The following is a 57,437-nucleotide window of genomic DNA, read 5'->3' as shown; positions in this document are numbered from 1 at the left end:
CCTTGTCCGATTGCGCGAGTACCATCCCGTTGGTCGAGGTCACCTGCATGGAATGCAGATACATCGATCGATGCGAGTACGTGACACCCTTCGGATCACCCGTGGTGCCCGACGTGTAACACATTGCCGCTGCTAAGCGTTCGTCGATTTCCGGCCAGGAGAACTGATCGCTGTGCGCGTCCAGTAGTTCAGAATACGAATGCACCGTGACACCTTCGGGTGCCGTCAATGCCGCCGCGTCACCATTGGTCACGATGACGTGACGCACCGTCGGAAACGTCGGCAGATACTCGCCGAACATCGGCAACAACGACGCATCGACAATCACCACCTTGTCCGCGGCATGATTGACCACGAATGTCAGCTGTTCCGGGTGCAACCGGATGTTCAGAGTGTGCAGTACCGCACCCATCGCCGGCACCGCCCCGTAGGCGACCATGTGCTCGTTGTTGTTCCACATGAACGTGCCGACCCGGTCGCCATCCTCGACGCCGAGTCCTCGCAGCGCACACGCCAGCCGAGCAGCCTGTTCCCCGAGTTCACCGTAGCTCATCGGCCGGGTGTGCTCGCCAGTCCAAGTGCACACCGTGGCGTCCGCATGCACAGTGGTCCCATATCTGAGAAGTGTTGCAAGAGAGAGGGGCTCGTCCTGCATCGTGCTCAGCATCTACCTACTTCTCCGTTCCGGTAAAGGGTCCGCCACCAGGTCCCGGGTAGCGATCAGCGGGGCTTCGCAACAGACAGCTCTCTGAATCCGTCGTAACCTTCCGTCGCGACGGCATTGCAAATCGCTTGATAGCGGGCGAATCCTCCGAGGTAGATCGAGAACCGCTGCGGCTTGCCGGGAACATTCGCTCCCGTGTAGTAGGAGTTCGGCGCAGCGGCGAAGATGCTGCGCTCCGCTCGCTTTTCGACTTCCTCTGTCCACTGCTGCTGCGCTTCGAGGGTCGCCTCGATGGCGCGGACGCCGCGAGCATCGAGATCGGTGATGCAATCGGCGATCCACTCGATGTTCTGCTCGGCCAGTGCGACCATCATCGTCAGGCCGAGCGGCCCACCAGGTCCGGTCACAGTGAACAGATTCGGGAAGCCCGCGATCGCGAGACCCAAGTAACTCGCGGGGCCATTCTTCCAGGCGTCACGAAGGTGGATTCCGTTGCGGCCCTGTATATCGATGCGCATCAGCGCGCCGGAGATGGCGTCGTAGCCGATGGCATAGACGATGATGTCGACCTCGATGAGCGTTCCATCGGTAAGCCGGACGCCGGTCGGCTCGATCGCGGTGATGGGATTATCCCGCACACTGACGACGTCGACGTTGTCACGGCACAGGGCTTCGAAGTAACCGTGGTCCACGCAGGGCCGCTTGCCGGCGAACGGATGGTCGATGGGTGTGACTACGTCGACGAGATCGGGATCAGTTATGCGCGAACGGATGTCGGAACGAACGAAGTCGGCGACGACGCGGTTGGCGTCGAGGTCAGTGAGCACGTCGCGGAACGCGCCCACGTAAGTGAGTGCGCCACCTTCTGCGGATCTGCGGCGCAGCTCCTCGAGTTGCTCGTCAGCTGTGCACTCTGCCGCTCGACGCAGGTGCGGTTGGGCGCTCGTCCCGCCGTAGGATGCGCGCTGCCGCTTGCGGCGCTCCGGATAGGTCGCCTTGTGCTCGGCGATGTCTTCGGGACCCAGGTTGCGGTTGCGACCCAGCACGGTGAAGTTCGGGGTGCGTTGCAAGACAGTGACGTGCTTCGCGTCGGTCGCGATTTCGGGAATTGACTGAATCCCGCTTGCGCCGGTGCCGATCACGGCGACTCGCTTACCCCTGAAGTCGACGCCGCCCTGCGGCCACGTCGCGGTCATGTATGACTCGCCGGCGAAGGTGTCCGCGCCGTCGAACGGCGGCGCCAGCGGCGCCGACAATCCACCTGTGGCGAATACGCAGTACCGCGCGCGTAGCGTGCCGGTGTCGGTCTGCAGCGCCCATTCGGCGATGGATTCGTCGTAGGTGGCCGAGTGCACCGTCGTGTTCAGGTGGATGTGATCGCGCAGCGCGAAGCGGTCGGCGACGTGGTTGAGGTAGCGCAGAATCTCGGGCTGTGCGGCGTATCGCTCGGTCCACTCCCAGTCCTGATCCAGCTCGGGGGAGAAGGAGTAGGAATAGTCGGCGCTCTCGACGTCGCAGCGAGCCCCGGGGTATGCGTTCCAAAACCAGGTACCGCCGATCTCGGGTGCGGTGTCGAGCACCCGAACCGTCAGTCCGCGGCTCCTCAGCAGGTGTAGGGCGTAGAGGCCGGAGAACCCAGCTCCGACCACGAGGACATCGAACTCCGACGAATTGCTTTCCATGGGGCCAGTCTTACCGATCCAACTGGTAATGGTCAACACGGTGTTCAATAAATAGACTAATCGACCGCTTTAAAGACTCAGTGTTGGAAGTGTGGCTGAACGGCGGACCGCGCTATCGACGGAGATCGCCGGAGTCGCGGGCGGCCGACATCGCGCGTTCGGTCGTGGCGGATCGTCAGAGCAGGGTTGACACCCGGATTCCAGGGCGCGGCGAAGCGGGCAGAGTCCGCCGAGTCGCGTCAGAGCAACTTGTCTGGCACTGCGCCCGCGGCTGCGCAGAAGAAGTCGGCCAGCGCAGCCACAGTCGCGCGACGATCGGGTGTCGTCCGGTCGCATACGTTGGCGACGAAGTCGTCCCACATGCAGACCAATAGCAACGCGCGCGCGTACCGGCGCTCGCGTGGTTGCACTCCGTGACGTTCGAGGACCTCGCATACCCTCGACACCTGGCGATCGACAAACTCGTCGCGCCATCTTCGCACCGCTGGATCGAGCGCCACGACGTCGCGCATGTGCTGCCAGATCCGGCCGAGCCCGGTGATCCACACCTCGACAGCGTGGTCCATGGTCGCCTCAAGTTCGCTTCGAGTGGTTGCGTTTTCGGCCGCCGAATAGAGGACCAATTCTTCTGGTACCAGGGCATTCAGCGCAGCGTGGATGATCGCCGACTTGTCGGCGAAATGGAGGTAGATCGTGGCGCGGTTGAGGTTGGCACGCGCCGCGATGTCGTTCATCGTTGTGGGGCCGAAGCCCCGTTCGCCGAACACTTCCATGGCGGCATCGATCACGCGTTCACGGGTGAGTTGCTTTTGCACCTCCCGCAGCGGTAGCCGTTGTTCGCCCGGCGCGCGGTTGCGCGCCGGGTTCGCGTCGGGACCGGCAGAGTAGGTCATCGCTACGGACGGGATCCGCTGTTCGAGTACTGGTCGGAGAGAGTGCGGCGCAACAGCTTTCCGCTTGGCAGCCGAGGTAGCTCTGTCACGAAATCGACCGATCGCGGGCATTTGAATCGGGCCAGGCGGGACCTGCAGTAATCGATGAGTTCGGACTCCATCGCGGTGTCTGCTGTGTACCCGGGTGCCAGTTGCACGACTGCCTTGACTTGCTGTCCCATTTCGTCGTCGGGTATGCCGAGCACGGCGACGTCGGTGATCGCCTCATGCAGCGTCAGAGTGTCCTCGATCTCGCGCGGATAGATGTTCACACCGCCGCTGATGATGAGATCGGTCCGCCGGTCGGACAGGTACAAGTAGCCATCGGCGTCAAGGCTGCCAAGGTCGCCCAGTGTGCTCCAACCGAGTTCGTTGTACGCGGCCGCGGTTTTGGCGGGTTCGCCGTGGTACTCGAACCGGTTGCCGTTCTCGATCCAGATCTCGCCGACTTCGTCGACCGCGAGCTCATTGCCGTCGTCGTCGAGGATATGCGGCGTTCCGATGAGGGCCCGGCCCACCGAGCCGCGATGGGTGAGCCAGGAAGCGCTGTCGATGATGAACAGCGAGTTGAACTCGCTGGCCGAGTAGAACTCGATCACGCACGGGCCGAGCCACTCGATCATCCGCTCCTTGACATCGGGTGGACATGGCGCCGCTGCATGGAACACCAACCGCAGGCTCGACAGGTCGTACTTCTCGCGTACGTGCTGCGGCAGCTTCAGTATGCGCACGAACATCGTTGGAACCATCTGTACGTGCGTTACGCGGTATTGCTCGATCAACGCCAGCGTCTGTTCGGCGTCGAAGCTGTCGACAATCACGGTTGTGCCGCCGTGGGACTGCGCACCGAGCGACCAGCCTTGCGGCGCACTGTGATACAGCGGACCAAGGCTCAGGTAGACGGTGTCTGTGCCCATTCCGAACTGCGCTTTCAACAGCGTTTCGATGGGGAGTCCGGCGCCGAACGGCGCGTCGGGGACCGCCGGCATGATGCCCTTCGGTGCTCCGGTTGTGCCCGAGGAATAGAACATGTAGGCACCCTGACGCTCGTGCGATCGAACGCTTGCCGGCACCGAGCCCAACGCAGTTTCGTAGTCGTCGAATCCGGGGATGCTGCCATCCACCGCAAGCGCGATGTCCAGCTGCGGATTCGCTGCGGCAACGGATTCGGCCAACGATGCGAGCTCGGCCGACGCAACGAGTGCCTTTGCGCCGCTGTTGGACACGATGTAGGCCGCTTCGGCGGGACCCAGGTGCCAGTTGACCGGCACGAAAATCATGCCGCTGCGCTCGGCACCCCAACTGATTGTGAGGTGAGTTGTGGAGTTCTTCAACAGGAGCGCGACGACGTCACCCGGCTGCAATCCATGAGCAGAGAAATACCGTGCCAGGCGAAGGGAGCCGGCGTCGAGCTCGCCGAAAGTCACAGTTCCACCGGTGGTTCCCGAGATGGTCGCCGGCTTGTCGGGGAATTGATTCGCGAAGTCGGACAGCGCTGGCCTGGGTGATAAGGACACTGAATTCTCCATCGGTCAGTCGTTGATCGGCACGCCGTCGGACAGTAGTTCCATCGCTCCGGATGGGCATGTGCGCACCGCCGACCGTAGCTGGAGGAAGGTCAGCGAGCCGCCGTCGTCGATGGGCTCGGCTAGCTCGTCGGCATCTAACCGGAATGCGCCGGCGTGATCGGACACGCACACGCCTGAACTCATGCAGATGTCCTTATTGATGCGAACGGTGAATGCCATGCCATACCCAATCTCGTGTGGTCGCTCTACGTGAGCATTGCGCCGTCGCGGCGCTGTGTCAACACTCTTGCAACTTACTCAACACCATGTACACTTAATGTACGAAATGCCAAGCGTGAAATCGGTGCTTTGACCCGAGAGTGCGTCTGCGTCTGCGTGGGGGTGTTTCGCTGCGACGAAAGGACAACCATGCCGTACTTCGCTGACGCAGCCGAGGTGTATCGATACATCGGCGGCGCGTTCCGGATGTCCAATGAGCATTCGGAGGCGGGCCCGAAACTGCGAGCGGCGGCTATGGTTCTGCGATATGAGTTCCACGAACCAGATGCGACTCTCACGCTCGCGCTGCGTGAGCCGGCCATAGCGGTCTTCGAGGGCGAAACCGACGTGGTGCCGGACGTCACGATGCGCATGTCCGCCGACGACGGTGACAAGTTCTGGCGCGGCAATCTGAATGCGGCTGTCGCGCTGGCACGCGGCAAAGTCAAGGTCGAAGGCGAAATTGCCAAGGTGCTTAGGCTGATTCCGGCGGCGAAGCCGGTGTATCCGCTGTACGCGCAGCTGACCGCCGATAAAGACGCCGGGGCATCGGCGTGAGCGGACGAACCGAGGGAAGCAACATGCTGCAACAGATCACCGACCTGTCCGACTACGGCTTCTGGGCGCAGGACCCGGACGCTCGGGCCCGAGCATTCGCGGAACTAAGAATGAAGCAGCCTGTGCGCTGGGTGCGGCAGCCGGCGACGCCGGTGTTCCCCGAACCCGACCCGCAGGACGGATTCTGGGCGGTGCTCGGTCATGCGGATATCCGGCGGGTATCGAAGAATCACGAAGTCTTCTGTTCGTCGCAGGGCATTCACCTGGACAGCCTGCCGCCGGAGATGCTCGAGGCGGGGGCGTCGTTCCTGGGCATGGACAACCCCCGTCACGCCAGCGTTCGCGGTCTGGTGCAGAAGGCCTTCAGCATGCGCGCGGTGCGTCAAATCACGGACCGGATCGAGCTGGATGCGCAGACCATCGTCGATGACCTGTCAGACGATCGCGGCGGCGACTTCGTCCAGCGGGTGTCGATGCGGCTGCCGGCCATGACGATCGCGCGCATGCTCGGTGTCCCTGAGGCTGACCGCGAGACGATGCTGACCGCGGTCGAGGACATGGTGTCGAGTAACGACGAAGAGTACCTCAAGGGCCGGGAAGGGCTGGAGGTGCTGTTCGGCGGCGTCGTCGTCCTCGCGTCGTACGCGATGGAGATGGCCGAGCACCGGCGCAAACATCCGGCCGACGATCTGATCTCCGCACTTGTTGAGGCCGAGCTCGACGGTCAGAAACTGACGGACGCCGAGATTGGGGCGTTCTTCGTGTTGCTCGCGAGCGCAGGCAACGACACCACCCGCCAGACCACGTCGGCCGCGATGTACGAACTTGCCCGCAATCCCGACCAGCGCGCTCTCCTGCAGGCCGACCTACCGGGCCGGATCGATACGGCGATCGAGGAGTTCGTCCGGCACTCCACCCCGGTCATCACGTTTGCCCGGACCGCGACGCAGAATACCGAGTTGGGTGGTCAGGCGATCTCCGAAGGAGACAAGGTCGTCCTGTTCTACTCCTCGGGCAACCGCGACGAGACGGTGTTCGAGAATCCCGATCGGTTCGACATTCTGCGAAATCCCAACGACCACCTCGGTTTCGGCGGCGGGGGAGCCCACTACTGCATGGGCTCGCCGATCGCGAAAGCGCAACTGCGTGCGCTGTTCACCCGGTTGCTCCAAACATATCCGGACCTGACCGTCGAGCAGCCGAGCTACGTTCCCGGCCACTTCATGAACGCAATCCGCCGGATGCCTATGAACACCGGGCGCCGAGCATAACCGTCACCGGAAAGAGGGCAGATCCCGTGCAGAGCGAAATTCTGGCGGCTGAGGTCATCTCCGTGCGAAATCCCGCCGACGGCCGGCTCGCTGGGGAGGTCGCCGTCGATACGCCGGCTGCGGTCGCCGCCAAGGTCGCCGAACTTCGTGATGCCCAGCCGGCCTGGGAGGCGATCGGGCCGAAGGGGCGCGAGCGCTGGTTGCGCCGATTCCAGAACTGGCTGTACGACAACGCCGAGCATATCGGCGACGTCCTGCAGTCCGAGACCGGAAAGCCGCGCCTGGAAACCAGTTTCGAAGTTCCGCAGGCGAATGACCTCATCAATTACTACGCCACCAACGCCGCCGCATTCCTGCGAGACACCCATCCGACGGCGCACAGCGCACTCGGAAAGGTCAAGCGGCTGACGACGACCTACCGGCCGTTCCCGGTGGTCGGTGTCATCTCGCCGTGGAACTTCCCGATGGTGATGCCCGTCTACGACGCGATCCCGGCTTTGGCGGCCGGCGCGGCGGTGCTGATCAAGCCGTCCGAAGTCACTCCACTGGCGGCGTTGGAGCTCGCGCGTGGTTGGACCGCGATCGGAGCGCCGCCGGTTCTCGCGGTTGTCACCGGTGGCCGCGAAACCGGAGCTGCTGTAGTCGATTCCGTTGACTATGTGGCATTCACCGGCTCCGTCGCGACTGGTCGGTCGATCGCGCGCGCGTGCGCCGAGCGGCTCATCCCGTGCAGCCTCGAACTGGGTGGTAAGGACCCGGCGATCGTGCTCGCCGATGCCGATCTCGACCGCGCCGCCAACGGCATCACCTACGGCGCGCTGTTGAACGCGGGCCAGGTCTGCGTGTCAGTCGAGCGAGTGTATGTCGAGGATTCGGTCCACGATGAGTTCGTCTCAAAGGTCGTGCGGTGTGTTCGGGAGCTCCGGCAGGGGCAGGACGGCCCGAAACCGGAATTCGACATCGGGCCGATGGCCACAATGGGCCAACGTGACATCGTCGCTCGTCACGTCGAAGAGGCCGTCGCCGCCGGGGCTCGCGTTCTGGTCGGCGGAAAGCCCACCGGCACAGGCACCTTCTACGAGCCAACGGTACTGGTGGACGTGCAGCAGACGATGTCATGCGTTCAGGAGGAAACCTTCGGGCCGCTGCTGCCGATCATCCGGGTCGCCGATGAGGACGAGGCCGTCGTGCTGGCCAACGACTCGCGCTACGGTTTGTCTGCGACAGTCTGGAGCGGCGACAAAGCACGCGCGGAGCGGGTTGCCCGCCGGATCGAGGCGGGCGCGGTGAACATCAACGACTTCGGCTCGAACTTCTTCGCCTTCGCGCTACCGATGGGTGGCTGGAAAGAGTCCGGCATCGGGGCGCGCTGGGGCGGCGCCGACGGGATCCGGAAGTACTGCCGGAAGCAAGTGCTCACAGCGCCGCGCATCCCGACCCCGAAGAAGGAACTCATCTGGTATCCGTACTCGCCGGCCAAGTTCAAGCTCGCGACGACGATCATGCGCGCTCTGGCCGCGCGTGGACGACACCGATTCGGACCGAACAGCGGAGGAAAATAGATGTCGGACAGGGCTATTCGCGACAAGGTGGTCGTGATCACCGGGGGTGCGCGGGGCATCGGTTTTGCGACTGCTCATGCGTTGCACCGACTCGGCGCCCGGGTCGCGATCGGCGACATCGATGAATTGAAGGTCAAGGAATCCGGTGCCAGGCTCGGGCTGCCGGTTGCCGCGAAGCTCGATGTCACCGATTCCAATTCGTTCGCCGAGTTTCTCGACCGCGTCGAGCGTGAGCTCGGGCCCGTCGACGTCCTGATCAACAATGCGGGCGTGATGCCGGTGGGCAAGATCATCGACGAGCCCGACGCCGTCACGCGCCGCATCTTCGATATCAACGTCATGGGCGTGATCACCGGTAGCAAGCTCGCTGCCCGCCGTATGGTCGCCCGCGGCAGCGGCCACGTGATCAATGTCGCGTCGCTTGCCGCCGAAGGACCTGCGCCCGGGCTGGCCACCTATGTCGCGAGCAAGGCTGCGGCATTGCAGTTCACGCACTGCGCGCGTCTGGAGTACCGGACCACGGGCGTGAAATTCTCGGCAGTGCTGCCTGCGTTCACGAACACCGAACTCGTCGCCGGAACCCACGGGCCGAAGGGCCTGAAGAACGCCGAGCCTGAAGACATTGCTGACGCGATCATCCGCGTCATTCGCAAACCGACAGCGCGGGTGGATGTTCCGAAGGTGGCCGGCCTGCTGGTGGCGACGTCGCGATTTGTGCCACGCGGCATCTACGAGGCCCTGACCAGGGCACTCGGGAGCGAGAGGTTGTTCATCGATGACGTCGACGTGGTGCGGCGCCGCGCCTACGAGGATCGGGCACGCGGCATCAGAGGGCCCGCCTGACCCGTTTCTGTTCGGCGATCTGGCGAAATAGCTCGAGCGACTGGGAGGGCCGGTCGGCGAGACCCGGTTAGTGGGTGAGATGACGCGTAGTTCCATGCGGCTTCTGTGAGTGGGCCCTCGTGCCGGCCCTACATTAGGAACAAATATGGGAACGAAACTCGGCGAGACCGCCGATGTTGGATGAGACAAGTGAGCTGCTTCAAATACTGCGGGGGCTCCTGACCAGGACGGACAAGACTTCGAGGACCAGGTGGAACCGTCACCGGTCGGCTCACAACCCAGAGGTCGCAGGTTCGAATCCTGTCCCCGCTACTCAGCGGTGTCGCAAGACATCAGAATAGCCGCGGACCCAACTCAGGTCCGCGGCTATTCTCGTTTCAGGATCTTTGGATATGCCGGTAGCTGGTGGCTCGATGTGGCAGTGAACGGTGGGGCTGGATTCGGCGCCCGGATCGATTCTCAGGCGTCGGTCGGCGAGTTTCGGCACGACGCAGCCGGTTTCGATAACAATCTGTTTGTCAAGTGATCCGTATCGCGTCACCAGTCCACGACGGCGGCGACTGCTTCGAGTTCCACGAGCTCGTGGTCATACTCGAGAAGGGTGACACCGAGCGGGGTGCTCGGCATATCGTGGTCGCCGAACGCGCGTAGGCGTACTCGGCCACATCGGAGAGGTTCATCTCGGCCCCGGCCGCAAGTCGGAAACCTTATACGGCAATGGGTTACAGGTACCCTGCAGTTGCGCGCATCCGAAAACGCTGGAGCGCAACAGGTGGTTTTGCTGGACCAGTAGGCGCTGGTTAGCCGGGGCCCGTCGCGCCCCGGGGTCGATGGACTCAAAGTCCTGCCGAAATCAACAGAAACCGGTGTGACAGCAAACGATGCCGGGCTCTCTGGCTGCGAAGGAGCGCGCCCGTCGACGATGGGTTTTGCCGGCCTGCGCGGTGTGGAATGAATACGACCGCCGATCGTGGTGTGCAAGCGATACCCGAGTGTTAGTGTTCGCGGCGAATCACTGGTCAGAGACAGGTGGTCGAGATGGCGGCTGACGATCGTGACTGGACCAAACCGGCGGCAGTGGCCATCCCCCCGGAGGGCTATTTCGAACTCGAGCGCGGGCGCTACGGCCCCGTGTATCCCCGGACCCCGGCCTGCCATGGATTCTCCATCATCGCCAAGGTGAAGGAGGGTCGGGAGGCGGTGGTCCGGGCCTATGGGAAGACAATCGAGGAGACCATTGCGGCGAGCCCGGAGGCGTTGGCGCCGCTCAAATTGCACTACTTGCGGTGGAACCTGTTCGACGTCGGCTCCGGCCTGCACTTTCAGTACATGGGGATCTTCGACACCGATTTCGACAAGTACACCGAGGATGCGGTCCAGCTGTTCAGCGCGACCGGTATCACCACCGTCTTCACCAATCTCGAAGGTTTCCCCGAGGATTGGAAGGAAAACCCGGATGCCTTCATCAAGTACGTTCGTGATCACCAGGTGCCGAGCTTCCTCGAGTACGGCGAATACCCCTATGTGACCGCCGACGAGGTCAAGAAGGCGTTGCGGCTCAAAGCTGCGTTCTCCGACATGTTGGACCAGATGCAGTGAGCGCCCATCCCGCGCCTCCAGCCCACCGTAGGGGCGCCTCGGGAACTGAGGAGGCAACGTGCTCGAACTCGACGATATCCAGCACATCCTGCTGACCCGTACCCCGGCGATCACCGGACGGTATGAGTTCCTGACCTTCGACGCCCCGGCCGGCGGGCGTGCGTGGCTGTCAGAGTTGCTGGACAGGACGCAGTCGGCGGCGGCTGCGGTTGCGACGATGGACGAGTCCGACCGGTGGGTCACGCTGGCCTTCACGTGGGCCGGCCTCCGTGCGCTCGGGGTGCCGGAGGATTCGCTGGCCAGTTTCCCCGAAGAGTTCCGGGAAGGGATGACCTCTCGAGCAGCCATCCTCGGGGATGTCGGCGCTCATGCCCCGGAGCACTGGGTCGGTGGGCTGGCCGGTGACGATCTACACGCGATCGCAATCCTGTTCTCCCGCACCGACGAGCAGTGCCGGAAGTCCATCGACGAACACAACAAGCTGCTGGCCCGCATCGATGGGGTACGCAGCCTGTCCTATCTGGATCTCAACGCGACCCCACCGTTCAACTACGCCCACGACCACTTCGGCTTCCGGGACCGATTGTCGCAGCCGGTGATGAAGGGCTCCGGCGAGGAAGCCACGCCGGGTTCGGGTGACCCGCTGGAACCCGGCGAGTTCATTCTCGGCTACCCCGACGAAGACGGGCTGGTCGCGAACCTGCCGCAGCCGGAGGTGTTGTCTCGCAACGGCAGCTTCATGGCCTACCGACGGCTGGCGGAGCATGTTGCGGTCTTCCGTGAGTACCTGCGCGAGCACTCCGAGACCCCTGCCGATGAGGACCTACTGGCGGCCAAGTTCATGGGCCGGTGGCGCAGCGGGGCGCCGCTGGTGCTCTGCCCGACAGAGGATGACCCGCAGCTCGGTGCGGATCCCATGCGTAACAACGATTTCAACTACAAGGGGATGGATCCCTTCGGCTATGCGTGTCCGCTGGGATCGCATGCCCGCCGGCTCAATCCACGGGACACCGCGCATTACATGAATCGGCGCCGGATGATCCGCCGCGGCGCCACCTACGGCCCCGCGCTGCCCGACGGCGCACCCGATGACGGCGTGGACCGCGGTATCGCGGCGTTCATCATCTGTGCAGATCTGGTCCGTCAGTTCGAGTTTGCGCAGAACGTCTGGATCAATGACCAGCACTTCCACGAGCTCGGCAACGAACACGACCCGATCTGTGGCGCCCAGGACGGCACCTTGGACTTCACCGTTCCCAAGCGCCCGATCCGTCAGGTGCACAAAGGTATTCCGGCGTTCACCACCCTGAAGGGGGGTGCTTACTTCTTCCTGCCGGGCCTCTCGGCCATGCGGTACCTGGTAGGACTCGAGAGTGAGGAGCAGCCATGACCGCTGCACGCACCTACAACCAGACCCACCTCTCGCGCCCGCACGATGGGCGGCGCAGGATCAGCATCTACTGGACGTGGAGCTACCCCTGGGAGGCGCAACGGGATCCGGCGGCGATGGAGAACCGGTTCTCCACGATCACCGAGGTGCGCAACGCGTTGTGGCCGCTGTACGAGACACCGGAATACGACGCCGCCCACTTCTTGCAGGGCATCGCAGGCACCTTGGAGCTGTTCCACCGTTCGACCCTGGCCTTCCAGCAGGTCGCCGAAATCGCCACCGGGCATCCGGTGGCGGTGTTCCAGCGGATCGACCAGGCGGGCTATCTGTTGCCCATCGATGAGCGGGTCCTGGACGACTGCGACACCCTGATGGTGTTCGGACTCGACCATCTGCTGGGCCAGGAGGAAGCCTCGGCCGAGGAGATAGAGGCGATCCGGCGATGGTTGCGGCGGGAGGGCACCTGCCTGCTGCTCGCACCGCACCACGACGTCGGCAACACCGATGACTATGCGCGGCGCCAGATGGAATACCTGCACCACGGTGACCCGCTCGTTCCCCGCCAACAGCGATTCAGTCAGTACACCCGCTCGCTGATGAAAGCCCTTGAGGTACCGGTGCACAACAATTGGGGTCTGCGGCCCGCGTTGGTCCCGGGCTCCCGCGAGATCGCCCCGCTGACAACGCGCCCCGACCTGGACACCGTGGGACTGCTGAACAACGTCACGACCTTCAACTTCCACCCGCACCTGCCGCATTACGAGTTGACCGCACCGGAGAGTGACACGCTGCAGCTGCTGGGCCGTCAGCCGGTCGACGTGGGGCGGCCGCACCCGTTCATCGAGGCCGGCAACACCGAGTTCAATGCCTTGATCTGGATGCCGCCGACCGCTGAACGCTCGGGTGACATCGTGTTGGTCGACTCGACGAACTTCACCACCCTGTTCGGTGGCACCGACAGCCTCCGGAACTTCTGGAACAACCTTGCGGCGATGCGCTGAGGCGCCGGCGCGTGATCAGTTCCCTTCGAGGATCAGCTCGTCGCCCACAGCGATCGAACCGGGCTGCACCACCGAGGCATACACGCCGAACATCAACCCTGGGCCGAATTCTCCGTGGCCAACTCCTCGAATGCGATTGATGGTGCGCAGGACTTTCACCGTGCGCGACAGGTCGGTGGGATTGTGTTCGGTTCCAACGTATCTGGGGACGGGTCCACCCAAACGGATCTGGAAGCTTCCCAGACTTGCGGTACGCCCGGCCCAGTCGTCTTCGGCGAACGCCGTGTCGACGCCGGTCAACGTCACCTGCATGCGAAAGCGCCGCCGGTCCAGGGTCGCACCGTTGGCCTCGGGTCCGAGTGCTGCCAGCGAGGCCTCGCTCTGGATGGTGAGCGGGGAGGCGTCGTAAGCTCCGCCCGGGGCAAGGCTGCGTACCAGCGCCAGTGGCCGCTGCGCGAGCGCTGATGCCCACCGGTCCCAGGGGCCGGGGACAAACTGCCCGGTGCGCGGAGCGCCTTCGAAGTTGAATTCGGCGGTGCCGAGCACCCCGGTATCGGTGACGGCGATGCGGTCGGTCTCGACGACGGCAAAACCTTTGATGGCGGTGACGTCGAGGTGCCGGACCCAACCTACGACGGCTTGCTTCATGTTGCCAGCTTGCCTGAAGAACCGGCTCTGGCATGGGGGAGTATCAGCGGAGATGTGGTGACCGGATCGGCGATGATGGTGGCTTCGACACCGAAGACATCGCGAACCATCCCGGCCGTGACGACGTCCTGCGGTGTTCCTTGGGCGATGAGTTTCCCGTCGCGCATCGCGATCAGGTGATGGGCGAAGCGCGCCGCCATGTTGAGGTCGTGCACTACCAGCACGATGGTCCGACGATGTTCCCGGTTGATGGTGGCGAGTAGGCCGAGGACGTCGAGTTGATGAGCGAGGTCGAGATAGGTGGTCGGTTCGTCGAGCAGCATGACGTCAGGGTCTTGGGCGAGCGCCAGCGCGATCCAGACTCGTTGGCGCTGACCGCCGGATAATTCGTCGATCGGCGCGTCGGCGAGATCGGTGATCCCGGTGGCGCTCATGGCGCCGGTGACGGCGGCGTCGTCGGCGGAACTCCACTGTCTGAACCAGCGCTGATGCGGATGGCGTCCCCGGCCGATCAGGTCCGCCACGGTGATGCCGTCCGGTGCGATCGGTTGTTGCGGCAGCAGGCCTATTTTGGTCGCAAGCTGACGGCTCGCAATGGTGGTGATGTCGTGTCCGTCGAGGTGGACGACGCCGCCCAGCGGCTCCAGCAGCCGCGCAAGTCCCCGTAGCAGCGTCGACTTGCCGCACCCGTTGGGGCCGATGATCGCCGTGATTTTTCCGGCGGGTAATTCGGTGCTGACCTTGTCGACGATGGTGCGGCCGGCGTAGCCGAGGCTGAGCTGTTGTGTTGTCAGGGTGACGGGTTCGTTCATCCGGCGGCTCCGATCCGATTGGCGCGGGCGAGCAGATAGAGCAGTACGGGCGCGCCGATGATCGCGGTGAGGATCCCGACCGGCATTCCCATGGGCGCGAACAGAAGTCGAGCCGCCAGGTCGGCACTCACGACGAGCAGTGCCCCGATGGCTGCGGCCGGCGCCAGTCCGGTGTGGCGTTCGGCGAGCAGGCGTCGGGCGATCTGGGGGGCGACCAGGGCCACAAACGCGACGGGACCGGCAGCGGCGGTCGCCATGGCTGCCAGTACCACCGCAACGAGCACCAGGGCCACTTTGTGTCCCTGCCGGCTGCCCAGGGTTTTGGCGAGGTCGTCGCCGAGTTCCAGTAACTCCAGATGGCGGGCCAGCACGGCAAGCGCCGGCACGACGGCCAGCAGGGTCACGCCGATGACCGCGACGTGCAGCGCGCCGCGATTGGCGAGGCTGCCGGTCAACCAGACGGCCGCACTCATCGCTTGGTGGACGTCAGCGCGGGTGAGTAGGTAGGAGATCCCCGATGTCAGCATCGAGGCGACACCGATGCCGACCAGCACCAGCCGGAAGCCGTGGAGGCCCCGTTTGTAGGCGATGAGCAGGATGGCTGCCGCCGTGACCAGTGCTCCGATCAGCGCACCCACAACAAGAGTTGCGCCGCTGCCACCGACGACGGTGAGGACGACCAGGGCGCCCAGCGCGGCGCCGGAGTTGATGCCGATGACGTCCGGACTGACCAGCGGGTTCGTGGCGATTCGTTGGAGAATCGCTCCCGAGAGTGCAAACGCCGTGCCCACACCGAGCCCGGTTGCGACCCGGGGAAGGCGGTCGCCCAGCACGATGTCGCGTTCGATGAGGGTGCCGCCACCGGCGAAGACATTGAGTGCATCGCGCACGGTGATCGGGAACTCGCCGAGGGTGAGGGAGATGGCTGCCACGAATACTGCTGCTGCCCAGGCAATCACGGTGATCAGGGTGCCGGCCCGGCTGATGCGAACTGCCAGGCGTCCTTGACCGGCGGCGATGACGACGGGGTCGCGTGCGGTGCTCACAGCCCGGAGACTTTCCGGTTGCGCACCAGGTAGAGGAAAAACGGTGCGCCGGCCAGTCCGGTGATGATGCCGACCTGGAGTTGCTGTGGCGTCACCAGTATGCGGCCGAGGATGTCGGCGATGAGTAGCAGCGTCGGAGCCAAAACCAGTGTCCACGCCATGATCCAGCGGTAATCGGGCCCGGTGATCAACCGGGCGATGTGCGGGACAACCAGCCCGATGAAGCCGATCGGCCCGGCAATCGCGGTGGCGCTGCCGGCTAGCAGGACGACCGAGAGCGCGGCTGCCAGGCGTGCCGACCACAGCCTGGTGCCGAGGTTTCGGGCCATGTCGTCACCCAGGGCCAGGACGTTGAGGGTCCGGCTGGTGAGGATCGCAGCGAAGATTCCGGCGGCGATGAAGGGTGCCACCGACAGTAGTGCGGTGCTGTCGGCACGGGTGAGCGATCCGACCACCCAGAACCTGAAGTCGTCCAGCGTCGTCGCGTCGAAAAGCGTGATTGCGGAGGTGATCGCACCCACGAATGCGGTGAACGCGGCGCCGGCCAGCGCCAGCTTGACGGGCGTGGCTCCGCCCAGGCCCAGCGAGCCCAGGCTGTAGACGAAGACGGCGGCCGCAGCTGCCCCGGCGAAGGCGAACCAGACGTATCCGCTTGCGGTGCTCACGCCGAAGACGGTCATGGCCAGCACCACCGCAAGTGCGGCACCGGAATTGATACCGAGGATTCCGGGTCCCGCCAGCGGGTTACGGGTGATGCCCTGCATGACGGCGCCGGCGATTCCCAGCGCGGTTCCGGCCAGAAGACCGGCGACGGTTCGGGGGATACGGATGTGCCGGACGATGCGGTCCAGATCGGTTTCCGGTGGGCGGGAGATCGCCGCGAACACGTCGTCGATGCTGATCGAGTAGTTCCCGATCAGGATGGAAGCCAGGGTCGCCCCGGCGAGCCCGGCGAGGGCGACGACGAGGCCCAGTAGGCGGCCCCGGCCTCCCCGTAACAGGCCCCGGCGCGCGCGTGACCGGGCGATGACCGGGGCTTCGAGCGGAGATGTCGGGGTGGCTACTGGCATCGACGGATATCAGGCCGTCGTCAGCCGACCAGATCTGGATGAAGGATCGACGCGACTTCTTCGACCGAGTGCGCAGCCCTCACTCCGGCGGCCCGGTCAGAGAACAAGAAGGGGTGCACCTGACCGTTCTTGACTGCAGAAACTCCCGCGAGTGCCGGGTTCTGGGCGAGTGCGGTGGCTTCGGCCGCGCCATCTTCGGCGGTGAAGGCAATGTCGCAGCAGACGCTGGTCAGGATCACGTCGGGGTTGCGGCGAATGATCTCCTCGACGTCGACGCTGACGTGGCGGCGCTGCTGGAGATCGGCGAAAGCATTGACGCCACCGGCGTGCTCGAGGATCTGGGTGCCGAAGTCGATACCGCTGGCGACGCGGTACCCGCCGTCGTCGTCGATCAGCAGGATTGCCACGGAGGGACGGTCTGCGCCTGCGACCGCCTGTTCGACGGCGGCGATCCTGGCCGTCTGGTCGGCGATGACGGTCTCCGCCTGTTCTTGCGCGTCGAAGATCGTGCCGAGGTCACGCAGATCCTGGTAGATCGTGTCGACTCGCACGGTTGCGGGATCGATGGCCTCATCGGAGAGCCCATCCTGGCTGGGGCACAGGGGGCTCAGAATCCATGATTGAATGCCCAACTCGGCCAGGCTCGCTCGGGTGCCGACGCTGGTATCGCCGCTACCTTCGGAGAAGAAGTTGTTGTAACCCGAGAGGACAAAATCGGGCTGCGCGGCCAGCAGTCCGTCCCGGCTGGGAAGCTGCGCCGCATACGGCACCTGCTGCTGAGCGTCGGCATATTCGTCCAGGACCTGGGAATCGAGGAACGCGGTTCCGACCAGCCGGTCGGTGATTCCGAGCGCGTGAGCGATCTCGGTTGCCGGCTGATACGCGGCGTACACGCGCTCGGGCGGTTCGCTGACGGTCACGTCGATACCGCAGTTCTCGATCGTCACCGCGTCTGCGGCCGGCTGGCTGGTTTCTTCGGAGCCACCGGGCGAGCAGCCCGCAGCAACGGCAGCAGCGAGAACCGCGATGGTCGCGGTCAGGGGTCGGGGCAGTACACGGGCCACAGTGAGCCAGCCTCTCCAGATCCTCGTGGATGGGGTACTTCTTAGCCGTGGCCGGTCTCCTGGCTGACGGGTGCAGCACAACATCTTCGCCTTCCCAAGACCTGTGTGGTCTCAGTGGCCCGCCGCGGTTCACGCGGTGGAAAGAGATGTTGCATTTCCCGATCACAGTGGCGAGGGCCGCGCCGGTTTCACACCGGCTTCCCGTTCACCACGGCTGGCAGCGACGCTATCAGACCCGGATTGACCTGCCACAAGGCACGGGGCTGTCCGCCGCTCCGCCGGGCAGCGGGTCGATGCGCGCGGCTCGGATCGCGTTGAGAATGACCAGTACTTCCGCGATCTCGTGAACTGCCACCACGGCGGCCAGCCCGAGGACCCCACAAGCTGCCATCGGGATCAGTGCCGCGATGATGATGAGGGAGAAGCAGATGTTGTGGACCATGATCCGGCGGGCACGTCGGGAATGTGCCAGCACCTGGGGCAGGTGGCGAAGGTCCTGGCCCATCAGTGCAACATCGGCGGTTTCGATCGCCACGTCGGTACCCATTGCGCCCATGGCGATACCGACATCTGCGGTGGCCAGCGCCGGCGCGTCGTTGACCCCGTCGCCCACCATTGCCACCGGCCGCCCACCGGACAACTCATGAAGCAGGGCCGCCTTGTCCTCGGGGAGGAGCTCCGAGTGCACCGTGGTGATTCCGGCCTGGTGGGCCACTGCGTCGGCGGTCAGGGTGTTGTCGCCGGTCAGCATGGCGACCTCGACACCAAGGCTGCGCAGCAGGCGGATCGCCTCGGGTGCTTCGGGGCGAAGCTCGTCGCGGACGGCGATCGCTGCGCGCACTGTTGAGTCGCGTTCGAGCACAACCACGGTGGCACCGGCGCCCTGCATGCGGGTGACGTCGGCGACGAGCGGCCCTGGATGCACCCAACTGGGCTTGCCGAGCCGCACGGTGGTGTTCCCGAGCTGTCCTACGATGCCGTGCCCGGCCACGGCTACGACGTCGGTGGCCGGATGTACCGTGCTGGTGGCGGACATGATCGCCTGTGCTAGAGGGTGTTCGCTGCGCGCCTCGAGTGCCGCCGCCGTCTGCAGGGCGTCGGCCTCGGATTCGCCGTCGACGGTGGCGACCTCGATCACCTGCGGCCGGTTCCGTGTCAGCGTGCCCGTCTTGTCCAGGGCGATGACCTTGATGCGGCCCAGCTGTTCGATCGCCGCGCCCCCTTTCACCAGCGCGCCCTGGCGGCTGGCGGCACCGATCGCGGCGACCACGGTCAGTGGTACCGCGATCGCCAACGCACACGGTGAAGCGGCGACCAACACCACCAGCGCCCGGTCGATCCAGAGTCTCGGATCCCCGAACAGCGTTCCGATGCCGGCGATTGCCGTGGCGAGCAGCATGATGGTGGGCACCAATGGGCGTGCGATGCGATCGGCCAGTCGCTGCCCGGTGCCCTTGCGTTCCTGGGCTTGTTCGACGATGTGGACGATGCGCGCCAGCGAGCTGTCGGCAGCCGGTGCGGTGACGTCGAATTGGACTGCGCTGCCGCCGTTGATGGCTCCGGCTGGTATCTCGCTGCCCGGGCCGGCTTCGATCGGTACGGATTCTCCGGTGATCGCCGAGACGTCCAGGATGGTTCGTCCCGAGGTGATCGTGCCGTCGGTGGCCGCGCGCTCGCCGGGCCGCAGCACCACGACGTCGCCGAGGACAAGTTCTTCGGGTGTCACGGTGACTTCGGCGTCGCGACGGAGGACCGAAACGCGGGGTGGTACCAGCGACAGCAAGGCGCGCAGGTTGTATCGGGTACGCGCCACGGCCTACCGCTCGAGCCCCTCGGCGATGGAGAACAGGATGGCCAGCAGCGCGGCTTCGGCGATCTGACCCAAAGCGACGGCGCCGATGGCGGCAATGGTCATCAGTGTGCCCACACCGATGCGGCCGTGCCGCAGATTGCGCACCGCGTCGGGGACAAATGTCGAGGCGGCCACCACGGTGCCGAGCAGTCCGGCGATCAGGAAGAGCGGCACCTGCGGGGGTGTCGCCTGGTCGAGCAGCCAGCCGAGGCCGACGGCCACCGCGGCGACTGCGGCACGCCGTAGTTCGCCGACCCGCCAGAAGTTGGCGGGCTCCGGGTCGGCCTCCGCGGATTGTGGCCCGCAGCAGGCGTCAGCCACGATCAACCCCCTGGGTGGGGATCGAGGTGAACAGCGCTGTCGTCAGCTGCTTGCCCAATGTCGTGAGCTGATACATCACCAGTTTGCCGTTGCGGCGAGACGTCACCATGTCGGCGTTGCGCAGCTGACGGAGATGATGCGACACCAGATTCTGCGCCATTCCGACCACCCAGGCGATATCGCAGACGCAGAGCTCGTCACCGAGGTTCAGTGCGGTGGCGATCATCAGCCGGGTGGGGTCGCTCAGGGCTCGTGCCACATGGGCGGCTGCCTGCACCGTGTCGGATTCCTGGAGTGAGGCGCGGATGGATTCCGCATGGGGGAGATCGATGCACAGCAATTCGCAGGTGTCGGCGGACTCGTCGTACATATCAACATGCTAATGAGCGTCGATATGAAAAGCGGTCGGGATCACCCGTCGCCGCGATGAGGCTGAATCGGGTACACCGCGGTGCCGGGGTTTGGCACTCCTGTATCCATGTGGAAGCGGTGTGTCGGAGAAGTGCCAGGGAACTGCGGGTGAGGGGAGTGCCTCATGGTCACGTTGGACCGGCTCATCAACGTGCTCGGCGGCTACGGCGTGCATCTGAGGGCCTGCACGGCACCCCGATCGACCGAATTGCGCAGTGTGGTGTTGCCCGAAAAGGTCGGCGACGACGCCGTCGTCGGTGACGTACTGCTGGCCGTGGACGCACCCTCGGTGGAAGTGGCCATCGGCTGGGCGCAGACGGCGCATGCGGCAGTGGTGTTGACTCGCGACGACGATACGAGCGATGCCATCGATCCGCTGCAGCGGGTAGCGGTGATGGTGGTGGACCCGGAGGTGTCGTGGAGCGAACTGGCCGTTGTCGTGTACGGGCTGGTTCTCGAGGGCCGCGAAACTTCTGCCGGACGTGGACCGACCGACCTGTTTGCGCTCGCCGATAGCTTGGCCGATGCGGTCGGTGGCGCGGTGACGATCGAGGACAATCACTGGCAGGTGCTGGCCTACTCCCGGATGCAGCAGAACGCCGACGAAGCGCGGGCCGAGACGATTCTGGGGCGACAAGCACCTGAGCGACTGCGGGAATTGTTCAGCGCGCGTGGGGTTCTCAAACACCTGGCGGTTGCCGAGACGCCGCTGTTCGTCCCGGCGGCACCTGACCACGGCGTGACCGGCCGCATGGTCGTGGCGGTCCGGGCTGGACGGCAAGTGCTCGGATCGGTTTGGGTGGCGTGCAGCGCGACGCTGGGTGAGGCTCAAGCGCGGGCTCTGGCCGACGGCGCCCGCATGGTGGCGCTGCATATGTTGCGGTCCCGCGCGAGTGCCGATCTCGAGCGTCATGTGGAATCGGAGTTGGTGTTTGCGCTGTTCGATGGTGCTTCCGACGCGCCGATGGTCGCCAGCAAGCTGGCGCTGCCCTTCGCCGATCTGAGGGTGATCGCCTTGCGGCCCAGGGTTGGCGACGAGCGCCACGCCGCGTTGTTGTTGGCGTTCGAGAGGGCCACCACGGGTTTTGGTTGGTCCAGGCCCGGTCGCAGCGCCTTGGCCGACAGCACCGTCTACACGGTTTTGCCGAGTGAGCCGGCATCGGTTGCTCGACGCTGGGTGGACGACTTACGCGCCGCGCTACCCGAACAGATGACGGTGCACGCCGGAATCAGTGGTACTGCAACGGTTCTGGAGCTGGCGGCGGCGCGTGAAGAAGCCGATGAGTGCTTGGCGCTGCACGAGTTGGGTCTGGGCGCCGAGGTGCCGACGTACGACGAGACCTGGGACGAGATCTTGCTGCAACGGCTGCGCATTGCCGCGCGTTCCGGTCGCACACCGCACCGCGGCCCGGTCACCGATCTGCGCCGCCATGACCGACTCCACTCCACCCAATACGTGGAAACCCTGCGGGCATGGCTGGCGGCCCAGGGTGAACTGCAGCAGGCGGCCGAACTCCTGGGCATTCACGAGAACACTGTGCGCTACCGCCTCCGCAAGATGTCGAAGGTCACTGACCTGGACCTCAAGGACGCGCACAAACGACTTGCCATGACAATCGAGCTGGCTGCCTCGGTCAACGAGACGCTCCATGAAACGCTGCTGTCGGAAAGCGACAAATTGATCTGAAGTGTTTGTTCATCTGCGATAACCACTATCGCTCAACTAGACGACACCATCGGTGTGGACGGGATTGTCTAGCTGGAGGTGACGTGGTTAACGGCAGTGAGGGAACATCGGGCGCGCCGCGCTCGGTCGTGGTGGTGGGCGCGGGCATCGTAGGCCTGTCCACCGCTTGGTTCCTGCAAGAACGGGGCGTCGACGTCACGGTGGTAGACCGTGCCGGTGCGGCAGCAGGTGCGTCCTGGGGCAATGCCGGCTGGGTGTCACCGGCGCTGACGATCCCGCTGAATCATCCTTCGGTGCTGGCCTATGGCGCACGATCACTGTTCAATCCGGCGGCGCCGTTGCACATCCCGCTGCGCGCGGATGCGCGGCTCTTGGCTTTCCTGGCGCGATTTGCCGCCAACTGCCGACGGCCCTCGTGGAACCGCGCGGTGGAGGCGAACCTGCCGTTCAACAGCGAGTGCCTCGAGGCTTACGACGTCCTCACCAGCAATGGCGTCGACGTACCGACAACCGACAGTCCGATCAACGCCCTGTTCACCGACGAGCGCCAAGCTGCGCACCTGGTGGAAGAGCTACGCGATATGCAACGTGCCGGGCAGAGCCTGTCGTTCAAGCAGCTCGATCGCGGCCAGCTCGCCGAGCAGGTGCCGATCGCCTCGTCGGCCATCACCACCGCGGTGAGCATCGAAGGGCAGCGATTTGTCGATCCGGGCCGTTTCACCCAGGCTCTCGCACAGGCCGTCATCGATCGCGGCGCGACCCTCCAGACGTTGGAGGTCACCAAGATTGTGCCAGGTCGCGGCGGCGTCCAGGTGTGCGGTGCCGGCGACGGCGAATCGATCCGGGCCGACGCAGTCGTCGTCGCAACCGGCGCCTGGATGTCGAAGCTGGTCGGCGAATGGGTCGGTGTGCCGGTCGGCGCCGGACGCGGTTACTCGTTCACCGTGCCGACCGATCGCCCCGTGCCCACGCCGGTGTACCTCCCACATGTGCGGGTCGCCTGCACGCCCTACCAGGGGAACCTTCGTGTCGCCGGAACGATGGAGTTCCGCGATGCCGACGCGCCGCTCGTGCCGGCGCGCATCAATGCCATCGCGGCTTCGGCTGCGCCGTTGCTCGACGGTGTCCGCTGGTCCGAACGCACCGACGAGTGGGTCGGGCCCCGCCCCGTCAGCACCGACGGCCGTGCGCTCATCGGCGCTGTCACCACCGGTGTGTACGTCGCCGGCGGTCACGGTATGTGGGGTCTGGCTCACGGCCCCGTCACCGGACGGATGCTGACCGAACTCATCACCACCGGTAAGCAGACTGCGGCATTGCAAGCGGTCGACCCGCTGCGCTGATTTCAGACCTGCTTCACGTCGTCAGGGGCGGCTGTTCTGATCCGCCCCTGAATACTTTTGTATCAACCACGACTTCAAAGGAGATGGCTTTGACTACCGCACAACGTGTCTGGCTTACCCCGCAGGCTTACGACGGACTCCAGAACGAGCTGACCACACTGCGCGCCCTCCTGGCTGCCGATGTCGAGCCGGCTGACGAAGACGAGAACACCGTTGCCGTGCAGCAGGCCCGTCGGGCCCGGATGCAGCGGATTCATGACCTGCTGCTCAATGCCTCGGTCGGTGAGGATCCCGCCGACGATGGCGTCGCCGAACCCGGCATGGTGTTGACCGTGCGTTTCGATGACACCGAAGACACCGAGACATTCCTGCTCGGTGTCCGGGGCGCGGAATACGGAGACCTCGAGGTGTACTCGGTCAAGTCCCCCCTGGGCGAGGCGCTGCTCGGCGCGCGTCCCGGTCAGCGCCGCCAGTACGAGGTGCCCAGCGGGGGCATGTCCTCGGTCACGTTGGTCAAGGCGGTGCCCTACGGAATGCACAAGACCGAGCTCTGATCGCCGCCGATCGGTTGCCGGACGTGGTGGGTTCGGGAAGAGGCTGATCTGTGTACTATGAATTGAACGAATGCTCAATTCATAGATTGCGTAGGTTGCCGTGTCTGACCGCTCCCAAGTTGCCGCTGAGCAGCCTCTATACGAGGTGAAAGCGAATCTGTTCAAGGCGCTGGCCCACCCGTCTCGGATCCGCGTGCTGGAAATCCTGTGCGCCCGGAGTGCTCCCACGCCGGTCAGTGACATCGTCGACGAAACCGGCATCGAACCGACGCTGTTGTCTCAGCATCTGGCCGTGCTCAAACGCCATCACGTGGTCAGTGGGCAGCGGGTCGGTAACGCGGTTTTCTATGAGCTCGCGCATCCCAAGATTCCCGAACTGCTTGTCATTGCCCGGACCTTTCTCGCCGATACCCTTGGCGCGCAACGTGACCAACTCGAGGCGCTGAAGACGCTGCCCTCCCTGGGCCACCAGCGGTGAGCGCCGCGGCCAAGGGCATATCCCGGCTGTTGCCTCGTGCACGTGACTACGCGGAGCTTCCCAGATCGTGGCGACGCGATGTGCTGGCCGGGATCACCGTGGGCGTGGTGGCGCTGCCGCTTGCGCTGGCTTTCGGTATCAGCTCAGGTGTCGGCGCGTCGGCCGGGTTGATCACCGCAGTCGTCGCGGGCCTGGTGGCCGCGGTTTTTGGCGGCTCTCATGTCCAGGTCTCGGGGCCGACCGGGGCGATGGCGGTGGTACTCGCCCCGATCGTGGCCCAGCACGGAATCGGCAGTATCGCCCTGGTGACACTGCTGGCCGGAGTGATCGTGGTGGCCGCCGGGGTGACCGGGCTCGGCCGTGCGGTGACATTCATTCCGTGGCCGGTGATCGAAGGGTTCACCCTCGGGATCGCGGCAATCATTTTCCTGCAACAGATTCCGGCTGCCTTCGGAGCGTCGACCATCGCCGGCGAGCGCACTGTGGCGGCCGCCTGGCGGGTGATCACGCACGTGCAGTGGGATGTGTCGATGATCAACATCGGGGTGGTGGCCTTTGTTGCCGTCCTGATGCTCACCCTGCCGTGGCTGCACCGGGGCATTCCCGAATCGCTGACCGCCGTGGTGGCCGCGACGGTGATTGTTGGGGTCTTCGGGATCTCGGTGGCCACCATCGGTGAGCTGCCGTCGAATCTGCCCACCCCCATGATGCCCCGGGCCGACCTCGAGTCGTTGCGCCCCCTGCTCGGTGCCGCTCTGGCGATCGCCGGGTTGGCCGCCATCGAGTCGCTCTTGTCGGCGCGCGTCGCGGCGACCATGTCTGCCACCGGTCAGTACGACCCGAATCGGGAGCTGGTGGGCCAGGGGATGGCATCGATGGCTTCCGGTGTTTTTGGTGGCATGCCCGCCACGGGGGCGATCGCCCGAACGGCGGTCAACGTGCGGGCCGGCGCGCGTACCCGGGTCGCGGCAATCGTGCACTCGCTGCTGCTGCTGTCGGTGGTTTACCTTGCAACCGGGCCTGTCTCGACGATTCCGTTGTCGGCCTTGGCCGGTGTTCTCATGGTGACCTCGTTCCGGATGATCTCGGCGCACACGGTGCGCAAGATCTTGGTCTCCACCCGGCCCGACGCTTTTGTGTTCGTGGCAACGGCGGTGGTGACGGTGTGCTTCGATCTGATCGAGGCCGTGCAGATCGGTATCCTCTTCGCGGCGTTTTTTGCGCTGCGCAACATCGCGCGCCGTTCCAGCGTGGCACACGAGGACCTGCCTGGACCGGCACAGCCCGGAGATGAGCGCATCGTGCTGCTCCGGCTGGATGGGGCGATGTTCTTCGGTGCCGCCGAACGTATTTCGACGTTGATCTCGGACACCTTCCACAACCGGGTGTCGGTGGTCATCATCCGGATGTCACAACTGGGCATGCTCGACGCCACCGGCGCCCACACCCTCGCAGAGATCACCAGTGACCTCGAGAAGCGGGGTATCACGGTGATCATCAAAGGCGTCCAGCAAGAGCACCGGGCATTGCTACAGAATGTCGGGTTCTTCAAGACTCTTCGGCATGAGAATCACCTGGCCGACACGCTCGATGAAGCAGTTCGGCACGCCCGCAGACACGTCAGCAGCTCGAAGTCCTAGACCGGTTGTCAGGAGATTTCCTGGTTCAGAATGGCGGCCAGAACCGCAGCTTCGCTGATATCGGGATCTTTGGTCGCCGTGAGGAGAGTGAGCGGCTTGCTCTGCGCGGCAAGCTCTCTCAAGTGGTCGAGCGAGGTGGCACGCTCGGTCTGTCGCAGCTCGTCGGTGTAGCGCGCAGTGAACTCGTCAAACAGTGTGGGGTCGTGGTGGTACCAGGTGCGAAGCTCGGTCGAGGGCGCGATCTGTTTGCACCATTCGTCGATGTGTGCGGCTTCTTTTTTCATGCCGCGGGGCCAGAGGCGGTCCACGAGGACACGGGTTCCATCGGCAGGGGTCGGTGTGTCGTAGATGCGACGCACTTGCACTGGGCGATGTTCCATGATCGATAGCTCACCTGTCTGGCGCGTGTCCGGTCGGCCCGCGACCCAGCCTACTGACCCCGTAGGCCCTCCAGGTCATCGCAGCCAGATGGTGTCGGCCAAGACAAACGCGGCGACGGCGATGACGAGGTAGGCGAACCACCGTTGGAGTCGGCCGGTGTCGATCCGGGTGGCAAGCAGACCGGCCAGCAGCGAGCACGCCGTCGCGCTGCCGGCGAAGGCCGCGGTGACCGCCCAGTCGATGTGCAGACCCTGCAGGTGTGACACGACCCCGGTGGCGGAATTGGCCACGATGATCAGCAGCGAGGTTCCGATGGCGATCGGCATGTCGACGCCCAGTGCGATCACCAGGGCGGGAATGATCAGGAAACCTCCGCCGACCCCGAAGAGCCCGGTGAGCAGGCCCACGGCCAATCCCGCCGGTATCGATCGGGACGCGCACCGTCGCCAGTCGATACCGGAGTCGCCGATCCGGCAGGCAATTCCGACCGCGGCGGTGCTGCTGAGCATCCGGGCCCCGGCGAGGATCATGACGGCAGCAAACCCGATGAGCAGCACCGACTGCGGTAGGCGGGCGCCGAGGGCCGCACCGGCGATGGTTGCCGGTATCCCGGCGAGTGCAAATATCGCGGCCAGTCGCCATTGGACCTGTCCCGCACGGATTCTGGGCAGCGCTCCCACGGCCGACGCCGTGCCGACGACGATCAGCGAGATCGGGATGGCCTGCTGTATGTCGAGGCCGACGGCGTACACCAGCGCCGGCACGGCCAGGATCGATCCACCGCCCCCGAGTAGGCCCAGCAGGACTCCGATGAGCGCACCGAAGACCAGGGCCGGTGCGAGCGTCATTGCGGCGGCGCCGGAACGGCGCGACTACTCATCATGCTGTGGCGCAATGGGAGTCGGTCCAGGCGTTGTAACCGCCGTCCAGGTCGGACACTGCCGTGAAACCGTTGGCGCGCAGCAGCGAGGCGGCCACACTGGAGCGCCATCCGCCGGCGCAGTGCACCACGATGGGCTTGTCGGTGGGGATCTCTGCCAGCCCGGTGCGTAGCTGTGCCAGTGGCAGATGCAGCGAACCCGGGATCGCACCGGTCTCGCGTTCGCCCGGATTGCGGATGTCGATCAGCGTCACCCCTTCCTCGGTGAGCAGGTTGTCCAATTCGGTCACCGTGACCCGGGAAGCGGTTTGCATCAGGTCGGCAAGATCGGTGGGAAATGCGCCATCGGAATCGACGTTGAGGTAGCCGATCACGTTGTCCGAGCCGACGCGGGCCAAGCGCAGGGCGGCTTCCTGTTCCTCACCCGGGTAGGTGACCAGGACCAAGCTGTCGCCGATTTCGGCGATCATCCCCCCTGTTTCGGCAAAACGGCCGTCGAAGCCGACGTTGATGGATCGATGTAGGTGGCCCGCTGCGAAGTCCTCGACCGAGCGGGCGTCCAGCACCGTGGCCCCGGCTTCTGATGCGGCCCGAAGCTGGGCTCCGCTGAGCTCCGGAACGCGTCGCTGGGCTTCGAGCAATGGATGGACCCGCTTGTTCATCGCAGCATCGACCGAGAAGTACGACGGGGCTGCCGGCTGGCCGTGAGTGATCAGTGCCACGAAGTCGTCTTTGTCCATGGGTTGCACTGATGGATTGGTGCGACGCTGCTCGCCGATCGTGGAGGTCAGTTCCGCCGACAGGTTCTTTCCGCACGAGGACCCCGCTCCGTGGGCCGGCATCACGACAACGGAGTCCGGCAGCGCCATCAACTTGTCGTGAATGGTGTGGTACATCGCAGCGGCGAGGTCGGTCGTGGAACCGTCGCCGAGGTTCACCAGGTCGGGACGTCCGACGTCACCGATGAACAACGAGTCACCTGTCAGCACGGCCCTGGGTTCGTCGCTGATGTGCTCCCGCACGAGAATGCTGATCGATTCCCACGTATGGCCAGGAGTGGCCAGGATTTCCAGGTCCACGCTGCCCAGGCTGAGGTGTTCGCCGTCGCTCAGTCGTCGAATCGGGTACTCGGTGTCCGCTTGTTCGCCGAACCCGATCCACGCGCCCGTCGCTTCCACGAGTTCCAAATGGCCGGAAACGAAGTCGGCGTGGAAGTGGGTGTTGATGACACCTTCGATCGTCAGGCCGAGCCTGGACGCATCGGCGAGATATTCGGTGATGTCGCGGCGTGGGTCCACCACGATCGCACGGCCGGTCGACTCGTCACCGATCAGATAGGACGCATGCGACAGGCACTCGATGTAGTACTGCTCCAGGATCATCCGACTGCTCCTTGCTTGGTTCTGCGAAGGTCCCAGCGGGCTCTCGGTCCGCGGTAACCGCCTGTTGTTAATACCCTAGGGGGTATGTTTGACTTCTCGACGATACCCCAGGGGGTATCAATTCGGCAACAAGGTATTCGATAGGAGACACCCACATGTCAGAGTCCGTCTTGAGCGCCGCGACACTTCACGAGCGCCTCGCGTCCACCGATGTACCCCGGCTCATCGATGTACGGACCCCCGCAGAGTTCGAGACCGCCCACCTCGAGGGTTCCTACAACGTTCCCCTGGATCTGTTGCGTGAACACCGCAACGAGATCGCCGCGCACCTCGACCAGGAGGTGGTGCTGATCTGCAGGTCCGGGCAGCGCGCCAACGAAGCGGGAGAGGTCCTGCGCCGATCCGGTCTGGCCAACGTGTGGATCCTCGGCGGTGGCATCTCAGCTTGGGAGAGTGGGGGATACGGCGTCATTCGGGGGGTTCAGCGCTGGAGTCTGGAACGTCAGGTCCGGCTGGTCGCCGGGCTGATCGTGGCCGCCGGCGTCGCGATCAGCCCGGTATTGCCCGGTGCGCAGTGGGTGGCTGGTGCGATCGGGGTGGGCTTGACGGTCGCAGCCCTTACCGATACGTGTGCCATGGGCATGCTGCTGGCCCGGCTGCCCTACAACCGGCGGGGGGCGGGTACCTGTGACGTTCGCACGGTCGTCGCGCAGCTCGTCGAGGCCACGCCGCCGCGTGGTGTCCACGGCTGATCGGTCGCCGCCGGATTGTCCTGGCCTCTCCCGATACCCCAGGGGGTAGTCTTGGGGGATACGAATCCGTGCGTGCAACAGCGGCGAAGGAACAAGCGATGGTCGGCAATCAGGAATCAATCGACGCAGTACTCAACCGATTACGACGCGCGCAGGGTCAGCTTGCCGGCGTGATCTCGATGATCGAGCAGGGGCGCGACTGCAAAGACGTCGTGACCCAGCTCGCTGCGGTGAGCCGGGCGCTGGACAGGGCCGGGTTCAAGATCGTCGCGACGGGGCTGCGTGAATGCATCGCCAACGAACCGGCGGATGGGACATCGCCCCCGATGACCGAGGCCGAACTCGAAAAGCTGTTCCTCGCGCTGGCGTGACCCCGGCATCTACTAGGCTCGATAGTAGATGTTGCGCCAAGCGAGGGGTCCGAGAACGATGACACGAAACGCACGGTTGTTGATCACGGCATTGGTCATCGCAGTGGTGGCGGTGGTGACTGTGGTGGTGCTCATGGTGCGCGACTCGGATCCTGCCGCGCCCGCCGAAGCGCAGGATTCCGCTCCTGGACAGGTTGTTCGCGACAACAGTCACCGACTGAACTCGGTGCCGGACAGCGATGTCACCTTCGTCGAGTTCCTCGATTTCGAGTGTGAGGGCTGCAAGGCGCTGTACCCGGCGATCGAGCAGTTGCGCACCGAGTACGGCGACCGGGTGAACTTCGTGGTCCGGTACTTCCCCCTGTCGGGCCATTTCAATGCCGAGCGGGCCGCACGTGCGGTGGAGTCCGCTGCCCAGCAGGGACAGTTCGAGCAGATGTACAAGAAGATGTTCGACACGCAGAGCGAATGGGGCGAGCAGCGAGTGCCTGCCGATGACGTCTTCCGTGGATTCGCCGGTGAGCTGGGCCTGGACCTGGCCGCATTCGATGCGGCGTACAACGATCCTGCGACGCTGGAGCGAGTGCGGTTGGACATGGCCGACGGCGATGCGCTCGGAGTCCAGGGGACTCCGACGTTCTTCCTCGATGGAACCCGGCTGCAACCGCGCAGCTACGACGATCTGACCGACGCGCTCGACAAGGCCTTGGCGAACTGAGTCCTGGCGAACTGAGATCCGGTAGCGCGGAGCCTGACCGGTACGCCCGAATCGTTCGCGCGGGGTTTCCCGGACTGTGATATCGGTCGCCTAGAGGGGCCACGATTGGAATCCGCCTGCTCGCGGTGCCAGCATGAGACAGGTGTCAGTCAGAAGTTCATCGCCCCAGGTCGAGCCATGTTGACGTGCGTCACATCGGTTGCTCGACGGTGCCGATGGTACTTGCGGGCGCTCGGCCGTAACCCCGTCATCCGGGTCAGTGACAGGCTCGAAGCGCTGACGGCGCTCGCCGTGCTGGTGCTGGCCGTTGTTGCGGTCCCTCTTGCCGTGGAGGCCGGACAGCAGGTGTACGAAGCGCGCAAGCAGACGGCACAGCACGAGGCACTGACCCGACACTCTGTCGATGCAGAGGTGCTCACCGGCAGTACCGGGCTGTCGACGGATTTCGACGGTACCGCCTTTGTGCGTGTCCAGTGGCGCGAGCAAACCGGGGTTCGGACCGCACAGGTCATCACTCCCGGTGTCCTAAAAACCGGTGACCGGATAACCGTTTGGCTGGATCAGTCCGGCAAGGTGGTCGGTGCGCCGTCGACGGAGTCGGATGCCACCGTCAGTGCCGTGGCCGCGGGAGCAGTGGTCTGGACTGCCGTCCTCGCCGGCAGCGTGATCTTCGCATTTGCCGCCCGGCGGGGACTGGACCGGTCCCGCGCCAGGTTGTGGGAACGCGAGTTACTGCTGTTGGCGCACAACGACGACGGCTGGGCCAACCGCCACAACTGAGATCTGCGAACCGCGGTCAGGCCGACAAGCTGTAGGGCTCGAACGCCAGGACGTTGGGGTAGCTCTGGCCATCCCGCAGTTGTGAAGACGAGCTCGGCGGGATGACGCCCGCTCCGGTCAACCGGCCGACAACCTGTGCGATGGCGTTCGTCACCGCGTACAGAGCGTCACCGATGAACTGGACCGGGAAGACCGCGATGGCGGCGACACCGCTGACGAGGAAGATCCCCTGGCCGGCGATCGACCGCAGTTGGGCGGTGATATCGGTGGTGAAGGTGTCGATGTAGTAGGGGATCGACGCGAAGATCGTCCGCAAGCTCAGCGCCACATTGGTACCGACGTCCGGCCAGCCGTACATGCCGATCGCGTCCTGAAGGGCCTGGTGCAGGTCTGCGGGATCGACCTGGCTGTCGCCCCGATCCATCAGCGGGACACCGTCGGCGTCGCTTCTGGGTGCGATACCGAACAGGCTCACCACGGTGGGTGTGATGTCGACGATCGAGTACTTCAGGTTCATCTGGCCGCTGGCAAACCCCGGGCCGTCGACGATGACAAAAGTTGATGTCTCATTGGGGGATTGGAAGCCGTGGCCAAAGCCCTGCTGTGGTTGGTGGCCGTGGTCGGTGACCATGATGACGGTCCAGTCCTCGCAGGCGCCCGCCGCACACGACTCGGCCTCGCGTGCGGCTACCGCATCCAGGATCAAGCCGATGTTGGTGTTGGTGCGCGAGATCGCCTGCGCGTATTGCTGCGACGCCCCACCGTAGAGATGCCCGGCCTCGTCGACCTGGGTCAGGTAGGTGAACAGGAAGTTGGGTACGTCCTCATAACCCGCGTCGGCGCCCAGGATCGACTTGACCGTCTCCAGCGTCACCGCGGCGTCGGCCTGGATGTACAGGGGGTCGTTGGCTCCCCGCGGAATGTAGACGATTTCGTCGGCGCCGTAGGCACCGGCACCCGCGATATCGGCGATGACCTGCCAGTCGGCGATGGCTTTGGTGCGGATATCCCGATTGGCACCTTCGAGCTGGTCGAACACCGTCGGCCAGGAATTGTAGGTCGACGAGGTGAAGATGTTGTTGATCACGCCACTCTTGCTGTCCCACACTCCGGTCAGGATGGCGGTCCAGGACGGGTTGGAGATGGTGGTGTGCCCGACGATGCTTGACGCCCCGGTGGTGCCCCGGTTCATCAGTTCGAAGAACTTCGCGTTTGCGGGATCGTCGAGCACCCTGCTCAGGTTGGTGCCGTCGACACCGATGACCAGCACGTGTTGGGTCGTGGGGTCGGTGATCTGGGCGGCGACATCCGCCGTGGTGATGACGCGATTGCGGCCGGCCGTGCCTGCGGTGGTGCCGACATTGGCGGCGGTGGTGGGGAACAACGGGATTGCGGGCCTCGGTGTCACTGGGGCCTTGGGGGTGCGCACGGGCCGCAACGTCGTCGTCGTGGCGGCTGGCTCGAGCTCGGAGGCGACGGGCTCGACAGCGATGGCCGCCACCGGCTCTGCGACCGGAATCGGTGCCGCCGGCGGGGCGGTCTCGACGGCTGGTGTGACCGCGGCCGTGGGCTCGGTGCTCGGGGCTGGGTCGTCGTTGGTTTCGGCGGCCGGTGATTCGGTGGTGCGGGCCTTGCGGGCGGTGGGCGAGCCGGTGGTGCGAGCCGGCTTTCGGGTGGAGCCTTCCGCGGTGGTGGTGTCGTCGACAGATTCGGCCGTATCCCGGGGCGGACGCTTGAGCCGCGGTCCGGTGGCGGTGTCGGTGTCGGTGTCCGTGGAAGTCGATGCGCCACCGCTGCGGGAACTCTTGCGCGCTTCGGCGGATTTGGAGGGCTTGGACTCGCCGGCCGTGGCCGAGCTACCGGAATCCGATGAGGTGGGGTCGGCGAAAGCCGTGCCAGTGGACAACGCGGTACCGGCACCGGCGACGACACCGGCCACCGCAACTCCGAGGCATATCTGCTTCACCGTTGTCACGGACGATCTCCTATCGGGGTGTTCGAGCATGGCTGGTGCCCTCGCACGCGGCGACAGGAGTCCAGGAGGCAGAGGTTACAAGCCGTTCCGTGACGGCGGACGGGTTTCTGGCAGGCGCGTCAATTCTTGCGCATCGAACCGACGTAGTACGTTTCCTGCCCCGTCGGGTAGCCGCCACCCGAAGTGGCGATGTGAAGATGATCGAAGTGGTTGGCGGTCTCGTTCCCATAGTCCGCGGTCCAACTCGGTGCGCCCACGCCGGGGTAGAAGCCCTGCCGCCAGATCACGTGGATGACGCCCCACCGCTCGGCGTTGGCCAGTGCCAGTGCGGCGATCTGATTCCCGAGTTCGATGCCTTCCTCGGTGTGGTACTTCGGGATCATCACGTCGATTGCCAGCCCCTCGGGATGCCATCGCAACGGGTCCTGCCGAAATCCGCCGATGGTGGTGACCTCGGGGAACAGCACACTGATGGCGCGGGCCACCCAGATGGTCCGGACTTGCAACCCGCCCTCCGGGGCGACCCCGGCGGGCAACGCGAACGGGACGTCGCGGGCGGCCGCGGGCACACTCGCCATCAGTGCCGCGCCGTCGGCGGGCAGTGCCGACGGCGGGTCGGGGGCGACATCGACTCCGCGCCCCGTCGAAGACGCCGCCGGAACTTCGGTGCCGTGGGGAGTTGCCGGGGTTTGGGCGTAGAACATCGCGGCGGACACGACCAGGGACACGCCGATCGCCGCCCAGCGTCCTCGCGCGCCGGTCAACGTCCCGTTGCTCACGAGCAGCACCCTAGCTGCGCGACCGGACCCCGGGAGCCGATCCGCCAGGAAACGATCAGGTGATTCCGAAGTCCTTGATCTTGCGGTAGATGGTGGCGCGTGACATCCCCAGTGCCTCCGCGGCCTCGGCCTTGCTGCCCGCGTTCTCCGCCAGACAGCGCACGATCGCGTCACGCTCCAGGGATTCGAGCTGGGTGAGTTTGCGCCGGGTCACCGAACGGCACGCCGCGGGCAGTTTCTCGACACCGATGACACCGGAGCGTTGCCTGCTGACAGTCTCGGCGAGCACCGCGCGCAGCTGCGCGACATTGCCGGGCCAGGGCAGCTTGCTCAGCTGACGCATGGCCTCGGTACTGATCCGGACAGCCGCACCACGGGTCAGCTCGGTCAGCAGCATCGGCACCAGCTCGTCGAGATCCTCGATCCGGTGCCGCAGCGCCGGGACCGTCACAGTGTGGGTGAAGAACGGCAGTAGCAGCGTGTCGACCAGCGGTGACCGCCGCTCGGTGCCCATGGTTGCGGCGATCCAACCTCTGCCGGCGCACGTCTGCATGATCGAGGCCACCGGTTCGAGAACGTCTTCGCCCAGTTCATCCACGTCGGCGAGGATGACCGCAAAATCGTCACCCTCGGTCTCGGCATCGAACTCGGCAATGAATTGCTCACTGCTGCTGAAGGATTCGGCGCGAAAGATCCGTACGGTCCGTTCGGGTGTCACGAACTGGGCCACCGATTGGCCCAGCCGGGTTCGGCCTGAACCGGTCTCGCCTTCGATGACCACCCAGTCGCGGTCACGGTAACAGCGTTCCACCTGTTGGCAACTGCGTCGCCAGGAGCTGCTTCGGCCGGCCAGCCGTGGGATCGATTGGGCGCTACTGGGTGCGGTGACGCTCTCGGCGATGTGCAGGGCCACGTGAAAGACCACGCTGTCGTTGCGGACGCGGGCCGAAACACGTTCCACGGCAGAGATCTTCACAGTGGCACCACTTGGCAGAGCCGCAACGGCGGTCTTGCTGAGTGGCGCCTGCGCCATATCCGAAGCGTGGTCGAGCAAAGCGGTCTGATCGACGGAGTCCAGGGCGCGCCGCAGGTACGGGTTCATCAGAACCACGTCACCGCCGATCGCCAACACCCCCGCCGGGTAGCGGCGGGTCTGCTTCAGATAGGCGTCCAGGAGCGCGGTCTCGGTTTCGTTGTTCATTGCGATGAGCCGGTCTTCGATCTGGCTGCCCGCACTCTTGGCCAATACGAAGAGCAATGGATCGGCCTGTTGGGCCCAACAGGTCAGGTCGACGACACCCACGATCCGGCGGGTCAGGGGATCGCGGATCGGTGATCCCGCGCAGGCGAGACGGCCGAGCGTGCCCACATAGTGTTCGCTGCCCTGGATGAACGCCGCCGCGCCGGTCTCCAGCGTGGTGCCGATGCCATTGGTGCCGGCGAACTCCTCGGCATAGCTGTAGCCGCGGGCCAGCCGAACGTCGTCAAGGGTGCGTTCGAAGCGCGGATCTGGCGCGATCCGATCCAGGATCAGTCCATCTGCCGAGGTCAGCACCACGCTCACCGCCTGCGACGACAGGTCGCCGGCGATGCGGCGCAGCACCGGAGCGGCGGCATGTGTCAGCGGGGTATCGGTGTCCGGGTCCCGAACGTACGGGAGCTCGACGCGGTCCGGATGCACCTGGAGGTCCCGGGATCGACGCCAGGAACTGAGCACACCGGGGGCAACGGAGGCGGTGCTGAGGGCGCCAACTGTCAGGAACTGTTCCCGGGCGCGCTGGGTGCCGACTGCGGCGTCAACATCTTTGACCATGGTGGGGCTGTACCTCGGTCCGGTGGGGCCTGCACCCGCAGAATATGCCCGCCCACTCCCGTCGACGTCTCAATTTGAGAATTCGGCGGCCGACCGGGGCGTGCGGAGCGCTCAGCCAGAAAAAGTGATCCACGTCTCAGAGTGAGACGCCTAGGGGCTGGACCACGCGGTTGTATCGGTGGCGCATCACCACAACCAACAGTCGCACCCGCCGGCATCCGGCCGGCTCCAACCTGGAGGCGCACTTTGAGTAGGCAAAGCCTGACCAAGGCCCACGCAAAAATCACCGAGCTGTCGTGGGAACCGACATTCGCCACCCCCGCCACCCGTTTCGGCACCGACTACACCTTCGAGAAGGCCCCGAAGAAGGACCCTCTCAAACAGATCATGCGGTCGTACTTCCCGATGGAAGAGGAGAAGGACAACCGGGTCTACGGCGCCATGGACGGCGCGATCCGGGGCAACATGTTCCGCCAGGTCCAGCAGCGCTGGCTGGAGTGGCAGAAGCTGTTCCTGTCGATCATCCCGTTCCCCGAGATCTCGGCGGCGCGGGCCATGCCGATGGCCATCGACGCGGTGCCCAACCCGGAGATCCACAACGGTCTGGCGGTCCAGATGATCGACGAGGTTCGGCATTCGACGATTCAGATGAACCTCAAAAAGCTGTACATGAACAACTACATCGATCCCGCCGGATTCGATATCACCGAGAAGGCCTTCGCCAACAACTACGCGGGCACCATCGGGCGGCAGTTCGGTGAGGGATTCATCACCGGTGACGCCATCACCGCAGCCAACATCTACCTGACGGTTGTCGCTGAAACCGCCTTCACCAACACCTTGTTCGTGGCGATGCCCGACGAAGCCGCGGCCAACGGCGACTACTTGCTGCCCACGGTGTTCCATTCCGTCCAGTCCGACGAGTCGCGCCACATCTCCAACGGCTACTCCATCCTGCTGATGGCGCTGGCCGACGAACGCAACCGGCCGTTGCTGGAACGCGACCTGCGCTACGCCTGGTGGAACAACCACTGCGTCGTCGACGCGGCGATCGGCACGTTCATCGAGTACGGCACCAAGGATCGGCGCAAGGATCGCGAGAGCTACGCCGAGATGTGGCGGCGGTGGATCTACGACGACTACTACCGCAGCTACCTGCTGCCGCTGGAGAAGTACGGCCTGACAATCCCGCACGATCTCGTCGAGGAGGCGTGGAAGCGGATTGTCGACAAACACTATGTGCACGAGGTGGCCAGGTTCTTCGCCACCGGGTGGCCGGTCAACTACTGGCGGATCGATGCCATGACCGACAAGGACTTCGAGTGGTTCGAAGAGAAGTACCCCGGCTGGTACAGCAAGTTCGGTCGCTGGTGGGAGGACTACAACCGGCTGGCCTACCCGGGCCGTAACAAGCCGATCGCGTTCGAAGAGGTCGGCTACCAGTATCCCCACCGGTGCTGGACGTGCATGGTGCCGGCGTTGGTGCGTGAGGACATGATCGTCGACAAGGTCGACGGCCAGTGGCGCACCTACTGTTCGGAAACCTGCCACTGGACCGACGCGGTGGCCTTCCGTGGGGAATACGAAGGCCGGCCGACGCCGAACATGGGCCGGCTCACCGGCTTCCGTGAATGGGAGACACTGCACCACGGCAAGGATCTCGCCGATATCGTCGCCGATCTCGGCTACGTGCGCGACGACGGCAAAACTCTGATTCCGCAGCCGCATCTCGATCTCGACCCGAAGAAGATGTGGACACTCGACGATGTGCGCGGCAACACGTTCAACAGCCCCAACGTGCTTCTGAACCAGATGTCCGATGCTGAGCGAGATGCGCACGTCGCGGCCTACCGCGCCGGCGCCGTGCCTGTCTGAGCACCCGACGGCCCCCGTCCGGTGGGTGGCGTCCGGTCCGTGACCGAACCCATGGCGCCACCCGCCGGATTCCCAATTCTGCTTCAGGAGAACCACTGTGGCTGACGTCCACCGCATCAACTTCGAACCCGTCGACATCGAGATAGAGGTCCGCGAGGACGAGAACATCCTCGACGCGGCGTTCCGTCAGGGCATCCATCTGATGCACGGCTGCCGGGAAGGCCGGTGCTCGGCCTGCAAGTCGTTTGTTCTCGACGGCGACGTCCAGATGGCCAACCACTCGACCTTCGCCTGCAATGATGCCGAGGTCGAAGAAGGTTACGTACTGCTCTGCCGGACAAATGCGTACAGCGACTGCACCATCGAGCTGCTCAACTTCGACGAAGACGAACTGTTGGGCGGTCTGCCGATCCAGGACATCCGTACCCGCATCACCGCCCTGGTACCGATGACCCGGGACATCGTGTCGCTGCAACTCGAGGCGGTTGAGCCGGCGACGTACCTGTTCAAACCCGGCCAGTACGCCGACGTTCACCTCCCGGGTACCGACGAGCGCCGGTCGTTCTCCATGGCCACCACCCAGTCATCGCCCGGCAGAGTCGAATTCCTGATCAAGAAGTACCCGGGTGGACGGTTCGCGGCACTGCTGGAGAACACCCTGGCCGTCGGGGACGAGATCACGCTGACGGGGCCGTACGGGTCCTTCACCTTGAAGGACGGTCATGTGCTGCCGGTGGTGTGCGTGGGCGGCGGCGCCGGGATGGCTCCCATCCTGTCGTTGCTGCGACACATGAGCGAGACCGCCTGCACCCGACCGGTCCGGTTCTACTACGGCGCCCGCACCGCCGCCGACCTGTTTTACCTCGACGAGATCGCCGAACTGGGTGCCGGACTGGCGGACTTCAGCTTCATCGCGTGCCTGTCGGAGTCGATGGATGACGTGCCCGACTCGGTGCACGTGGCGGTAGGCAACGTCACCGATGTGGTGTCGGCCCACGAGCCCTCCCTCGACAAAGCGGAGGTGTACCTGTGCGGACCTCCGCCGATGGTGGACGCCGCGCTGGCACTCCTGGACTCCAGAGCCGTACCCAAAGACCAAGTGTTCTACGACAAATTCACCAGCCCCGCATTCGACTGAAAGGCCATCGATGTCCGCACCCAGTACCGCCACCCCAAAACACCGCAGTTTCCCCAAGATCGAATTCACCGATTCCGAAGCCGGCGCAAGCGAGTTCCCGAGTTCCAAGAGTCGTGCGTACTCGTACTACAAACCGGCCAAGATGCGGGCCACCATGTACGAGGATGTGACGGTCGATGTGCAGCCAGATCCCGACCGGCATCTGTCGCAGGGCTGGATCTACGGCTTCGGAGACGGCCCGGGCGGCTACCCGCAGGAGTGGACGGCGGCCCGATCGTCGAACTGGCATGCCTTCCTGGATCCCAACGAGGAGTGGGACCAGACGATCTTCCGCAACAACTCGGCGGTGGTGCGCCAGGTCGAGCTGTGCCTGAAGAACGCCAAACGTGCCCACGCCTATGACGGGTGGAACTCGGCGTGGCTGCGGTTCCTGGCCCACAACCTGGGCGCCTGGATGCATGCCGAGAACGGTCTGGCGTTGCATGTCTTCACCTCGATCCAGCGCTCGGGCCCCACCAACATGATCAACACCGCCGTCGCGGTGAACGCCGCCCACAAAATGCGCTTCGCTCAGGACCTGGCGTTGTTCAACCTCGATGTGTCCGAAGAAGTGGGGCAGGACGGGGGATTCGACGGTCAGGCGCACCGGGAGGTGTGGAAATCCGGACCCGAGTGGCAGCCCACCCGGGAAGTTGTCGAGCAACTGACCGCCGTCGGCGACTGGTGTGAACTGTTGTTCGCCACCAACATCGTCTTCGAACAGTTGGTGGGCTCGCTGTTCCGCAGTGAACTGGTGATGCAGATTGCGGCCCGCAACGGCGACTACATCACCCCGACCATCGTCGGGACGGGCGAGTACGACTACGACCGCGATATGGCGTACACCCGCAACCTGTTTCGGATCCTGGCCCGAGACGAGCAGTACGGCGCCGCGAACGCAGAGCTGTTCGGGCAATGGTTGTCGGTCTGGGTGCCCCGGTGCCTGGCGGCGGCACATGCACTGCAACCACTGTGGTCGCAGCCGGCGGAAAAAGCCGTGACCTTCGCCGACAGCCTGGCCGCAGCCGAAGGCAAGTTCGCCTCGCTGCTGGAGTCCATCGGAATCGACAGCCCCATCGCCGAGGAGCAGAACAAGTGACAATGCAGTTTGGCTCAGCCACCGAATTCTCCAACAAATGTGGTGTCACGCTGATGAACACCCCGATCGGTCGCGTCGTTGCGGAAGTGATGGGCGCCAAGGAGGGGATCGAGCTCACCGAATACCCGTCGATGATTCGGGTGGATGGTGAGCGGCTGCTCGATTTCGACTACGCCGAACTCACCGATGCGCTCGGCGAGGAATTCGACGGGTCCGTCTTCGAGGAGATCAGCTCCACCCACTACGGCCGGATGGTGCACCTCGACGACAAGACACTGTTGTTCGCCAGCCCCGAGGACGCGGCCGAGTACATCGGCTTCGACCTGACGGCCAAGTAGCGGGGGCAGCATGAAAGCGCTTGTCTTCCATGGCCCGGGCTCGATGTCCTGGACCGAGGTGCCCGATGCTCAACTGATCGACCCGACAGACGTCCTGGTCCGGGTCGATACCACCACCATCTGCGGCACCGACCTGCACATCCTCAAAGGCGACGTCCCGGCGGTGACGTCCGGTCGGGTACTCGGCCACGAAGCGGTGGGAACCATCACCGAAGTCGGGTCGGCGGTCACCGGTCTGCGCGTCGGGGACCGGGTCCTGGTGCCCGCCATCACCACGTGCGGCAAATGCGGACCGTGCCGATCGGCGTTGCCCTCACACTGCGCGGCCGTCGGCGGAATCGGCTGGATCTTCGGCCATCTGATCGACGGTACCCAGGCCGAATACGTCCGGGTGCCCTACGCCGAGACCAGTGTGCACCTCCTGCCGGAGACGGTCACCAACGAAGAGGCGATCTTCCTGGCAGACGTACTGCCCACCGGCTTCGAGACGGGTGTGCAGAACGCGGCGGTCCGGCCGGGGGACTCGGTTGTGGTGGTCGGCGCCGGACCCATCGGTTTGTCCGCTATCCGCACCGCCGGGCTGTACGGTGCTGCGACGGTGATCGCCGTCGACATCTCGGAGGCACGGCTCAAGCGGTCCATCGCTTTTGGCGCGGACGAGACGATCAACAGCGCACGCGAAGACGTCCGCGAGCGGGTACTGGAACTGACCGGTGGCGAGGGCGCCGACGTCGCCATCGAAGCCGTCGGGATACCGGAGACCTTCGATGTGTGCACCACCATCGTCCGCCCGGGTGGCCGCATCGCCAACGTCGGTGTGCACGGCAAACCGGTGACCCTGCACCTGGAGAGCCTGTGGATCAGCAACATCACGTTGACCACCGGACTGGTCAACGGGACAAGTGTGGGCACACTCCTGGACCTGCTGGCGCACGGGAAGCTCGATGCGGGTGCCTTCGGCACGCATTCGTTTCAGCTCGACCAGATGATCGATGCCTACGACGTGTTCGCCCACGCCGACTCCCACGATGCCTTGAAAGTGGTCATCTCCCGGTGACCATCGCCTCAGCCCCCTCGAAAACAGGAGCAGCCCAGCATGTATGAGAAAGACGGCAACTCGTACTTCATCGTCGACGCTCACGTCCACCTCTGGGACGGGCGCCAGTCGAACCTGAAGAACATTCACGGCAAGCAGTTCATCGACTGCTTCTACGACTACCACCGCAACCTCAGCCCGGAATCCGAGGTGTGGGACTACGACCTCTACACCTACTACGGTGGTGACCGGTTGATGCGCGACCTGTTTGTCGACGGCTATGTCGACCATGCCATCTTCCAGGCCACCCTGCTCAACGACTTCTACGTCAACGGGTTCGGGCAGACCGAGGAAGCCTTCGCGTTGACCCAACGTCATCCCGACAAACTGACCTACAACCACGCCTACGACCCGCGCCACGGCGAAGCTGGTCTGGAACAGCTGCGCCGGGACGCGGACCGGATGCAGCTGCGCGGCGTCAAGCTCTACACCGCGGAGTGGAATGGTGACTCCCGCGGATACAAGCTCGACGAACCGTGGTCGCGCCGCTACCTCGAAGAGTGCATCAAGCTGGGTATCAAGAACATTCACGTGCACAAGGGGCCCACCATCCGGCCCTTGGACCGTGACGCGTTCGATGTCGCTGACATCGACAAGGTGGCCACCGACTATCTCGATCTCAACTTTGTCGTCGAGCACGTCGGGTTGCCGCGGCTCGAGGATTTCTGCTGGATCGCCACCCAGGAGTCCAATGTCTACGGCGGTCTGGCGGTGGCCATTCCGTTCATCCACACCCGGCCTCGCTACTTTGCCCAGATCATCGGAGAACTCCTCTACTGGATCGGCGAGGACAAGATCTTGTTCAGCAGCGACTATGCGTTGTGGACCCCGCGCTGGCTGATCGAGCGGTTTGTCGACTTCCAGATTCCCGAGGACATGGCGGAGTACGCACCGATCACCGTCGAGCAGAAGCGAAAGATTCTTGGCCTCAACGCCGCTTCGCTCTATGACCTTGCCGTGCCTGCCGAACTGCAGCTCCCCACACCCGGCCAAGACGAGGTCGAGGTGGCAGCCGGCGCCAAACAGGCGGTCTCGCTATGACGGTCACGGTCGCCGCGGCGGTGCCCGAAATGGTGCTGGCCGCCCTGGCCGACGTCACTGATCCGGAGCTCGACGAGCCGATCACCGAGCTCGGCTTTGTCCGTTCGGTGATCCTCGACGACACCGGAGTGGAGGTGCACCTGCGGCTGCCCACGGCCTTCTGTTCACCGAACTTCGCCTATCTCATGGCATCTGACGCCTTGGATGCGATGCGTGGGGTCGACGATGTCGGTGACGCGCGGGTGTGCCTCGATGACCACCATGACAGCGACAAGATCAACGCCGGGTTGGCCGCCGATGCCGGATACGTCGGAACCTTCGGTGTCGAGGCGCAGGAGAGTCTTGACGACTTGCGCCGCACGTTCCTGCGCAAGGCGCACACCGCGGCGATGGAGCGTTGTGTCACCGGGTTGTTGCGCCGCGGCACCCTGGACGAGACGGACCTGACCCATCTGATGCTCCGGGACCTCCCCGAGGGTAAGGACAAGGCGGCGCTCATGCGGCGCAGGTTCGATATCGGGCTCAGCATGTGCCCGAACAGCCGCGTCCTGGTGGGTGAAGACGGACACGCGCTGGCACCGGAGGCCGTACCGATGCGACTGCGCTTCGCCCGATCGGTGCGTATCTCCATGGAGGGCAACAGCCACTTCTGTCGTGGATTGTTGGCCACCCGCTACGACGATGGCGGCCAAACCACACCCCAGATCATCGACATGAGAACAGGAGTCAACCGATGAAAGCGGTCCAGGTCGTCGGCTACCACACCAAACTTCAACTCACCGAGGTGCCAGAACCGAAGATCGAGGGCCCTTTCGACGTGATCGTCCGGGTCGGCGGCGCCGGCGTGTGCCGCACCGACCTGCACATCCTCGAAGGCCAGTGGGAGCAGAAGTCAGGTGTTGCTCTGCCGTACACGATCGGCCACGAGAACGCCGGATGGGTCCATGCGGTGGGTGGCGCGGTCAGCAATGTCGCGGTGGGGGACAAGGTGATCCTGCATCCGCTGATCACCTGTGGGCTGTGCCGGGCCTGCCGCTCTGGTGACGACGTGCACTGCGAGAACAGCCAGTTCCCCGGCATCGACACAAACGGGGGATACGCCGAATACCTGCGCACCACGGCGCGCAGCGTGGTCAAGATCGATGAGTCGCTGGAACCCGCGGATGTCGCCGCGCTGGCGGACGCCGGCCTGACGGCCTACCACGCCGCGGCCAAGGTTGCCCGGCTCACCGGTCCTCGCGATGTTTGTGTTGTCATCGGCGCCGGTGGCCTCGGACATATCGGAATCCAGGTCCTCAAGGCGATCTCCGGTGTCACGGTGGTGGTCGTCGATCGTAATCCGGAGGCGGTTTTGTTGGCCGTCGAGATCGGTGCTGACCATGGGATCGTCGCCGACGGCCGTCACATCGAGCAGGTGCTGGAGCTGACCGGCGGGCACGGCGCCGAAGCGGTGGTCGACTTCGTGGGCGAAGGTGGTGCCACGCGGGAGGGTGTGGCGATGCTGCGCCGCGCCGGAAGCTACTACGTGGTCGGCTACGGCGAGAACATCGATGTGCCGACCATCGACATCATCAGCACCGAGATCAATTTCATCGGCAACCTGGTGGGCTCCTACAACGACCTGCAAGAACTGATGGCGCTGGCGGCCCGTGGGCAGGTCACCCTGCACACCAGCAAGTACGCCCTCGACGACTTCCAGCGCGCGCTCGACGATCTCGATGCCGGACGGGTTCGCGGCCGCGCCATCCTCGTTCCCTGACCGTCTCCGTTTTCCCCCGAAACCTCCCTCGAAAGGACATATGCCATGGCAAAGGAGCTGCGGTACAACAGCGATGCGCGGGCGCGCTTGGAGTTCGGTGTCAATGCCCTCGCCGATGCGGTGAAGGTGACGCTTGGGCCCAAAGGCCGAAATGCGGTGCTGGAGAAGCTGACCGGACCACCCACCATCACCAACGACGGTGTGACCATCGCGCGCGAGATCCAGCTCTCCGATCCGTTTGCCAACATGGGCGCTCAGTTGGTGAAGGAGGTGGCCATGCAGACCAACGGCATGGTCGGCGACGGCACCACCACCGCCACCGTGCTGGCCCAGGCGATGGTGCGTGAAGGGATGCGAGCTGTGGAGGCCGGCGCCAACCCGATGCGGGTGCGGCGCGGTATCGAGAAGACCGTGCCCGTCGTGCTCCAGACCCTCACCGAGCAGTCCGTCGGGCTCGGTGGGCGCAGTGATCTGCTCCGGATCGCGACACTGGCGGCCAGCGACGACGATTCGATCGGCGAGGTCATCGCGGCTGCGGTCGAGCATGTGGGCGAATCCGGTGTCATCACCACCGAGGAGAACGACGCGCTCGGTCTGAGCGTCGACGTCGTCGACGGCATCGAGTTCGACCACGGTTACATCTCTGCCTACATGGTCACCAATCAGGACCGGATGGAGGCAGTCCTGGACAATCCGGTGATCCTGTTGACAAACCGGAAGATCACCGCGGTGCAGGAGATCATGCCCACCATCGAAGCGGCCAAGCGGGCGGACCGGCCACTGGTGGTGCTCGCCGAGGACGTGGACGGGCCCGCCCTCCAGTTGCTCGTCGGCGGCAACATGCACAAGACGATGCAGTCGGTTGTGGTGCGCGCCCCGGGGTTTGGGCACCGCCGGGTGGCCGAACTGGAGGATCTCGCGGTGGCGCTCGGTGGTCATGTGATCGCCAAGGACACCGGACTCGAGCTGGGCGAGGTGCTGCTCGAACACCTGGGCTCATGCGACCGGATCACGGTGACCGAGAACGACACCACGATCGTCGGAGCGCGTGGCGATGGGCAGCGCGTCAGTTCCAGAGTGGCGCAGCTCGAGGCGCAGCGGGAACGCGCCCGTATCGACGCCGACCGGGACAGTCTTGATCTGCGGATCGCGAGGCTGACCGGAAGGGTGGCCGTGATCCGGGTCGGTGGTGCCACCAGCGTGGAACTCAAGGAACGGATGTTGCGGGTCGAGGACGCGTTGGCGGCCACTCGTGCGGCGATGGAGGCCGGGATCGTCGCGGGCGGGGGAACCGCGCTGGCCCAAGCCCATCGGGCGTTGACCGAGCTGAGTCTGCCCGGTGATGACGGGATCGGGGTTCAGGTGGTGCGCCGGGCGCTGGCCGAGCCGTTGCGCTGGATAGCCCACAACGCCGGGTTCGAGGCCGACGATGTGGTGCAGATCGTAGAGGATCTACCTCTCGGGCACGGATTCAACGCTCTCAGCGGCGAATACGGTGACATGTTCGACGAGGGGGTGATCGATCCGCTCAAGGTGACCCGGGCAGCATTGGAAAGCGCCGCATCCATTGCCGCGCTGCTGATCACGACTGAGACCGCGATCGTCGAGCAGGTGATCGGCAACCCCGGGGCGATCATGGCGCCCGGCTTCGGCGATCTGGCCGAGGGCATGATCCGTCCGTCCAACATCTATTAGGAGCTGTGATCTACGGTGATCTTCATAGTGGTCAAGTTCGACGTCGCCGACGAACACATCAAATCGTGGCTGGAGATCACCGCGGAGTTCACCGCGGCGACGCGTGCCGAGCCGGGGAACCTGTGGTTCGAATGGTCCCGCAGTGTTGACAATCCGTCCGAATTTGTTCTGGTGGAGGCATTCCGGGACGCGCATGCAGGTGCCGAGCACGTGCGGTCGAAACATTTCGGGGCCGGCCTGGCGGCGATGCGTCCCGCATTGAGCGCCACACCGAAGATCGTGCATGCCGATCTGGACGTCGACGGCTGGTCGGCGATGGGAGAACTGGAGATCGTTCGGTAGCGGTCAGTGGTCGGCGGTGGGAGCGCTGTTGATGATCCGGTCGATCACGGCCAGCAGTCCGTCGTTGTCGTGGGTCTGTGCCGGGTATCCGCCGAGGGCGCTGTTGAGGGCGTTGTAGTAGAGGCCGTCGCCGATCAGCTTGACCGCCCGGGCGACGTCGAGATCACCGAGCGTGTCGTGGAGGGCGTCCAGCCAATCGCCGGAGACCGTTTCGATGACCGATCGGGCTCTGACGTCGCCGGCCTGCTGGAGACGGGCGACTGCGACCAGTGTCCGATCCAGGGGGCTTCCGACATAGGCCGAGGTGCGCACGTAATGCCGGGCCGGTCCCTCGGGGGCTGTGCGCATCTGTTCGACGTCTTGGGCCGCGAGCGTCACCAACCGGTCACACAGGGCTTCGGCCAGTCGGTCCTTGGAAGGAAAGTGATAGAGCAGCCCGCCTTTGGACACACCGGCGCGTGCGGCCACCGCGTCGAGTGTGGCGTAGCGCTCGCCTTCGACGGCCAGCAGATCCTCGTATGCGTCGAGGATGCGGTCCCGCGATGAAGCCATCCGGTGAGCCTACGGTAGCGCCGTCGAACTGTACCGTCTGGACGGTATAGTCTTCCGGTCGATGTCGCATCTGTGCGTTGTGCGCAGGGAGTTGTCATCACTGGAAGCGTGAGGTGTGGCCGATGCGGGTGTATCTGGATCTGTTGCGGATTCCGGGTGTGCTGAACGTCACTGCGTCGCAGCTGTTTGCCCGCCTCCCGCTGGGCATGATGTCGTTGGCGATCCTGCTGCACGTGCAGCACCGGACCGGCTCGTATGCGGTGGCCGGGGCGGTGGTCGCGTGTGTCAGCGTCGGTCAGGCTGTGGCCGCGCCCATGACGGCACGGCTGGCGGGCCGGATCGGTATGACGCCCACATTGCTGGGGACGGCGGTGGCCAGCGGAATCTTCTTGGTGGCGTTGGCATTGGCCGGCTCTCAGGCCGCGCTGATGATGGTGCTGGGGCTGCTGATCGGCGCCACGGTGCCACCGTTGCTACCGGTCGCGCGGGCGCTCTACCCGCGGTTGGTCTCCGGCGACGGGGTGCGGGCCCTGTTTGCGCTCGACACCACGGCACAGGAACTGATCTGGGTGATCGGCCCGGTGCTTGCCACTGTGCTCGCCACCGCGGTTTCGACCGCGCTGCCGTTGCTGCTCAGTGCTGGGATCACCATCTGCGGAACGGCGTGGTTCCTGTTGAGTGCCAGGCACCTTCGCGCACACATCACCCGAAGTGTGACCGGCTTCGGCAGAGTTCTGGCAAATCGGTCCGTTGTCCTGGCGATGGCTGCCAGTCTGGCTCTTGTTGCGTCGTTCATGGCTCTCGAGGTCGGGATCGTCGCCTCGATGGGGCGCGACGGGGTGACGGCCGGCGTGGCGGTCGCGGTGGCGAGCGTGGGGTCGCTGATCGGTGGTCTGGTGTTCGGTCATCGACGCTTCGGCACCCTCGGCATCGTGGCTGCGCTGGGCGTTGTGGTGGTCGGAACGGCGTTGTTCGGTATCGCCGATGGGCTGGCTTTGCGCCTGGTTGCGCTGTTTGTGTCCGGATTGGGATTTGCGCCGGCGATGTCGGCGCTCTACATCATGGTGTCCCGGGAGATCGAAGACCACGCGACGACGGAAGCCTTCGGCTGGCTCGCCAGCGCCGCGCTGGTCGGAGGCGCGATGGGCACGGCGGTGGCCGGGGTGAGCGTCGATGTCCACGGCGCCGCGGGTGCGGTGGTCGTGGCGGTGGTCTTTGCGGTCGTCGCCACCTGCAGTCCGTTGGTCGCCCGGCTCGCCGGACCTATTCCCGGTCTCGGTGATGAGCCGAGCGCGAGAGCTGACGCGCTGAAAGCCGCGCCATGACGTCTGGTCAGCGACCGCTGATGAGGTCCGCCGCCTTGGCGATCGCCGAGGTGCGACTCCCGCCACGTGCTTCGCGGCGATCAGCGGCGCTGTAGGCCTTGTAGATGCCCTGAATCCCCAACCAGCGCAGGGGTTCTGGCTCCCAATTGCGGGTCTGCTGATTCACCCAGGGCAGTCGGGTGCGTTCGGTCTGCTCCCCCAGGATCAGATCAGTGAGCGTACGCCCGGCGAGATTGGTCGCGGCGACACCCGTCCCGACGTAACCGCCGCCCCAGCCCAGTCCCGAGTCGGTGTCGTAGCCGACGGTGGCCCGCCAATTGCGGGGGACACCGAGTACCCCACTCCAGCCGTGGGCGATCGGCACATCCTTGGCCGCCGGGAACCAGGCGCGCAGAATCGCGGCAAGGCTGGACACCGTGGCCGCATCGATGCTTCCGTCGTTGTCGGTCTGGGAGCCGAACCGGTATGGATTGCCCCGGCCGCCGATGGCGATCCGCCCGTCCAGGGTGCGCTGGGAGTACGAGTACACATGCGAGAGGTCTTCGAGGGTGTCGAAACGCTCCCACCCGATCTCGTCCCATGCCGATGCGGGCAGTGGTTGGGTGATGATCATCGACGAGTTCAGTGGCGCCCAGGTGCGTTTCTCCCCGTCGAGGCCTGCGGTGAAGCCTTCGGTGGCGCGGATGACATGTTGGGCGCGCACAGTGCCACGGGCGGTGACCGCGGCCCGAGGTTCGATCCGGTCCACGTGGGTGTTCTCGTGGATCCGCACCCCGAGACCGCGCACCACGCGAGCCAGCCCGGCGACCAGCTTGGCGGGATGGATCCGAGCACAATGCGGCTGCCACAGCCCGCCGAGCGTGCCGTCCACGTGGATCCGATCGGCGGCCTCGGCGGCGCTCATCCAGACGTACCCCTCCTCGGGCCACTTCTGCGCATGGTGCAGGTGCGCTTCGGCGCGTCGCAGCTGGGCGGGGTTGCGGGCGACCAGCAGGGTTCCGCCCTTGCGGACCTCGGCGTCGATACCCTCTCGGTCCGCGACGGCGATGACCTCGTCCACCGTGGAGTTGAGTGCCAGCTGGTAGGCCCGCACCGCGTCATGCCCGAACTCTCGGGCATAGCCGTCCTGGCCGCCGGTGATGCTGTTGGTGAGCCAACCGCCGTTGCGCCCCGAGGCCCCATAGCCGGCAAACTGCTGCTCCAGCACCCGGATCGAGAGCTCCGGGCGGGCCTTCTTGAGGTAGTACGCCAACCAGAGCCCGGTGTAGCCCGCACCCACGATCGCGACATCGGCCTCGGCCGGGCCGTCGAGCACATCGGTTGGCGTCGGTCGGCCGATCTCGTTGTACCAGAAGGAGACACCGCCGGTGGCGGCGATTTCGTCGGTCATCAAGTTCCCCAGTTGTATTGCTGCTTGACAAGTTTCAGATAGACCAACGTTTCGGTGGATATCACCCCTGGGATGGTGCGGATGCGGGTGTTCAACAGGTCGAGCAGGTCGTCGTCGTCTTCGCAGACCACCTCGGCGATCACATCGAAGGAGCCGGCGGTCAGTACCACGTAGTCGACGGCGTCGATCTTGGCCAGTGCCTCGGCCACCTCGAAGGTGTCACCGGTGCAGTTGATGCCGATCATGGCCTGGCGGGCGAAGCCGAGTTGCATCGGATCGGTGACGGCCACGATCTGCATCGCCCCGGCGTTGACCATGCGCTGCACCCGCTGGCGCACCGCTGCGGCGGACAGCCCGACGCTGGCGCCGATGGTCTCGAAGGAGGAGCGGCCGTTGCGCTGCAGGTGCCGCACGATCCTGGCAGAGACGTCCCCGGTCGCCTCGGGGTCAGACCGGTTGGTTCTGGCATCGTGCATCCGGTGATTCTCTACTGAAATCGTTGCCTTCGGCAATGCCGGGCGATGAATATCGTGGCTGTAGTCGGCCGGGTCGGGTCATTCCGTTGTGGACTGCCATGGTCGACACTGGCAGTCATGACGTCGACAGTGTTGGGTCCGGCCCTGGTGATCGTCTGTGTGGTGATGGCCTGCGCCGCGGCAGTCGTGTACCGATTGGCGGGGCTGGGCTGCTGGTGGGTGGTACCGACTGCGGCGCTGCGAGCTGCTGTCCAACTGGCAGCGGTGGCCGCGGTGCTGACAGTTGCGGTGGCGCAGCTCTGGTCGTCGGCGCTGGCGCTGGCAGTGATGTTCATGATCGCCGCGGTGACCGCGGCGCGCCGTGCCCAGGCCCACGACGGCTCGTGGTGGTTGGCGGCTCCGCTGGCGGCGGGCCTGGCGGCGGTGATCCCACTGCTCTTGGTGACCGGTGTGGTACCTCTGGACGGGGTTGCGATCGTTCCCATTGTCGGAATCGTCCTCGGGGGCACGATGTCCGCAGTGGCAGTTGCGGCCCGTCGGGCACTGGACACCCTGGGGGAGCGCTCGGGTGAGGTGGAGGCGGCGCAGAGTCTGGGCCTGTCCGATCGCGACGCCCGCATGGAGGTGATTCGGCGCGGGACCGCAGATGCGTTGATTCCCAATGTCGATCAGGCACGCACCGCCGGCGTGGTGACATTGCCGGGAGCGTTCATCGGCGTGTTGCTCAGCACCGGATCCGCAACGCAGGCGGGGGCGGTGCAGGTCCTGGTGCTGATCGCGCTGATGCTCTCGCAGAGCTGTGCGGTGGCAGGCACCGCCGAACTGGTGGCCCGTGGGCGGGTGGCTCGATAGCCTCGTCAGAAAGGGATTCGGCCGCTCAGTTCGGCTTCTGCGTCGATTCCACGGTGTTGGGGGAGTCGACGGTCGAGGAGTCAGACTGGGACTTCAGTACTGCCGGACGAAACTTCTCGGGCAGGTTGTTCAGGCCGACGGCAATGAGAGTGACGATGGCCGCGGTGGCCAGGGCCACCACCCAGACGGGCGCGCTCGAGAAGACGTTCTCCAGGAGCATGTAGAAGCCGAAGAGCAGGAACAGGACCGCCGCGCCGATCTGGATCAGGCGCTCGGGCAGATGCTTGCCGGCGACGGCGCCCACGATGATGGCAAGGCCGTCGGCGACCACCATTCCGAGCGTGGAGCCGATCCACACCCCGAGCCAGTCGTTGTCGGCAGCCAGGGTGATGGTCGCGAGCATCGTCTTGTCGCCGAGCTCGGCCAGGAAGAACGCGGAGGTCACCACAAAAAATGCCGCACCGGTGGCCCGCTGCGCGCGGCTCTTCTCTTCGTCGGACAACGAGTCGCCGCGCAATGTCCAGAGGCCGAAGAAGACGAACATCGCACCGGCGAGAATGCCCAGGAGGTGTGTCGGGAGCGCGGCGCCGAGGTAGTGCCCGATCGCAACCGACAGCACGTGCACCAGGGTGGTCGCGGCGGTGATGGCGCCCAGCACCACCCACCAGCGGTAACGCAGCGCAAAGGTCATCGCGACCAGCTGCGTCTTGTCGCCGAGTTCGGCGATGAAGATGACAGCGAAGCTCAGCAGGAGAGCGGAGAGCACGGGAAACTCCTCGATCGGTGATCACCGGCGAGGATCAAATACACCTCCGGCCGGAAACCAGTACGGTCTTCTTCGGCCGAAGGTCTCGCCCACCGGTGAACCGGTCCGGACAACCGGGCGTCGCGATTGTGATCGCTTGGCCAGCATGTCGATTGTCCGAATTGGGGGCTACTCCCCTTCGCTTTTCCCAGCCTGTCACATCGGTCCAGGCATTGCAACCTGGGGGCGTCGAAAGATGGTTATTTTCAATAGTTTTGGGTGTTCTTCCATAATGTTTCGGCTTCCCGCACAATTCAGTGGTGTTTGCTGAAAAGGTCTTGGGGAGGTGTCGGCAATCGGGATCAGGGGAGCGGAATCAGCAGGAGGGTTTTGCAGTCCCGGCGTGAAGCCCGCGCACCAGCGGAAACACCACGTCCCGGGTCAGCGGCGCCAGCTCGACCGCGACCGGTGCGTCCGGATCGATCCACGTCATCTCGGCGATCTCGGCCGACGGATGGGGCTGGTCTGCCAATTCCACCAGGAACAGCTCGGCCTGCACCACATGGCCCGGCTCGTTGGCGGCCTTCGCGGTACGGGTACCCAAGGCGTGAGCCTGCCCGGCCGCTACGACGACCTCGAGCTCTTCCCGTAGTTCCCGCAGCAACGCGATCAATGGTGTCTCGCCGGCGTCGATCTTGCCGCCTGGTTGCATGAACGCGGTGGTGCCGCGTTTGCGAACGACCAGCACGTGGCCGTCGTCGTCAACGATCACTGCGGCGGACACCCGGATCACACGGTCAGGCACGCCGCGAGTGTAGCCGTCACGGCCTGACCGGTTGCAGCGCCGGCAACAACTGCACCTCGTGCGCTTTGACGGCAAAATAGATCCGCCGGCCAGGGGCCAGGTCGAGATCGGTGGCGGCGGCGGCAGTGATATCGGCGGCCAGCCCGGTGCTGCCGTCAGGCTGGTCGGCACCGCGGATCCGCACGGTGGTGCCGGTGAGGTCCATCTCCGCGACCGTTGTGGGAATGACATTGCGCGCGCTGCCGTGCGGTATTTCCAGGTGCACCGACACCGCGGCCGGACCGAACAAGGCAACAGCGGCACCGCCCTCGGTCACCTCGCCGGTGCCAAAAACTGTTTCCCCCCATGAGGTTCGCAATGCGCCGCGCTCGGCCGCCACTCCGGAGATCAGGTTGACTCCGGCGATCCGGGCGGCGAACTCGCTGCGTGGTGCGGCCAATACCTGGCGCACCGTGCCGCTTTCGACGATTCGTCCGTGCTCGATGACGATGACCTTGTTGGCAATCCCCAGCGCGTCGAGCAGATCATGGGTGACGATCACGGCGGTGCGCTGATCCTGTCTGAGGATGTCTCGCAACAACCGTCGCACCGCGGGCGCGGCGGTGACATCGAGTGCGGCCATCGGCTCATCGAGCAGTAGTACCCGCGGCTCGGCTGCCAGTGCCCGCGCCACCGCTACGCGTTGGGCCTGGCCGCCGGACAACTGCGCCGGGCGGCGGTCGGCAAGATGCTCGGCTTCGACGGCGCGCAGCCACTGCCGCGCAAGCTTCTGGGCGTGGGATCTGCTGCGGCCCTTGCATCGTGGGGCGTAAGCGACGTTGGCGGCCACCGTCATGTGCGGGAACAACAGTGCTTGCTGCGCCAGCATCGCCACCCCGCGGGCATGCGGTGCAACAAATACCCCGGTCTCGGTGTCGGTGACGACATCCTCGCCGAGGGTGATGCGGCCGTCGTCGGGACGCAGCAGGCCCGCGATCAGCGACAGCAGCGTGGATTTCCCGGCGCCGTTGGGACCCAGGACGGCCAATACGTCACCCTCGTCGAGGTTCAGTTCGAACTCGGCGTCCCGCTGCTCGAGTCGTGTGCGTAGACCGAGGGTGCTCACAGCGGACCCGCCAGCCGCCGCGACGCCGACCCGATCACGATCAGCGCCGCGACGACGATGAGCAACAGCGAGAGCGCCACCGCGGCATCGGGATCGGTCTCGCGTTGCAGATAGATCTCCAGGGGCAGGGTGCGGGTCACCCCCTGTAGCGATCCGGCGAAGGTCAGGGTGGCACCGAATTCGCCGAGGGATCGGGCAAACGCCAGTACCGCGCCGGATATCAGACCGGGAAGCACCAACGGCAATGTCACCGTGCGCAACACGGTTGTGGGTTTGGCGCCGAGCATCGCAGCGATGTTCTCGTACTGCCCGCCGGCCGTGCGCAGCGCCCCCTCGAGGCTGACAACGAGGAATGGAAGCGACACAAAGGACTGTGCGAGGACAACCGCGGTGGTGGAGAAGGCAATCCGGATACCGGCCAGCTCGAGATACTGGCCCAGCAACCCTTGCCTGCCAAAGGTGTACAGCAGGGCGATTCCGCCGACCACCGGTGGCAGTACCAAGGGCAGCAGCACGAGTGCGCGCAGTATCGACTGGCCGGGGAACTGGGCGCGGGCCAGGACGACGGCCATCGGTACGCCGATCACCACACACACCGCAGTGCTGGCCGTGGCGGTCTTCAGGCTCAGAAGCAGTGCCGCACGGGAGGATTCGGAGGTGATCAGCGGGATGAAGTTCAGCCAGTCGATCGACAGCAGAATCGCGATCAACGGGACGACGACAAACAATGCTCCGACGGCGGCCGGCAGGTAGATCCAGGCCGGTAGGCCGACCTGGATCAGGCCGCCGGACCTGCGCCCGGCTGTCACGGTGTGGCGAAGCCGGCCCCGCCGAGCACGGCGTGGCCCTCAGGGCCGGTCACCAGATCGATGAACTGCTGTGCTGTGGTGCTGTTGGCCGATTCCCGCAGCAGACCGATCGGGTAGGTGTTCACCGCACTGCCGGCTTCCGGGAAGGGCACCTCGGTGACCTTGTCGCCGGCGCCGCGGGCGTCGGTCACGTACACCAGTCCGGCATCGGCCTGCCCGGAGGTGATCTTGCCGAGGACGTCGGTGACGGCAGACTCTTCGCTGACCGGAGTCAGCGTCACGCCGGTCTGCGTCTCGACCTTCTGGGTGGCGGATCCGCACGGTACCTGCGGCGCGCACACCACGACAGTGGTACCCGGTTTGGCGAGATCGGCAAAAGAGGCAATGTCTTTCGGGTTCCCGGGCGGAGTGACGATGGTGAGGGTGTTGGTGGCGAAGTCGACCGGATCGCCGGCGATCAAGCCGGCCTCCTGCGCCTTGACCATGTTGTTCTCATCGGCAGAGGCGAAGACGTCACCAGGGGCGCCCTGCGTCAGCTGCGCCACCAGATCTGAGGACCCGGCGAAGTTGAAGTTGACCTTCGTCCCCGGATGCGCCTGTTCGAGTTGAGCGCCCAGCTCGCTGAATGTCGCCTTGAGCGACGCTGCGGCGAACACTGTGATCTCGCCGGTTGTTTCGGCGGGCGCGGCCGAACCCTCGGCAGTGCTCGACGCGGGCTCCGAGCTCGGGCTCGAGCAGCCGACGATGAGGGCGGCGGCGCCCAACGCGGCGAACATTCCGCAGAGTTGACGGTTCATGAGCTTCCTCTTGGGGTTTCGACCACCACGGTGGTTGCTTTGACGACGGCGACGGCCAACTTGCCGGGTTCGAGGCCCAATTCCTCAGCCGATGCACGGCTCATCAGGGAGACGACGGTGAACGGACCGCACTGCATCTGCACTTCGGCCATCACTCCGTCGGCGGTCACCTGCGTGACCAGACCTACAAAGCGGTTGCGGGCCGAGCTCGAGATGCCCAGCGGATCGGGCGGTGATGTCGCGTGATTGCGGGCGAATGCGGCGAGTTCCTCGCCGGCGATGACGATGCGGCCGGCTTCGTCCTTGTCGGCGGTGAGGCTGCCACTGTCGATCCAGCGGCGCACGGTGTCATCGCTGACGCCGAGAAGGGCGGCAGCATCCTTGACTCTGAACGGTGACACCAAACCCCCTCGTAGCCGTGTATGCGGTTGTAAACGTTATCCCATCCGGCATTTGCGGCGTAAATCTGCTATCGGATCCGCTTGTCGGGTTGTCATGGGCTCGGCTGCTGGAACAAATCGCACCCGACTCGACTTGACCGAGAAATGGAGCATTTCACTTTCGGCCGTAACAACGGCCTGCGTGTTTCGGCGCTGGCTCTGGGTGCCGGCATGTTCGGTCGCCGCTGGGGGTACGGGGCCGACCCGGCCGATTATCAGACCATCCTGGACAAATTCGCCGCCGCCGGTGGCACCTTCATCGATACCGCCGGCAACTATCAGATCGGCGAATCGGAAGAGAACCTCGGCGTATTGCTCTCCGGGCGTCGCGACCAGTTCAGCATCGCCACCAAGTTCACTCTCGGCGGCGCCGAGGGCACCGGAGTGCTGCAGACGGGCAACGGACGCCGGGCCATGCTGCGATCGGTCGAGGGGAGTCTGAGGCGGCTGGACACCGATTACATCGACCTGTTGTGGGTGCACTGGCCGGACTCGGTGACCCCGGTCGATGAGGTCATGCGCGGGCTCGACGACCTCGCCCGCTCCGGGAAGGTGCTGTATGCGGGACTGTCCAACTTCCCGGCCTGGCTCACGTCCCGGGCCGCTACGCTGGCCGACCTCCGGGGGACGACACCCGTCGCCGGTGTGCAGCTCGAGTACAGCCTGGCCGAGCGCAGTGCCGATCGGGAGAACCTACCGATGGCAGAGGCGCTGGGCCTGGGCGTTGCGGCGTGGTCGCCGCTGGGCGGCGGGTTGTTGACTGGCAAGTACCGCAGCGGCAACGACGGACGGCTCACCGAGTGGAAGGGCATGCTGCTGCACAGTGAGGATGACGCCCGCAAGGTTGCGACGGTAGACGCCGTGATCGCGGCGTCCGAGGATCTGGGAGTGCCGGCCGCGCAGGTGGCGGTGGCGTGGCTGCTGGAGCGGGCGCGGCGGTCGGTGACGGGAATCGTCCCGATCATCGGTCCGCGAACTCCCGAGCAGACGGATGACTATCTGGCCGCGCTGAATGTGGAGTTGTCCGACGAGTGGTACCGGAGGCTCGACGAGGCCAGCCGCATCGATCTGGGTCAGCCGGCGAATGGGGTGGCAGAGAGTCTTGCCGCCACGCTCGGCGGCGATGCAGATTCCTTCCGCCGACATCCGATCCCGATCGCGTAGTTGTCCACAGCCCTGACTGGATCCCTGGCGAGCGCGCGTGTTGGTACGCAACACGCCGGGCGTGGGGGTATCAACACGTGCGTTCGCGAGAGCGGCGCCTGAGTTTCCGGCCGCCGTGACCGGCTCGTTATCAATCCATCGAAATTCTCCGGTACCGCTCAGCGCGCTCTCAGCAAATTCTACGTCGGCGAAAAAAACTCGGACATTCCAGAGCTAGCTCTCAGTTCGGTCTCAGTAGTTGCAGTCAGGCTGTGTTCAAGCAACTGAGCTGTTTGACGATGAGGAAGAGAACGAACACGATGACGAACCCTCCGAGGTACCCCGCGGGACAGCCCGATCACCGCTCGGGTCCCACTCATGCAGCGGGGCACTACTACCAGGATGCCGCTGCGGGGGGCTCGTATCGGCCGACCTACGACTGGCAACACGGCCGGCCCGCTGCCGGTCCGGCCTACGATCCGTACAACGCTGTCACGCAGACGATTCCGGCTGTGCGCGCCTCGCGCAGA

55 protein-coding genes, 2 pseudogenes and 1 riboswitch (1 of these 58 running past the window's edge) are annotated in these 57,437 nt (G+C 65.0%); of the genes and pseudogenes, 30 read left to right on the top strand and 27 right to left on the bottom strand.

Going from position 1 to position 57,437, the window contains the following annotated elements:
* From WBB07_RS19075 to WBB07_RS19055, 5 genes are all read right to left on the bottom strand, one after another.
* Nucleotides 1–667, bottom strand: the 5' portion of a protein-coding gene (locus tag WBB07_RS19075) for a long-chain fatty acid--CoA ligase (protein ID WP_526309958.1). 971 nt of this gene lie to the left of the window's left edge; 667 of the gene's 1,638 nt are visible here — the first part of the coding sequence; it begins with the start codon at nt 665–667; the stop codon falls past the left edge of the window.
* Between the two features lie 53 nt (nt 668–720).
* Complete coding sequence (locus WBB07_RS19070; RefSeq protein WP_526309957.1) at nt 721–2,346, bottom strand: flavin-containing monooxygenase; 1,626 nt, start codon at nt 2,344–2,346, stop codon at nt 721–723.
* Nucleotides 2,347–2,585: 239 nt separating this feature from the next.
* Complete coding sequence (locus tag WBB07_RS19065) at nt 2,586–3,239, bottom strand: TetR/AcrR family transcriptional regulator (protein ID WP_526309956.1); 654 nt, start codon at nt 3,237–3,239, stop codon at nt 2,586–2,588.
* 2 nt (nt 3,240–3,241) lie between these two features.
* On the bottom strand, nt 3,242–4,807 hold the full coding sequence (locus WBB07_RS19060; protein WP_526309955.1) for an AMP-binding protein: 1,566 nt from the start codon (nt 4,805–4,807) through the stop codon (nt 3,242–3,244).
* A gap of 3 nt (nt 4,808–4,810) precedes the next feature.
* Complete coding sequence (locus WBB07_RS19055) at nt 4,811–5,026, bottom strand: (4Fe-4S)-binding protein (protein WP_526309954.1); 216 nt, start codon at nt 5,024–5,026, stop codon at nt 4,811–4,813.
* A gap of 189 nt (nt 5,027–5,215) precedes the next feature.
* Between WBB07_RS19055 and WBB07_RS19050 the strand changes: the two genes are divergently transcribed.
* The 7 genes from WBB07_RS19050 to WBB07_RS19020 all read left to right on the top strand — a co-directional run bounded on the left by WBB07_RS19050 (nt 5,216) and on the right by WBB07_RS19020 (nt 13,289).
* Entirely contained in the window at nt 5,216–5,623 is a 408-nt protein-coding gene (locus WBB07_RS19050; protein WP_526309953.1) for an SCP2 sterol-binding domain-containing protein, read from the top strand.
* A gap of 23 nt (nt 5,624–5,646) precedes the next feature.
* Nucleotides 5,647–6,894, top strand: coding sequence for a cytochrome P450 (locus tag WBB07_RS19045; RefSeq protein WP_526309952.1), 1,248 nt, complete (start codon nt 5,647–5,649; stop codon nt 6,892–6,894).
* 26 nt (nt 6,895–6,920) lie between these two features.
* Complete coding sequence (locus WBB07_RS19040; RefSeq protein WP_526309951.1) at nt 6,921–8,456, top strand: aldehyde dehydrogenase family protein; 1,536 nt, start codon at nt 6,921–6,923, stop codon at nt 8,454–8,456.
* Entirely contained in the window at nt 8,457–9,299 is an 843-nt protein-coding gene (locus WBB07_RS19035) for an SDR family NAD(P)-dependent oxidoreductase (RefSeq protein ID WP_526309950.1), read from the top strand.
* A 1,038-nt stretch (nt 9,300–10,337) separates the two neighbouring features.
* Nucleotides 10,338–10,898: a hypothetical protein gene (locus WBB07_RS19030; protein WP_526309949.1), complete on the top strand. Its 561-nt coding sequence runs from the start codon at nt 10,338–10,340 to the stop codon at nt 10,896–10,898.
* Nucleotides 10,899–10,956: 58 nt separating this feature from the next.
* A complete protein-coding gene (locus WBB07_RS19025) occupies nt 10,957–12,288 on the top strand; it encodes a Dyp-type peroxidase (RefSeq protein ID WP_526309948.1) in 1,332 nt (443 codons plus the stop codon).
* A complete protein-coding gene (locus WBB07_RS19020) occupies nt 12,285–13,289 on the top strand; it encodes a hypothetical protein (RefSeq protein WP_526309947.1) in 1,005 nt (334 codons plus the stop codon). The genes WBB07_RS19025 and WBB07_RS19020 overlap by 4 nt, the downstream gene beginning before the upstream one ends.
* Nucleotides 13,290–13,304: 15 nt before the next feature.
* Here the strand turns inward: WBB07_RS19020 and WBB07_RS19015 are convergent, their stop codons facing one another.
* The 7 genes and pseudogenes from WBB07_RS19015 to WBB07_RS18985 form a co-directional block, all read right to left on the bottom strand.
* Nucleotides 13,305–13,937 (bottom strand): MOSC domain-containing protein, encoded by a 633-nt coding sequence (locus WBB07_RS19015; protein WP_526309946.1) that lies wholly within the window; start codon nt 13,935–13,937, stop codon nt 13,305–13,307.
* Nucleotides 13,934–14,749 (bottom strand): ABC transporter ATP-binding protein, encoded by an 816-nt coding sequence (locus WBB07_RS19010; protein ID WP_526309945.1) that lies wholly within the window; start codon nt 14,747–14,749, stop codon nt 13,934–13,936. Before WBB07_RS19010 ends, WBB07_RS19015 begins: the two co-directional genes overlap by 4 nt.
* Nucleotides 14,746–15,795 (bottom strand): FecCD family ABC transporter permease, encoded by a 1,050-nt coding sequence (locus tag WBB07_RS19005; protein ID WP_526309944.1) that lies wholly within the window; start codon nt 15,793–15,795, stop codon nt 14,746–14,748. Before WBB07_RS19005 ends, WBB07_RS19010 begins: the two co-directional genes overlap by 4 nt.
* Nucleotides 15,792–16,865 (bottom strand): FecCD family ABC transporter permease, encoded by a 1,074-nt coding sequence (locus tag WBB07_RS19000; protein ID WP_526309943.1) that lies wholly within the window; start codon nt 16,863–16,865, stop codon nt 15,792–15,794. The genes WBB07_RS19005 and WBB07_RS19000 overlap by 4 nt, the downstream gene beginning before the upstream one ends.
* Nucleotides 16,866–16,885: 20 nt before the next feature.
* Nucleotides 16,886–17,929 carry an ABC transporter substrate-binding protein gene (locus WBB07_RS18995; RefSeq protein ID WP_526309942.1) on the bottom strand — a complete coding sequence of 348 codons (1,044 nt, stop codon included), beginning with the start codon at nt 17,927–17,929 and terminating at the stop codon, nt 16,886–16,888.
* Between the two features lie 32 nt (nt 17,930–17,961).
* Nucleotides 17,962–18,157: riboswitch (cobalamin riboswitch) on the bottom strand.
* A 1-nt stretch (nt 18,158) separates the two neighbouring features.
* A pseudogene (locus WBB07_RS18990) lies at nt 18,159–20,102 on the bottom strand (heavy metal translocating P-type ATPase).
* Nucleotides 20,095–20,472: an ArsR/SmtB family transcription factor gene (locus WBB07_RS18985; RefSeq protein ID WP_526309941.1), complete on the bottom strand. Its 378-nt coding sequence runs from the start codon at nt 20,470–20,472 to the stop codon at nt 20,095–20,097. Before WBB07_RS18985 ends, WBB07_RS18990 begins: the two are co-directional and overlap by 8 nt.
* Before the next feature lie 165 nt (nt 20,473–20,637).
* Here WBB07_RS18985 and WBB07_RS18980 point away from each other — a divergent pair, with 165 nt between their 5' ends.
* From WBB07_RS18980 to WBB07_RS18960, 5 genes are all read left to right on the top strand, one after another.
* Nucleotides 20,638–22,200, top strand: a complete 1,563-nt coding sequence (locus WBB07_RS18980) for a PucR family transcriptional regulator (protein ID WP_526309940.1) — start codon at nt 20,638–20,640, stop codon at nt 22,198–22,200.
* Between the two features lie 83 nt (nt 22,201–22,283).
* Nucleotides 22,284–23,543 (top strand): NAD(P)/FAD-dependent oxidoreductase, encoded by a 1,260-nt coding sequence (locus tag WBB07_RS18975; protein ID WP_526309939.1) that lies wholly within the window; start codon nt 22,284–22,286, stop codon nt 23,541–23,543.
* 89 nt (nt 23,544–23,632) lie between these two features.
* Entirely contained in the window at nt 23,633–24,097 is a 465-nt protein-coding gene (locus WBB07_RS18970; RefSeq protein WP_526309938.1) for a GreA/GreB family elongation factor, read from the top strand.
* Between the two features lie 100 nt (nt 24,098–24,197).
* Nucleotides 24,198–24,575 carry an ArsR/SmtB family transcription factor gene (locus WBB07_RS18965; RefSeq protein WP_526309937.1) on the top strand — a complete coding sequence of 126 codons (378 nt, stop codon included), beginning with the start codon at nt 24,198–24,200 and terminating at the stop codon, nt 24,573–24,575.
* Nucleotides 24,572–26,215, top strand: coding sequence for a SulP family inorganic anion transporter (locus WBB07_RS18960; RefSeq protein ID WP_526309936.1), 1,644 nt, complete (start codon nt 24,572–24,574; stop codon nt 26,213–26,215). Before WBB07_RS18965 ends, WBB07_RS18960 begins: the two co-directional genes overlap by 4 nt.
* 8 nt (nt 26,216–26,223) lie before the next feature.
* Here the strand turns inward: WBB07_RS18960 and WBB07_RS18955 are convergent, their stop codons facing one another.
* The 3 genes from WBB07_RS18955 to WBB07_RS18945 all read right to left on the bottom strand — a co-directional run bounded on the left by WBB07_RS18955 (nt 26,224) and on the right by WBB07_RS18945 (nt 28,858).
* The gene (locus WBB07_RS18955) at nt 26,224–26,595 is read right to left on the bottom strand and encodes a DUF488 domain-containing protein (RefSeq protein ID WP_526309935.1); all 372 of its coding nucleotides are present in this window, start codon (nt 26,593–26,595) and stop codon (nt 26,224–26,226) included.
* Between the two features lie 75 nt (nt 26,596–26,670).
* A complete protein-coding gene (locus WBB07_RS18950; RefSeq protein ID WP_526309934.1) occupies nt 26,671–27,444 on the bottom strand; it encodes a sulfite exporter TauE/SafE family protein in 774 nt (257 codons plus the stop codon).
* A 31-nt stretch (nt 27,445–27,475) separates the two neighbouring features.
* Entirely contained in the window at nt 27,476–28,858 is a 1,383-nt protein-coding gene (locus WBB07_RS18945; RefSeq protein ID WP_526309933.1) for an MBL fold metallo-hydrolase, read from the bottom strand.
* 155 nt (nt 28,859–29,013) lie between these two features.
* Here WBB07_RS18945 and WBB07_RS18940 point away from each other — a divergent pair, with 155 nt between their 5' ends.
* The 4 genes from WBB07_RS18940 (at nt 29,014) to WBB07_RS18925 (ending at nt 31,479) form a co-directional block, all read left to right on the top strand.
* Nucleotides 29,014–29,610, top strand: a complete 597-nt coding sequence (locus WBB07_RS18940) for a rhodanese-like domain-containing protein (protein WP_526309932.1) — start codon at nt 29,014–29,016, stop codon at nt 29,608–29,610.
* Between the two features lie 98 nt (nt 29,611–29,708).
* A complete protein-coding gene (locus WBB07_RS18935; protein WP_526309931.1) occupies nt 29,709–29,981 on the top strand; it encodes a metal-sensitive transcriptional regulator in 273 nt (90 codons plus the stop codon).
* Nucleotides 29,982–30,039: 58 nt separating this feature from the next.
* Nucleotides 30,040–30,699 carry a DsbA family protein gene (locus tag WBB07_RS18930; protein ID WP_526309930.1) on the top strand — a complete coding sequence of 220 codons (660 nt, stop codon included), beginning with the start codon at nt 30,040–30,042 and terminating at the stop codon, nt 30,697–30,699.
* 222 nt (nt 30,700–30,921) lie between these two features.
* Complete coding sequence (locus WBB07_RS18925; RefSeq protein ID WP_526309929.1) at nt 30,922–31,479, top strand: Rv1733c family protein; 558 nt, start codon at nt 30,922–30,924, stop codon at nt 31,477–31,479.
* Between the two features lie 16 nt (nt 31,480–31,495).
* Here WBB07_RS18925 and WBB07_RS18920 read toward each other — a convergent pair whose 3' ends face one another.
* The 3 genes from WBB07_RS18920 to WBB07_RS18910 all read right to left on the bottom strand — a co-directional run bounded on the left by WBB07_RS18920 (nt 31,496) and on the right by WBB07_RS18910 (nt 36,046).
* The gene (locus tag WBB07_RS18920; protein WP_526309928.1) at nt 31,496–33,454 is read right to left on the bottom strand and encodes an alkaline phosphatase family protein; all 1,959 of its coding nucleotides are present in this window, start codon (nt 33,452–33,454) and stop codon (nt 31,496–31,498) included.
* Between the two features lie 119 nt (nt 33,455–33,573).
* Nucleotides 33,574–34,281 (bottom strand): VldE C-terminal domain-containing protein, encoded by a 708-nt coding sequence (locus WBB07_RS18915; protein WP_526309966.1) that lies wholly within the window; start codon nt 34,279–34,281, stop codon nt 33,574–33,576.
* 7 nt (nt 34,282–34,288) lie between these two features.
* Nucleotides 34,289–36,046 carry a sigma-54-dependent Fis family transcriptional regulator gene (locus WBB07_RS18910; RefSeq protein WP_526309927.1) on the bottom strand — a complete coding sequence of 586 codons (1,758 nt, stop codon included), beginning with the start codon at nt 36,044–36,046 and terminating at the stop codon, nt 34,289–34,291.
* Between the two features lie 246 nt (nt 36,047–36,292).
* Here WBB07_RS18910 and WBB07_RS18905 point away from each other — a divergent pair, with 246 nt between their 5' ends.
* The 10 genes from WBB07_RS18905 to WBB07_RS18860 all read left to right on the top strand — a co-directional run bounded on the left by WBB07_RS18905 (nt 36,293) and on the right by WBB07_RS18860 (nt 46,468).
* Nucleotides 36,293–37,921 (top strand): aromatic/alkene/methane monooxygenase hydroxylase/oxygenase subunit alpha, encoded by a 1,629-nt coding sequence (locus WBB07_RS18905; protein WP_526309926.1) that lies wholly within the window; start codon nt 36,293–36,295, stop codon nt 37,919–37,921.
* 97 nt (nt 37,922–38,018) lie between these two features.
* The gene (locus WBB07_RS18900; protein WP_526309925.1) at nt 38,019–39,059 is read left to right on the top strand and encodes a 2Fe-2S iron-sulfur cluster-binding protein; all 1,041 of its coding nucleotides are present in this window, start codon (nt 38,019–38,021) and stop codon (nt 39,057–39,059) included.
* 10 nt (nt 39,060–39,069) lie between these two features.
* Entirely contained in the window at nt 39,070–40,197 is a 1,128-nt protein-coding gene (locus WBB07_RS18895) for a ferritin family protein (protein WP_526309924.1), read from the top strand.
* Nucleotides 40,194–40,535 carry a propane 2-monooxygenase effector subunit MimD gene (mimD, locus tag WBB07_RS18890; protein ID WP_526309923.1) on the top strand — a complete coding sequence of 114 codons (342 nt, stop codon included), beginning with the start codon at nt 40,194–40,196 and terminating at the stop codon, nt 40,533–40,535. Before WBB07_RS18895 ends, mimD begins: the two co-directional genes overlap by 4 nt.
* A gap of 10 nt (nt 40,536–40,545) precedes the next feature.
* Entirely contained in the window at nt 40,546–41,592 is a 1,047-nt protein-coding gene (locus WBB07_RS18885; protein WP_526309922.1) for a zinc-binding dehydrogenase, read from the top strand.
* A 39-nt stretch (nt 41,593–41,631) separates the two neighbouring features.
* Nucleotides 41,632–42,672, top strand: a complete 1,041-nt coding sequence (locus WBB07_RS18880) for an amidohydrolase family protein (protein ID WP_526309921.1) — start codon at nt 41,632–41,634, stop codon at nt 42,670–42,672.
* Entirely contained in the window at nt 42,669–43,409 is a 741-nt protein-coding gene (locus WBB07_RS18875; RefSeq protein ID WP_526309920.1) for an iron-sulfur cluster assembly protein, read from the top strand. Before WBB07_RS18880 ends, WBB07_RS18875 begins: the two co-directional genes overlap by 4 nt.
* The gene (locus WBB07_RS18870) at nt 43,406–44,431 is read left to right on the top strand and encodes an NAD(P)-dependent alcohol dehydrogenase (RefSeq protein WP_526309919.1); all 1,026 of its coding nucleotides are present in this window, start codon (nt 43,406–43,408) and stop codon (nt 44,429–44,431) included. Before WBB07_RS18875 ends, WBB07_RS18870 begins: the two co-directional genes overlap by 4 nt.
* 45 nt (nt 44,432–44,476) lie before the next feature.
* Nucleotides 44,477–46,126 carry a chaperonin GroEL gene (groL, locus tag WBB07_RS18865; RefSeq protein WP_526309918.1) on the top strand — a complete coding sequence of 550 codons (1,650 nt, stop codon included), beginning with the start codon at nt 44,477–44,479 and terminating at the stop codon, nt 46,124–46,126.
* Nucleotides 46,127–46,141: 15 nt separating this feature from the next.
* Nucleotides 46,142–46,468, top strand: a complete 327-nt coding sequence (locus WBB07_RS18860) for a putative quinol monooxygenase (RefSeq protein WP_526309917.1) — start codon at nt 46,142–46,144, stop codon at nt 46,466–46,468.
* Between the two features lie 3 nt (nt 46,469–46,471).
* On the opposite strand, the gene WBB07_RS18855 is transcribed toward WBB07_RS18860, so the two are convergent.
* Nucleotides 46,472–47,020, bottom strand: a complete 549-nt coding sequence (locus WBB07_RS18855; RefSeq protein ID WP_526309916.1) for a TetR/AcrR family transcriptional regulator — start codon at nt 47,018–47,020, stop codon at nt 46,472–46,474.
* A gap of 122 nt (nt 47,021–47,142) precedes the next feature.
* Here WBB07_RS18855 and WBB07_RS18850 point away from each other — a divergent pair, with 122 nt between their 5' ends.
* A complete protein-coding gene (locus WBB07_RS18850) occupies nt 47,143–48,345 on the top strand; it encodes an MFS transporter (RefSeq protein ID WP_526309915.1) in 1,203 nt (400 codons plus the stop codon).
* Nucleotides 48,346–48,352: 7 nt separating this feature from the next.
* Here the strand turns inward: WBB07_RS18850 and WBB07_RS18845 are convergent, their stop codons facing one another.
* Both WBB07_RS18845 and WBB07_RS18840 read right to left on the bottom strand, forming a co-directional pair.
* Nucleotides 48,353–49,735 carry an NAD(P)/FAD-dependent oxidoreductase gene (locus tag WBB07_RS18845; protein ID WP_526309914.1) on the bottom strand — a complete coding sequence of 461 codons (1,383 nt, stop codon included), beginning with the start codon at nt 49,733–49,735 and terminating at the stop codon, nt 48,353–48,355.
* The gene (locus WBB07_RS18840) at nt 49,735–50,211 is read right to left on the bottom strand and encodes an Lrp/AsnC family transcriptional regulator (protein ID WP_526309913.1); all 477 of its coding nucleotides are present in this window, start codon (nt 50,209–50,211) and stop codon (nt 49,735–49,737) included. Before WBB07_RS18840 ends, WBB07_RS18845 begins: the two co-directional genes overlap by 1 nt.
* A gap of 117 nt (nt 50,212–50,328) precedes the next feature.
* Between WBB07_RS18840 and WBB07_RS18835 the strand changes: the two genes are divergently transcribed.
* A complete protein-coding gene (locus WBB07_RS18835; protein ID WP_526309912.1) occupies nt 50,329–51,063 on the top strand; it encodes an ABC transporter permease in 735 nt (244 codons plus the stop codon).
* 25 nt (nt 51,064–51,088) lie between these two features.
* Here WBB07_RS18835 and WBB07_RS18830 read toward each other — a convergent pair whose 3' ends face one another.
* The 6 genes from WBB07_RS18830 to WBB07_RS18805 all read right to left on the bottom strand — a co-directional run bounded on the left by WBB07_RS18830 (nt 51,089) and on the right by WBB07_RS18805 (nt 55,725).
* Nucleotides 51,089–51,829 carry a TMEM165/GDT1 family protein gene (locus WBB07_RS18830; protein WP_526309911.1) on the bottom strand — a complete coding sequence of 247 codons (741 nt, stop codon included), beginning with the start codon at nt 51,827–51,829 and terminating at the stop codon, nt 51,089–51,091.
* Nucleotides 51,830–52,184: 355 nt separating this feature from the next.
* Entirely contained in the window at nt 52,185–52,613 is a 429-nt protein-coding gene (locus WBB07_RS18825; protein WP_526309910.1) for an NUDIX hydrolase, read from the bottom strand.
* Between the two features lie 16 nt (nt 52,614–52,629).
* Nucleotides 52,630–53,718, bottom strand: a complete 1,089-nt coding sequence (locus WBB07_RS18820; protein ID WP_526309909.1) for a sulfate/molybdate ABC transporter ATP-binding protein — start codon at nt 53,716–53,718, stop codon at nt 52,630–52,632.
* Nucleotides 53,715–54,527 (bottom strand): ABC transporter permease, encoded by an 813-nt coding sequence (locus WBB07_RS18815; RefSeq protein WP_526309908.1) that lies wholly within the window; start codon nt 54,525–54,527, stop codon nt 53,715–53,717. Before WBB07_RS18815 ends, WBB07_RS18820 begins: the two co-directional genes overlap by 4 nt.
* Nucleotides 54,524–55,324, bottom strand: a complete 801-nt coding sequence (gene modA / locus WBB07_RS18810; protein ID WP_526309907.1) for a molybdate ABC transporter substrate-binding protein — start codon at nt 55,322–55,324, stop codon at nt 54,524–54,526. Before modA ends, WBB07_RS18815 begins: the two co-directional genes overlap by 4 nt.
* Nucleotides 55,321–55,725, bottom strand: a complete 405-nt coding sequence (locus tag WBB07_RS18805) for a TOBE domain-containing protein (protein WP_526309906.1) — start codon at nt 55,723–55,725, stop codon at nt 55,321–55,323. Before WBB07_RS18805 ends, modA begins: the two co-directional genes overlap by 4 nt.
* A 144-nt stretch (nt 55,726–55,869) precedes the next feature.
* Between WBB07_RS18805 and WBB07_RS18800 the strand changes: the two genes are divergently transcribed.
* Together WBB07_RS18800 and WBB07_RS18795 are read left to right on the top strand one after the other, a co-directional pair.
* On the top strand, nt 55,870–56,928 hold the full coding sequence (locus tag WBB07_RS18800; protein ID WP_526309905.1) for an aldo/keto reductase: 1,059 nt from the start codon (nt 55,870–55,872) through the stop codon (nt 56,926–56,928).
* A 299-nt stretch (nt 56,929–57,227) separates the two neighbouring features.
* Nucleotides 57,228–57,437, top strand: a pseudogene (locus tag WBB07_RS18795) (hypothetical protein); the annotation flags it as partial.

Origin of the sequence: Mycobacterium sp. (genome assembly GCF_049647605.1) — a bacterium.
Classification (GTDB): Bacteria; Actinomycetota; Actinomycetes; order Mycobacteriales; family Mycobacteriaceae; genus Mycobacterium.
This window is presented reverse-complemented; position numbering and strand designations above follow the sequence as displayed.

Coding starts and splice junctions, on each gene's coding strand:
- WBB07_RS19070 (WP_526309957.1), bottom strand. CDS start 2,346: ATGGAAAGCAATTCGTCGGAGTTCGATGTCCTCGTGGTCGGAGCTGGG.
- WBB07_RS19065 (WP_526309956.1), bottom strand. CDS start 3,239: ATGACCTACTCTGCCGGTCCCGACGCGAACCCGGCGCGCAACCGCGCG.
- WBB07_RS19060 (WP_526309955.1), bottom strand. CDS start 4,807: ATGGAGAATTCAGTGTCCTTATCACCCAGGCCAGCGCTGTCCGACTTC.
- WBB07_RS19055 (WP_526309954.1), bottom strand. CDS start 5,026: ATGGCATTCACCGTTCGCATCAATAAGGACATCTGCATGAGTTCAGGC.
- WBB07_RS19050 (WP_526309953.1), top strand. CDS start 5,216: ATGCCGTACTTCGCTGACGCAGCCGAGGTGTATCGATACATCGGCGGC.
- WBB07_RS19045 (WP_526309952.1), top strand. CDS start 5,647: ATGCTGCAACAGATCACCGACCTGTCCGACTACGGCTTCTGGGCGCAG.
- WBB07_RS19035 (WP_526309950.1), top strand. CDS start 8,457: ATGTCGGACAGGGCTATTCGCGACAAGGTGGTCGTGATCACCGGGGGT.
- WBB07_RS19030 (WP_526309949.1), top strand. CDS start 10,338: ATGGCGGCTGACGATCGTGACTGGACCAAACCGGCGGCAGTGGCCATC.
- WBB07_RS19020 (WP_526309947.1), top strand. CDS start 12,285: ATGACCGCTGCACGCACCTACAACCAGACCCACCTCTCGCGCCCGCAC.
- WBB07_RS19015 (WP_526309946.1), bottom strand. CDS start 13,937: ATGAAGCAAGCCGTCGTAGGTTGGGTCCGGCACCTCGACGTCACCGCC.
- WBB07_RS19010 (WP_526309945.1), bottom strand. CDS start 14,749: ATGAACGAACCCGTCACCCTGACAACACAACAGCTCAGCCTCGGCTAC.
- WBB07_RS19000 (WP_526309943.1), bottom strand. CDS start 16,865: ATGCCAGTAGCCACCCCGACATCTCCGCTCGAAGCCCCGGTCATCGCC.
- WBB07_RS18985 (WP_526309941.1), bottom strand. CDS start 20,472: ATGTACGACGAGTCCGCCGACACCTGCGAATTGCTGTGCATCGATCTC.
- WBB07_RS18980 (WP_526309940.1), top strand. CDS start 20,638: ATGGTCACGTTGGACCGGCTCATCAACGTGCTCGGCGGCTACGGCGTG.
- WBB07_RS18955 (WP_526309935.1), bottom strand. CDS start 26,595: ATGGAACATCGCCCAGTGCAAGTGCGTCGCATCTACGACACACCGACC.
- WBB07_RS18950 (WP_526309934.1), bottom strand. CDS start 27,444: ATGACGCTCGCACCGGCCCTGGTCTTCGGTGCGCTCATCGGAGTCCTG.
- WBB07_RS18945 (WP_526309933.1), bottom strand. CDS start 28,858: ATGATCCTGGAGCAGTACTACATCGAGTGCCTGTCGCATGCGTCCTAT.
- WBB07_RS18940 (WP_526309932.1), top strand. CDS start 29,014: ATGTCAGAGTCCGTCTTGAGCGCCGCGACACTTCACGAGCGCCTCGCG.
- WBB07_RS18935 (WP_526309931.1), top strand. CDS start 29,709: ATGGTCGGCAATCAGGAATCAATCGACGCAGTACTCAACCGATTACGA.
- WBB07_RS18930 (WP_526309930.1), top strand. CDS start 30,040: ATGACACGAAACGCACGGTTGTTGATCACGGCATTGGTCATCGCAGTG.
- WBB07_RS18910 (WP_526309927.1), bottom strand. CDS start 36,046: ATGGTCAAAGATGTTGACGCCGCAGTCGGCACCCAGCGCGCCCGGGAA.
- WBB07_RS18895 (WP_526309924.1), top strand. CDS start 39,070: ATGTCCGCACCCAGTACCGCCACCCCAAAACACCGCAGTTTCCCCAAG.
- WBB07_RS18885 (WP_526309922.1), top strand. CDS start 40,546: ATGAAAGCGCTTGTCTTCCATGGCCCGGGCTCGATGTCCTGGACCGAG.
- WBB07_RS18880 (WP_526309921.1), top strand. CDS start 41,632: ATGTATGAGAAAGACGGCAACTCGTACTTCATCGTCGACGCTCACGTC.
- WBB07_RS18875 (WP_526309920.1), top strand. CDS start 42,669: ATGACGGTCACGGTCGCCGCGGCGGTGCCCGAAATGGTGCTGGCCGCC.
- WBB07_RS18870 (WP_526309919.1), top strand. CDS start 43,406: ATGAAAGCGGTCCAGGTCGTCGGCTACCACACCAAACTTCAACTCACC.
- groL (WP_526309918.1), top strand. CDS start 44,477: ATGGCAAAGGAGCTGCGGTACAACAGCGATGCGCGGGCGCGCTTGGAG.
- WBB07_RS18855 (WP_526309916.1), bottom strand. CDS start 47,020: ATGGCTTCATCGCGGGACCGCATCCTCGACGCATACGAGGATCTGCTG.
- WBB07_RS18850 (WP_526309915.1), top strand. CDS start 47,143: ATGCGGGTGTATCTGGATCTGTTGCGGATTCCGGGTGTGCTGAACGTC.
- WBB07_RS18845 (WP_526309914.1), bottom strand. CDS start 49,735: ATGACCGACGAAATCGCCGCCACCGGCGGTGTCTCCTTCTGGTACAAC.
- WBB07_RS18840 (WP_526309913.1), bottom strand. CDS start 50,211: ATGCACGATGCCAGAACCAACCGGTCTGACCCCGAGGCGACCGGGGAC.
- WBB07_RS18835 (WP_526309912.1), top strand. CDS start 50,329: ATGACGTCGACAGTGTTGGGTCCGGCCCTGGTGATCGTCTGTGTGGTG.
- modA (WP_526309907.1), bottom strand. CDS start 55,324: ATGAACCGTCAACTCTGCGGAATGTTCGCCGCGTTGGGCGCCGCCGCC.
- WBB07_RS18800 (WP_526309905.1), top strand. CDS start 55,870: ATGGAGCATTTCACTTTCGGCCGTAACAACGGCCTGCGTGTTTCGGCG.